Source organism: Catellatospora chokoriensis, from assembly GCF_011297315.1.
GTDB lineage: Bacteria > Actinomycetota > Actinomycetes > Mycobacteriales > Micromonosporaceae > Catellatospora > Catellatospora citrea.
The window spans coordinates 57,672-115,342 of record NZ_JAAOTI010000005.1; the positions used below are offsets into that span (position 1 = coordinate 57,672).

A 57,671-nucleotide genomic window follows, 5' to 3' on the forward strand; every position below is an offset into this window, starting at 1 on the left:
GCCGAGGCCGGTGCTGCGGGCGCCACCGTGCTGGTGCTGCCAGAGAAGCTGTTCAAAGTGACTGATGCGGAACTTGCCGACCTCGGCCGCAGAATCGGCGGCGTGGCCGGGAGCAACCGGATCACGATCGTCGTCGGGCTCACCCTCAGGGACCAGGCCGGCGTGCACAACATCGCGATGGCGTACGGCGGCACCGGCGCGGTGCGGTACGACAAGCAGCACCTGGTCACCGGGTGGGAGGACCACATCACCGCTGGGGACCGGCTGGTGTGGCTGCCCGGTTCGCGCACGGGTCTGGCGATCTGCAAGGACCTCGACCATCCCGAGCCGGCGCGCGGGTACGGCAGGCAGGGGGCGACGGTGCTGCTGGTGCCCGCGCTCGACTTCGACCGTGACGGTTGGCTGCACAGCCGGATCGCAGTGGTGCGCGGGGTGGAGAACGGCATCACCGTGCTGCGGCCCGCCGGGCGCGGCCGTCTGGTCGCCGCGGACTCCCGCGGCCGCCTGGTCGCCGATGCGGTCACCGGCACGGGCTCCACCAGCGCGACAGTGTCGGTGCGCGCCGGCTCCGGTGGCACGCCGTACGCCCGGCTCGGCGACTGGTTCGCGTGGCTCTGCCTGGCGTTCGTCGCCGGCTGCCTGGTCCGGCTCCGGACGTCACGCCGCTGACGGGGCACGCGGCCGGCCCGTCTGGCGTGGTGCGCCTACGCTGCGGACATGGGGGAAGGGCTGCCTGCGCGAGGGCGGGCGATGCGCGAGGTCGTCCTGTCGCTGCCGTTCACCGGGCTGTGGCTGGCCAGGAACAGCCCGGCGCGGCGGGTTCCGAGCCACGGCACCGACTTGATGGGCTCGCGGTATGCCATCGACTTCGTCGGGGTGGACGAGCGCGGCCGCAGCGCGGGCCACCGCGACTGGCGTACCGTGCTCGCCACCGAACCGGCCGACCGCTACTTCGGCTTCGGCCGCCCGATCCTGGCGCCCGCCGACGGCATCGTCGTCGCGGCCCGCGACGGCGAACCCGATCACGCCGGGCGGCGCTCGCAGCTGGCCCTGGTGCCGTACGTGCTGGGCCAGGCGGGACGGCTGCGGCAGGGGGTGCGGGCGATCGCCGGCAACCATGTGGTCATCGAGCTGCGGGGAAGCGGGGTGTTCGTGGCGCTCGTCCACCTGCGTGCCGGCTCCCTGCGCGTCGCCGTGGGCACGCCGGTGACGGCGGGTGACCGGCTCGCCGACTGCGGCAACTCCGGCAACTCGACCCAGCCGCACGTGCACCTGCAGGTCATGGACAGCGCCGAGCTGTCCGTCGCCCGTGGCGTGCCGATGGCGTTCCGGCACTTCCGCGAACGGCCCCGCGGTGCGGACCGGTTCCTGATCAGGCAGAGTGGCGTGCCGGGCGAGGGTGCGATCGTCGCACCGCTGCCCGCCGCCGACGTGAATCACTGACGCGGGACGGGCAAGAAGTCAGTATCATCGATGTGATGACGGGCAACCTGACACTCGACGTGTCCATCCTGGTCGCCGCGCAACTGCTCATCCTGCTGATCCCCTGGCTGGCCCCGCACGTGGTCCACGTCGGCCACATCGACCCCGCGCGGTACGGCGAGCAGGCCGCCACCGTGCTGCGGGCCAGGATCTTCTTGGCCTTCCCGGCCACGGTGGCGTTGTGCTGGTTCGGTGCCACGTGGTGGCTCGACACCCGCCACGACGTCGTCATCGTGCTGTACGTCGCCTTGATCTGCCGGCTGGCCGTCGGGGCGGCCCGCGTGGCGCGCGCGATGAGGACGGGCCTGTCCTCGATCTTCACCGTGATGGTCGGGCCGCTGGCCGCGTGGGGCGCGGCGCTGTGGGTGGCCGAGCGCGTGGCCTTCGCTGATCCTCCGGTCCTGGCGTGGCTGTTCGGCGGCCTGCTGGCCGTGCTCGCGCCGCCCGCGCTGGTGCTCGTGGCAGGCTGGTTCGCGAGCCAGGGGCCGAGGGATCCGTAGGGGTCCGTCCAGCACCTATGAAACCGGGGGCCGGAGGTCTGCGGTTCTCGGTTCTTCCGGCAGCCGAGACACCGCAGACCTCCGTCGTTGCGCCCTGCCGGGGCGGGTAAGCCGGTCGGCTAACCCGCCCGACCCGCCCGCAGCGCGTCAAGGTCGGCCGGGGTGGCGCGGAGCGCGTTGCCCGGCAGCGACCGGTAGCCCCCGGCACCGTCCAGATCGAACCTGGCCTGCTGCGGGTTCAGCAGTGACGCGGCCGAGTCGGGGTAGGTCTGGAGGAACAGCAGCACCCGGCTCTTCTCGGTGAGCGGCGTGGCGCCCTCTTCGACGTACCGGACGCCGTTGCGGGTGCCGCCCATCTCCTTGACCTCGATCTGCTGACCGGCCGAGGCCTTGCCTTTCAGAACCCGGCTGACCAGCACGGTGCGCACCGTGTAGACCAGGCCGGCCTCCTCCTCGGTGAGGCCGTCGAGCGACCCTCCCGGATCGGCCTGGGGATCGGTGCCGTCCCCGGCGACCGGCATGATCACGATCACCCGGCCGCCTGGCTGCACGGTGCCCTCGATGACGAGGTCGGCCGTCGACCATAGTTGCTTGACCGACGCGTATCCCGGGTAGGAACCGCTGATGGTGACCGTCTCGGGCTCCGACGACACCGGCTGCGACGAACACGCCGCGGCACCGAGCAGAACCGACACGACAGCCACGACGAGTGCGGGCTTGAGGCGTCTCATCATCATGACCCGCTTTCTATCCGTAGTAGTTGTTGACGTCGTTGATGTCGTACTGCTGCGGCACGTAGTAGAGGGAGTGGTCGAGGCCGTACGTCATGATCGACCTTTGGGACGTCACGGGATTGTCGACCAGGCTCAGCGAATGGCCGAGTTCGTGGACGAGAACCTGCGTCACGAACCTGTCGAAGTAGTACGTCGTCTTGGAGAGGTTGAGCGAGTTGAGCTTGATGTCGAAGTACCTGCCCGGCTTCGAGCCGTGTGGCGTGTACAGGCCGAACCAGGTCACGCCGGGATACTGCGCGGCCACGATGCTGTTGGGGGCCGACGACGACTTGGTGATCCAGACGGGCGTCGGCGTCACGTTCCAGGAGCTGAGAGCCCGGTCCATGGGTCCCTGCCACTGGCTGTTGTAGTCGTACGGCTTCACCGCGAAGGACGGCAACGCCATCCCGCGGTCATACGTGGTGGCCTGCGCGGGCTGAGGCGAGGACAACGTCGCGACCACGGCGACCGTCATGGCCAGTGTCGCGCCGACGCGAAGACGTGTTCGTCTCCATGAGACAGCATTCATTGCATCAATCCCCGATTTGGTGGACGCACCTGTGCGGTGCGCGTCAGTTGACGTCCGGCGGGCCGCTGCCGGGACGCGCGGTCCCGGCAGCGGCACCGTCTCACTGCCAGGTGATGTCGCTGGCGTTGTAGAAGCAGTTCACGCCGTCCGCGCCGCTGCCGACGTGGGTGGGCTCGCTACCCTTCGGGACCCCGTGGAACTTGTCGCAGATCACGGTTTCGTGGTCGGGGTCGTTGAGGACGGTGATCCGGGTGAACCGGGCTGTGTCGCCCCAGTTGATGTTGATACCCGCGATGACGTCGCCGCTCTTGACCCGCACGTTATCGATCACCACGTGCCGCTGGTACGACGAGCTGCAGTTGCCGCAGGCCCGGTAGAGCTTGCCGAAGTTCTCCGCGTAGAACCCGCTGATGTGCAGCGTGCCGGGTCCGTTGTGCTGGAAGATCTTGTCCGACGCCGCGCGGGCGCCGCCGCCGATCACGTAGTAGTTCGTGCCGCCGAGGAACGTCGCGGCGTCCTCGCCCACGTCCTCCCACCAGACGTTCTCGATGGTGCAGTTGCCCAGGCAGTGGATGCCGTCACCGGCCGGCGCGCCCAGGATCACGTTCTTGATGGTGGCGCCGGGCGCCAGCTCGAACACGGGGTCCTGGCTCTCGCCCTGGCCGCCGTCACCGATGCAGCAGTAGCGCTTCATACCGCCGTCGAAGACGCCGCTGACCGCAATGGTGCCGTTGTCGACCGGCGCGCTGCCGCTCGGCGTGGGCCAGCCGGTGGGCGCCGGGCTCACGGTCGGCGACGGGGAGGCCGGGGCCGACGGTGACGCCGACGGCCGCGGGCTCGTCGTCGCCGACGGGGCCGGAGTGGTGGGGGTCGTCGTGCCACCGGTGGTGACCGTGATGTCGTCGAAGTTGCCGCTGCTGTACGAGGTCTGCAGCCCGATCCGGCCGTTGGCGATCGCGGTGCTGGTGGCCGATGCGATCACGGTGCCGTCGACGAGGCCGCGGATGGTGCTGCCGTTGGCCTCGATGCCGAGGGTGTACCAGGTGCCGGTGGCGACGGTGCGGGTGACGCTGCCCAGCACGGTGACCGAGCTGCCGTTGACCGCCTGCAGCTGCACGGAGTTGCCCGGTCGCAGGGACAGCCGGTAGTAGACGGTCGCGCCGGTCGAGCGGGCCAGCAGGGAGACGTGGCCGTTGCTGCCGAAACTCAGCGGCTTCACCCGGGCGGTGACCGTGTACGCGGTCCAGCTGGTGGAGCCGGCGAACTCACGGGCGTTGTCGGTGCCGGTGTTGCCCTGCTGCAGGGCCTTGGTGCCGTCGGTCACGACCGTCCAGGTGCCGCCGGACTTGGACCAGCCGTCGGCGGTGCCGTCCTCGAAGTTGTCGCTGAAGACGGTGGCGGCGAAGGCGTTCTGGCTGAGTGCCATCGCGCCGGTGGTGAGGGCGAGGACTAGCCCCGCGATGAGGGACCACGTTCGTGGTCGGGAACGGGGGAGCGGGCGAGATGCCACGGGTGCCTCCGGGTCGGGGGACCGTGCCGTTGGGCGACGGCACGGGACGTGCGCGGTCCGATGGCGACAGTGCTGATCAGGCACTGGTGGACCGGTGTTTCCGGCTTTGGAAAGCGCTTCCCGAGTGCTGACCGTAGACCCGTTGCGATCCGCCGTCAACAGGCGGACTTCCATATGGCGATCCGAGCCCGGTGAGGGTGCGGCCGCCGGCCCCGGCGGAACGGCTACGGCGGGCGGCGGGACCGGCGGTCGCCCGGCACTGTGCGGCTCGCGGGCCCCGTGAAGGCTGGACCGGCATCCTGGCCGGCGCGGCAGACGGCTCCGTGCTGAGCCTGGTGTTCAACGACGCCACCTACTCCGACTGGCACGGCGCCGTCGGCTGGTCGGAAATGTGCCCCACCCCGCAGAGTTGACGCCCGGGCGCGAAGGCGGCCTGCCCCGGCCCACGCGGTCGGCCGGTTACGGTGGGCGCGTGACCCACCAAGATCTCAAGCCGCTGTTCGCCGCGGCCGCCGCGAACCTCGTCTACAACGCGCCGCTGAGCGAGGAGCGGGTGGCCGGCCTCGTCCGGCGGCTGGCCCCGGCGGACTCCGGTCGACGTGCGCTGGACCTGGGCTGCGGCAGTGGAGAGCTGCTCCGGCGGCTGTGCCGCGCGCATGGCATCGGTGGCGACGGGGTCGAATGTGACCCCGCGATCGCCGAACGCGCCCGCGCGGCATCGCTCGGCCTCGACCGGGTCACCTTCCACACCGCTGACGCGACCACCTGGACGCGGCCCGCCGGCATCGTCGTCAACGTCGGCGGAAGTCACATCTGGGAGGGGACCGCCCCTGCGCTCGCCGCGCTGCACCGGCTCACCACGCCAGGCGGGCGGCTGCTGTTCGGCGAGGGCTTCTACCGGACCGAGCCCACCGAACAGGTTCGCGAGGCGTTCGGCGACCTGCCCGATCTGGCCGGGCTCGCCCGCCTGGCGGTGGCCGCCGGTTTCCGGCCGATGCACGTCGCGGAGTCGACGCTCGCCGAGTGGGACGACTTCGAGTCCGACTGGCGGGCCGGGATCGAGCACGTCGGCACGCCGCAGGCCCGCGCCTTCGCCGACCAGCGCCGCGAGGAGTACCTCGGCGGCTACCGCGGCGTGCTCGGCTTCGCCTGGCTGATCCTGATGCCTGTCTGAACTCGTCGCTGCCGCTCAAGCACCGCGGTGCTCTGCGGCACCGAGGTCAGGGCGCCGGGTCGGCAGGTCGGCGGCCTGACCGGTCGGGACCGGGCGGCCCGGTCCGTTCGCGCAGGTAGGCGTCCAGTTCGGCGGCGCCCGACAGCATCGCGCGGGCGCGTCCGGCGAGCCGGTCGTGCCAGTCCTCCAGCATCGCCTTCAGCGGTGCGACGCCGCCGGCCGTCCGCACCTGGTCCAGCAGGGGTGCGATCTGCTCCAGCAGGTAGCCGCCACGCCGGAGCTGGTGCGCCAGCCGGGCGTCGCGCACGTCGGCTGGGGAGTAGACCCGGTAGCCGGTCGCCGGATCTCGCCGCGGGCGGACCACCCCGGCCCGCTCCCACTTGCGCAGCGTCGCCGGTTTGACGCCGAGCTGGCGGGCGAGCGGCCCGACGAAGGCGCCCGCGGCTCGGGACACCGCGGGCTCGGCGCCGGCCAGGTCGCGTAGTCCCTGCTCGACCGCGGTGAGGGTGCGCCGGTCGTCGCGTAGTTGCAGGTGGCTGTCGTCGATGATGGCGAGCGCGTCCTCGACGGCATCCTCGTTGACCGCCCGCATGATCGCGGTCGCGGTCTGGTGGCCGTGTCCCGGTGCCAGGGCCGCGAACGCGCGCAGCGCCAGGACATGCAGCCCGGTGTAGACGCGGTAGCCGGACGGGGTGCGGTCCGCGGGCGGGAGGATGCCCGCCTCCTCGTAGTTGCGGATCGCCTGGGTGGACAGCCCCTGCCCCCGGGCCAGGTCGACGGGCCGTAGCCGCGGTTCGCTCATGAGGTGACCATCGTTTGAGGGTTTGAGGTCGAAACTGGCAAAAGATCGAGAGAAAGTTTACATCGTTGGTTCAACGATACGGTTGAAGGTGTCGACTCGTCGAGAGGATCACACCTGATGACCATCCATTCCGCCCTGGCCGACGCCGGTTGGGCGTTCACCGACGACGCCGGGCCCGCCGTGACGCGACTGCTCGACGCGCTGCCGTCCCGGCCGCGGCTGCTTGGCCTCGGCGAACCCATCCACGGTGAGGAGCTGTTCCTCCAGGTGCGCAACCGGCTGCTGCGCCATCTCGTGGAACATGAGGGCTACCGGTCGATCGCGCTGGAGAGCGACTGCCTGGCCGGGCTGGCCGTGGACGCGTACGTCGCGGGCGGCCCGGGCACGCTCGACGACGTCATGGCGCACGGCGTCAGCCACGGCTGGGGCGCGTTCGGGGGCAACCGGGACCTGGTCGCCTGGATGCGGGAGTACAACCAGGGCCGCCCGGACGGCGACCGGCTGCGCTTCTACGGCTTCGACGCCCCGACAGAGATGATGTACGCCGCCAGCCCGCGCCACGCCCTGACCGAGGTACGCGACCACGTGACGGTCTGGGGCGATCCCGGACAGCTCCCGGACGACGCGGCCCTGATCGAGGAGCTCGCCGGTGGCGACGACCGGTGGACCGACGAGGCGGCGGCGATGGACCCGTCGCGGTCGGTCGGCTCGTCGCCGGAGGCGGTGCGGCTCCGGCTGCTCGCCGACGACCTGCGGGCGCTGCTCTTGGCACAGGCGCCGCGACTGCTCGCCGCCGCGCCGGAGGAGGACCGGTGGCGGGCCCGGCTGCACGCGCGTGCGGCTGCCGGCCTGCTGCGCTACCACGCGGTCATGGCGGCCGCCTCGCCGTCGCGGTATGCCCAGCTCATGATCACGCGCGACACGATGATGGCCGAGAACCTGCTGGCGATCGAGGCGCGGGAGGCCGACCGGGGCCCGACGCTGGTGTTCGCGCACAACGGGCATCTGCAGCGCGAGGAGGGCCACTGGCAGGCCGACTACCTCAACCAGGCGCTGACCTGGTGGACCGCCGGGGCGATCGCCGCCGCCGACCTCGGCGAGCGCTATGCCTTCGTGGCCACGGCGGTCGGCGCGATGCACCATCGCGGCCTCGGGGCACCGGCGGCCGACACCTTCGAGGGTGTCCTGTCGAGGCTTCCGGACGACCGCTACCTGCTCGACGGCCGCCGCCTGGCCGCCGCGCTGCACGCCGCCGGGGTGGAACCCGTGCGGCGCGCGGACAACACGGACGACCACGGCTACTTCCCGCGGGACCCCGTCCACGTCGCCGACAGCGACGGCATCCTGTTCCTGCGGGACGTGCCCGCCGACAAGGGCTGAGCCTGCTGGAGATGCCCGCCGACCAGGGCAGAGACCGGTGCGGGAGGAGCCGTGCTCCCGCACCGGTGACCGCTCACCGCCAGTCGACGGGCGACGCCTCCGGCCGCTGCGGGGTGCGGCGCAGCGCGAACCCGAGTGCCGGCGCGGTGAACGCGCAGGTCACCGCGAGCCCGGCCCACCACGGCAGCGGGAAGTATCCGGCGTACGGCGCGTAATGCATGGTGACCTGGGGGTATGCCGTCAGCGTCTGCAGCACCGCGAATCCGGCGGCGGGGGTGAGCCGCAGCAGCCAGTCCGCGACGGCGTCGGGCAGCAGCGGCACGACCACCAGCAGGTACGGCAGCACGAGCCCGGCCAGCAGCACGGTCACCGCGAGCCAGGCCCGGCGCAGCAGCGCGCCGAGCGCCAGGGCGAGCACGGCGACGAGCGCGAGCAGCACCGCTGTCCCGACCATGACGCGCAGTTCGGTCAGCGGGCTCGCCGAGACGACCGTGCTGCCGCCGTCGCGCAGCAGTTTCGTGCCGAGCGGCACGGACACCGCCACGGCGGCGAGCCCGGTCGCGAACACGGCTCCGCCGAGCACCAGCGCCCGGGCCGCCAGCTGCCGCCCGCCGGGCGCGGCACCGGCGGACGGGCGCGACGTCGCGTACCGGGCCGCCGTCACGACCAGGATGATCATCGCCACGAACAGGCCGACGAGGGTGTCCTTGGAGGTGCGGCCGCCCTCGGTGCCGATCGGGCCGATGTCGCCGGAGCCGGTCACGGTGAGCGTGCCGCCCTGCTCGACCAGCCCGGGCGCGCGGTGGAACTTCTCCCAGTCGGTGTGGCCGAGCTCGCCGACGGTGTCGGCCCGCCACGGGCCGGCCGCCACCCCGCCGGCCGTGGTGACGTTGTCGAAGGAGCCGACGGCCTGGGTGAAGCGCACCTGACCGATGCTGCCGCCGAGGCCGACGGGGGCCAGCGTCAGGTCGCCCGGCGAGGTGGCGAACAGGCCGATCTGTACCGTGTCCGGCAGCCCCGCCAGCCGGGCGGTGCCGACCGGCGTCCAGGACGTGCCGTCGGCCGACTCCTCGCCGGTGATGGTGTCGCCCGCGCGGGTCAGCCGCAGCCAGCGCGGCGCCTGCGGGGACACGCCGCCGGGCCGCCCGGCCGTGTCGTGGGTGTAGTCGTGCTGCATGCGTACACCGTGCGTGCCGGTCATCAGCACCGCGGCGTAGGAGGAGCCCTGCCCGAGTCCGTCCTTGATGATGATCCCGGTCTTCGCCCACGGCACCACGCCGGCGACGATCTCGTCGTGGTCCGGCGGCGGGTAGGTGATGGTCCCGGTCATCGAGGTCAGCCGGGCGGTGAGGCTGCCGTCGCCGGTCAGCGGCCGGTGCGCGAAGAAGAAGAGGTCGGAGACGGGCCGGCCGTCCGGGTCCAGCGGGTCGGTGGGGCAGGGCACCTCCACCGGGCCCTGGCTGCAGGAGCTGTGGGTGCTCAGCGCGGGCAGCACGGCGAGCGCGATGACGGCCAGCGCCGCCACGGCCAGGGCGGCCATCCGGCCGCGAACGGACCGGAACCCGGACCATTCGGCCCGGACCAGCGCCGGCAGGCGGGGAGTGGTGCTTTCGTCGGGGGTACTCATGGCCGATGTTCTACGGAGCACGCCGTAACACGGGCCGAACCGGCGCTGTCATGCCGCTGTTAGGCCGGTCGCGGCATCCTGGAGACCGGCGACATGACGGGGGAGGCGCTGATGAGCGGGCGGCGATGGACGGGCAGGACGGTGCGGCTGCGGTTCACGCTGCTCTACGCGGCGGTGTTCCTGCTGTCCGGGTGCGCGCTGCTGGTGCTCACCAACGTGCTGGCGTCGGTCAGCGACACCCAGCCCGCTCCCGGCCAGTTCTCACCCGCGCAGCAGGCGGACCCCGCCGTGGCGCAGCGGCACATCCGGGAGCTGCAGACCCGGCTTGACGAACTCCAGACCATGCAGTCCCGGCGGCTGCTCGTCGGCTCGGTGGTCGCACTGGTGGTGATGGGGTTGGTGTCGCTGCTGCTGGGCAGGCTGATCTCGGGCCGGGTGCTGCGGCCCCTGCGCACGATCACGGCCGCGACCCGGCGCATCTCCGCCGAGAACCTGCACGAGCGCCTGGCCGTGGCCGGGCCGCAGGACGAGGTCAAGGACCTCGCGGACACCGTGGACGGGCTGCTGGCCCGGCTGGAGGCGTCGTTCGCGGCGCAGCGCCGGTTCGTCGCCAACGCGTCGCACGAGCTGCGTACGCCGCTGGCCACCATGCGGGCCTCGCTCGACGTCGCACTCGCCAAGCCCGAGCCGGTGCCCGCGCAGACCGCCGCGCTCGCCGGGCGGGTACGCGTCGAGCTCGACCGGGTGGACCGCCTGCTCGACGGGCTGCTGATGCTGGCGCGCGCGCAGCACGGCGCACTCGCCGACCAGGCCCCGGTGGCGCTCGCCGACCTCGCTGCCCAGGCGCTGGCCGCCCGTGCCGCAGACATGCGGGCCAGGCAGCTGACCGCCGACACCGCCGGCGTCGTGTCCGAGGCCTGGACCGAGGGCAACGGCACGCTGTTGGCCCGGATGGCGCAGAACCTCGTCGACAACGCGGTGTTGCACAACGAGGACGGCGGCTGGCTGCGGGTCGCGGCCACCGCCGCCGACGGCACGGTCGAGCTGGTCGTGGAGTCCGGCGGGCCGATGCTGGCGCAGGCGCAGGTCGACCGGCTCGCCTCGCCGTTCCAGCGCCTGGGCGCGGAGCGCGTCGGTTCCGACGACGGCTCCGGCCTCGGACTGTCGATCGTCGCGGCGGTCGCCGAGGCGCACGGCGGCCGGCTGGAACTGTGGGCCAGCCCGACCGGCGGCCTGCGCGCCGCGGTGTCGCTGCCGCGGGCGAGTCCGGAGGTTCGGCGTACGGGGCCGGTCGGTTCGCCGCGGCAGGAGGTGACGGCGTGAGGCTGATCGGGGCGCCGGAGCGGGCGGGGCGGGAGGCCGCGGCATGAGGGTGCTCGTGGTCGAGGACGCCCGCGCGCTCGCCGAGGTGGTGGCCGAAGGACTGCGGGATCAGGGCATGGCCGTCGACGTCGCGCACGACGGCGTGGCCGCCGCGGTGAAACTCGACGTCAACGCGTACGAGGTGGTGGTCCTCGATCGTGATCTGCCCGGCATCCACGGCGACACGCTGTGCCAGATGATCACCGAGCGGGACGACCGGCCCATGGTGCTGATGCTGACCGCCGCGGTCGCGCCCGGTGACCGGGTCAGTGGCCTCACCCTGGGCGCGGACGACTACCTCGGCAAGCCGTTCCACTTCCCGGAGCTGGTGCTGCGGGTGCGCGCGCTGGCCCGCAGGCGGCCCGCGGCACGGGGTCGGACGCTGCGCGCGGCGGGCGTCGAACTCGATCCGGTGCGCCGCACCGCCACCCGCGACGGTCGGCCGCTGGACCTGTCGGTGAAGGAGTTCGCCCTGCTGGAAGCGCTGCTGTCGGCGAGCCCGGCGTTCCTGAGCACGGAGGATCTGCTGGAGCGGGTCTGGGACGAGCACGCCGACCCGTTCACCAACACGGTCACCGTGACCGTCGGGCGGCTGCGCCGCAAGCTCGGCAGCCCGCCGGTCATCACGACCACGCCCGGGGTGGGCTACCGCATCGCCGATCCCGCGACCTGAACCGACCTTCCCGGTGTTCGCCGCGGCCTGAGCCCGGCCGGGCTGCCATCGCCTGCCGCGTTCGGCCGCACTGCCGAAGGCCCGTCACAGCCGCAGCTCGCGGCCCGGCCAGCGGGAGCGCAGCCAGCGGTCGTGGCTCGCGACCACGATCGCGCCCGGACCGCTGCCCAAGGCCTGCTCCAGCTCGTCGGCCAGGCGCGGCGACAGGTGGTTGGTCGGCTCGTCGAGCAGCAGCAGCTCCGGCGGGTCGGCCACCAGCAGCGCCAGGGCCAGCCGGCGGCGCTGGCCGACCGACAGGTCGCCGACCCGGGCGCCCTGGTCGCGTGGGGCGAGCAGGCCGAGGTCGCCGAGCGGCACGGCCTCGGCGCGCGCGTGGCCCAGCGCCAGTTCGTACGTCTCGCGGGCGGTGCGGTCGGGCCGGTCGAACACGGTGTCCTGGGCCAGCAGGCCCACGGTCAGCCCGCGCCGCCGCCGCACCTCGCCCGCGCCGGACAGCCGACCGGCGAGCACCGCGAGCAGCGTCGACTTGCCCGCGCCGTTGGCCCCGGTGACCAGCAACCGGTCCGCCGACGACAGGTCGAGCCGGTCGAGGGCCAGCCGGCCGGGCACGCGTACGTCGCGCAGCGACAGCAGGGTGCCGTCGGCCGACGTGCTCGCGAGCCGCGCGGCGCGGAACCGCAGCGGCTCCGGCGGGCGGCGCACCTGCTCGCGTTCCAGCTCGTCGAGGCGGCGCGACGCGTTGCGCACCCGCCGCGAGATCTGGTTCTGCACCCGGCCGGTGGTGTGGCCGTAGCCCATCTTCTCGCTGTCGCGCTTGGCGCGGCCGGGCGCGACCTGGTGCGCGGTGACCGAGGCGGCCTGGCGCAGGTCGTCGAGCTCCTCCTGCTCCTGTTCGAAGCGGCGCTGCCAGCGGGCCCGCTCGGCCTGCTTCTCGGCCTGGTATGCGGTGTAGTTGCCGCCGTAGCGGGCCGGGCCGTCGACGGCCGGGTCGAGGTCGACCAGGTCGGTGCAGACGGCGTCGAGGAACGCCCGGTCGTGGCTGGCCACCACGACGACCCCGGGCAGCCCGCGCAGCTGCTCCTCCAGGAACGCCGCGGCGGCGTCGTCGAGGTGGTTGGTGGGCTCGTCGAGCAGCAGCGCCGACGGGCGCCGGGCCAGCAGCGCGGCCAGCGCGAGCCGCCCGCGCTGCCCGCCGGACAGCGAGCCGAGCGGGCGCTCGTGCGCGATGCCGCCGAGGCCGAGCCCGGCCAGCACGATCTCCGCGCGCCGGTCGGCGTCCCAGGCCTCGTGCTCCTGGGCGCGGTCCAGCCGCTCGCCGTACGCGGCGAGCAGGTCCGGGTAGCCGGGGGACTCCGGTGCGGTTTCGGCGAGTTCCGCGGTGAGCCGGTCGAGCTCGGCGAGGTCCGTACGGGCCTCGCGCAGCGCGTCGTCGATCACGTCGGCGACCGTCGCGGCGGCGTCGAACGGCATCTCCTGGTGCAGGAAGCCGAGGTCGCCGGGGCGCACGACGGTGCCCGAGTCGGGCTCGTCGGCCCCGGCCAGCAGCCGCAGCAGGGTGGACTTGCCGGCGCCGTTCTCGCCGATCAGCCCGATCCGGTGACCGGGGGACGCGGTGAGGCTGACGCCGTCGAGCACCCGGCGGGTGCCGAGGGTGCGGACGAGATCATGGGCAAGCAGGGCGGAATAGGACATGGAACACCACCGACAAGATCGACTCTTCCGCCCGCCGGGCAGTGCCTCGGTCGCGGGCGCGGGAAGGTGTCAGTGGCTCACATCGCCGTCGACGGTACGTCGGCCGCCGGTGATCGGCAAACGAATTTCGGGCGCGGCGTGTCGGTGCATCTCCGCAGGTAGCGGCCTATCCCGCCATCGGGCGAGTCATGATCTCGGCAACTGCCCTAGACTGCGCTGCCATGGACGCTCAGCTCGCCGATCCCCTTCTCGGCACGCTTGTCGACGGTCGCCTGCGCATCCGCGGATGCGTGGCCCGTGGGGGCATGACGACGGTCTACGCCGCGGTGGACGAGCGCCTGGGCCGCACCGTCGCGCTCAAGATGATCCACCCGCCGCAGCCGCGCCGGGGCCAGGCCGCGCCCTTCCGGGCGGACCGGTTCACCGAGGAGGCGACGGGGCTGGCCCGGCTGACGCATCCGAACGTGGCCGCGTTCTACGGCCAGGGCATGCACGGCGGTGTGCCGTTCCTGGTGACCGAGTTCGTGCGCGGCCGCACGCTGCGCGACATCCTCGACGAGCGCCGCCGGCTCAGCCCGGCCGAGGCGCTGGCGGTGACCGAGCAGGTCCTGGCCGCGCTGGCGGCGGCACACCGCACCGGGCTGGTGCACCGCGCGGTCAAGCCGGAGAACATCATGGTGGCCGAGGCGCCCGGCGGCGGCCGCGACCTGACCGAGGCGGTGGTCAAGGTGACCGACCTCGGCCTCGCCGACGCCGTCGAGGCCGGTGGGGCGGAGCCGTCGATCAGCGCCGCGTACGTCGCGCCGGAGTTCGTGTCCGACGGCCGCGTCGACCCGCGCGGCGACGTGTACAGCACCGGGATCATGCTGTTCGAGCTGCTCACCGGCCGGGCGCCGTATCAGGGTGAGCGCCCGGTCGAGGTGGCCTGGCAGCACGTCCAGCAGGACGTGCCCGCGCCGTCGCAAGTGGTCGGCGGGCTGCCGCCGATGCTCGACGACCTGGTCGCCTCGGCCACCCGCCGGGCCCCGGGTGCGCGGTTCATGGACGCCGGCGCGATGCTGGCCGCGGTGCAGTCGGCCCGCCACGGTGTCGCCGACGCCACCACGCGGATGCGCCAGGTGGCGCAGGAGACCATGATGGTCAGCCAGGTCCAGCCCACCGACCGCCCCGCCTGGGCCCGGCTGCACGACGCGCCGGCCGAGCCGCGCACGCGCACCGCGACGGTGTCGGCCTCCCCGGTGGCGGGCCTGCTGGAGCAGGCGAAGCAGCAGTACACGCGGCTGATGGGCGATCCGCGTGGGCGGATGGCGCTGACCGCGGGCGCGGTCGTGCTGGCGCTGCTGGTGCTGACCGGCGGCTACTACGTCGCCTTCGGCCGGTACGACACCACGCCGCAGCTGCTGAACCTCCCCCGGGAGCAGGCCGAGGCCACGCTGCGGGGCGCGGGACTGCAGTTCGTCTACGCCAAGCCGCTGTTCCGCGAGGACGTGCCCAAGGACGTGGTGCTTGCGCAGGATCCGGCCGCCGGCGAGGACGTGGTGAGCGGCGGCACGGTGACGCTGACCCTGTCCGCCGGCGCCGAGCGCTACGTGGTGCCCGACGTGTCCGGCAAGCCGTGGGACCAGGCCGTCGCCGACCTGCAGGCCGATCCGCTGAAGCTGAACCCGGTGAAGGCCCCGGAGAAGTACAGCGACCTGGTCCCGAAGGGTTCGGTGCTGGAGACCGTGCCCAAGGCGGGTGACGAGGTCGAGGTCGGCACCGAGATCCAGGTGATCCTCAGCAAGGGCCGTGCCCCCGTGACCGTGCCCTCGGTGGAGGGCAAGCCGCTGGGCGAGGCGAGGTCGATCCTGGAGGGCCTGGGCCTGCGGGTCGAGGTCGAGCAGGTCGACTCGGACAAACCCTTCGACACCGTGGTCAAGCAGGACCCCGTGCTGGGCACCGGCGTGGAGCGCAACACCGTCGTGAAGCTGCAGGTCAGCAAGAACGCCGACGGCACGGTCATGCCGGAGGTGGGCAACTGGGGCTGCGCCGACGCGGAGAACCACCTCACCGCGATGGGCCTGCGCGTCGACGTGCGCGGGGTCCGCGGCGACAAGAACCAGTACCGGGTGGAGCGGCAGTTCCCGAACGCGGGCAGCAAGCTCCAGCCGGGGCAGCGCGTTGTGCTCAGGTGCGAGCAGCGGCGCTGAGCGTCAGGCGGGCGCGGCGCAGGCCGTGCCGCGGTCGGCACGAGTGAGCGCCCCGACGGGACCGGTCCCGATGGGGCGCTCACCGGCTCAGGCCTTGCGGCGGCGTACCAGCCAGACGGCTCCGGCCAGCAGGGCAGCGGCCAGGCCGACGAACACCGCCGACTCGACCAGCTGCATGGTCAGGAAGCTGCTGCCGGGGTGGTACTCCGCGTAGTGGCGCAGTCCGTGCTCGGCCAGGTAGCGCTCGATCGGGGTGCCCGCGCCGTAGACGGCCTCGTGACCGCCGTACACCTCGCGCACGATCGCGCGCTCCTCGCGGGTGCTGAGCCGGTGACCGGTGGCGTCGATCCAGCCGTCGGCGACGACCCACTCGGTGTCGGGCCGCCAGCCGGTGTCCGCGGTGACACCCGGCTCGGTGATCCGCACCAGCGGGGTCAGCAGGTACGGCCGTACCGCCTCCTCCATCGGCAGCCGCACCGCCAGGTAGACGGCCAGCGTCGCGCCCATCGCGGCGATCGTGCGCCGCAGCAGCGCCCCGGCGAACACCCCGGCGGCGAAGGCGAACAGCGTGACCGCGACCAGGCTGGGGGAGGCGATCACGAACGCGGTGGTGCGCATCCGGCCGCCGATCGCGTCCAGCGGCGCACGCCACCAGGTGAACAGTGCCGAGCAGGCCATGGCAAGGGCGGCGACGCCCGCGCCGACCGCAACCAGCCGCGTCACCAGCCAGCGGGTGCGGGTGACGCTCTGGGTGAACGCCAGCCGCCAGGTGCCCTGCTCGAACTCGCGGGCCAGCAGGGGAGCGCCGATGAAGACACCGGCGAGCACGGGCAGCACGGACGCCCAGATGAACCGGTTGCCCCACTCGGTGTGCCGGTCCAGGAACTGCGAGACCAGCTGTCCGCAGCCCGCGCCGTCCGGGTTCGCGACGCACGCCGCGATGCCGTCGGCGGTGTACTCGGCGTGCATGGCCGTGCCCGTGATCAGCAGCGGGACCGCGACGCAGGCCAGCAGCAGCACGGCGACCAGCAGTTCGGCGCGGTGCTGGCGCCAGGTGACCCACCACATGCTCAGGCCTGCCTTTCGTCCGCGGACCGGTCGGTGACGATGCTGAGGCGGCGGCCCGGTTCGGGCGGCGGCGTGGTCGGCGGCGGTTCGGGTGACGGAGGTTCGGCGTCCGGGCGGGCCAGGTATGCCAGCACGACGTCCTCCAACCCGACCGGGTTGACCTCCCAGCGCGGATGCGCGGGCATGCCGACCGGCTGGCGCACCAGCAGGTGGCTGTGCCGGGTGCCATGGGTCGCCACGATCAGCCCGTCGATCCCGGCGGTGTCGTCGGTGCGCGGGCCGGTGAGCATCCGGTGCCCGGCGAGCAGGTCCTCGATGTCGCCGGACAGCCGCACCCGGCCCTGGTGCAGCAGCACCAGGTGGTCGCAGACCCGTTCCAGCTCGGTGACCACGTGCGAGGAGAGCAGCACCGTCAGGTCGGTCTCGGCGACCGCCTCGACCAGGGTCTTCATGAACCCGCGGCGGGCCAGCGGGTCGAGGCTGGCCACCGGCTCGTCGAGCACCAGCAGGCGGGGCTGCTTGGCCAGGGCCAGGGTCAGCGCGACCTGGGCCTGCTGGCCACCGGAGAGCCGGTCGGCGCGGTGTCCGGTGGGGATGCCGAGCTCGCGCAGCCTGCGTTCGGCGCCCTGCTGGTCGAACCGGGGGTTCATGGCCCGGCCGTAGCGCAGCATGTCGGCGACGCTGAAACCCCGGTAGAGCGGGTGGTCCTGGGCGACGAAGCCGACCTCGGCCAGCCCGGCGGGGGAGTCCATGCGCAGCGGGCGGCCGAACATCGACACCGTGCCCTCGGTGGGCTTGAGCAGGCCGATGGCCAGTTGCAGCAGCGTGGTCTTGCCCGCGCCGTTCGCCCCGACCAGGCCGATGACGTGTCCCTGCGGCAGGTCGAGGGTGCAGTCGCGCAGCGCCCAGGCGCGCCGGCCGTAGCGTTTGCCGAGCCCGCTGAAGTGCAGCGCTGATGCGCCGGTCATGCCGCCTCCGCCCGGGCCGTGGTCTGCTCGTCGTCCAGCACCGTGGTGACCAGGGCGCGGATCTGCTCGGGGGCGAGGCCCGCCTCGTGCGCGGCCCGCACCCAGGCGCGCAGCCGGGCCGACAGCCTGGCGTGCACGGCGGGCGGCACCTGGTCGGCGCCGGCGATCACGAAGGTGCCCTGCCCGGCGCGGGGCGCGGCGAGCCCGGCGCGTTCGAGTTCGCGGTATGCCTTGGCGACGGTGTTCGGGTTGACGACCAGCGCCGCGGCGACCTCGCGTACGGTCGGCAGCTGCTCGCCGTCGACGAGATAGCCGAGCAGCAGCCCGCGGCGCACCTGCTCGACCAGTTGCAGGTACGTCGGCACCCCCGATCGGGAGTCAAGACGGAAGGCGAACACGGCACCACCTCGCACGACACGGTTACTAATGTACTAGTGCGATAGTACACAGGGGATCTTGGAGCGCAAGAGGCGGCGGGACGGTGCTGCCGTTCTCGGGTCGAGACCGGTACGCTCCCCGCGCAGTCGTGCGCACAACTGACGCCCCGGCGTTCACAACGCGCGCGAACGAGCATCGCGCAAGCGTCTGGTGAGCGAAGGGGAGCGAGATGACGCAGCTCGACACCGACCTGGCCCTGCTGGCCGACACCGTGCTGCAGCCGGGCTTCGTCGGCACCGCCGCGCCGGACTGGGTGCGCCGCCGCCTCGGTCGCGGCCTGGGCGGTGTCGCGCTCTACTCCCGCAACATCGCCGACCGGGCGCAGGTCGCCGCGCTCACCGCGCAGCTGCGCGCGGAGAACCCCGACGTGGTCATCGCGGTCGACGAGGAGGCCGGGGACGTCACCCGGCTGGACGCGGGCACGGGCAGCGACCGGCCCGGCAACCTGGCCCTCGGCGCGGTCGACGACGCCGCGCTGACCGAGGCGGTGGCCCGCGACATCGGCGCCGACCTGGCCGCGGTAGGCGTCACGCTCAACTACGCGCCGACCGTCGACGTCAACTCCCGGCCGGAGAACGTGGTCATCGGGGTGCGGTCCTTCGGTGCGGACCCGGCGCTGGTGGCCCGGCACAGCGCGGCCTGGGTGCGCGGCCTGCAGTCGGCCGGCGTCGCGGCGTGCGCCAAGCATTTCCCCGGCCACGGCGACACGGTCGAGGACTCCCACTACGACGCCGCCCGCGTCGGCTCGTCGCGCGCGGAGCTGGCGGCGGTCGCGCTGCCGCCGTTCGCCGCGGCGATCCGGGCCGGGGTGCGCGCGGTGATGACCGGGCACCTGGTCGTGTCGGCGTACGACGCCGAGCTGCCCGCCACGCTCAGCCCCGCCCTGCTGACCGGACTGCTGCGCGAGGAGCTGGGCTTCGACGGGCTGATCGTCACCGACGGCATCGAGATGGCGGCGGTGGCGAAGCAGTGGGGCGTCGGCGGGGCGGCGGTGCGGGCGCTGGCCGCGGGCGCGGACGCGATCTGCGTCGGCGGCGAGTACAAGAACGAGGGCATCGTCGGGCTGCTGCGCAACTCGATCGTCACCGCGGTGCGCGAGGGCGTGCTGGCCGAGCAGCGGCTCGCCGACGCCGCGGCGCGGGTGCGGGAGCTGGCGGCGTGGCAGCGGGTGGCGTCGGCGGCGACCGTGCCGCGTACGCCCGAGGTGGGGTTGCGGGCGGCCCGGCGCGCCGTCCGGGTGACCGGACCGGGCCTGCCATTGGCCGCGCCGCCGCACGTGGTGGAGCTGGACACCCCGACCGGCATCGCCGTGGACCAGGCCATGCCGTGGGGGGTGGCCGGACCGCTCGGCGCTCGGTGGGCGGCGACGACCGCCGAGCGGGTGACCGCCGACGCCGCACCGTCGTGGCTGGACGCGGCGCTGACTGCCGCCACCGGCCGCCCGCTGGTCGTGGTGGGCCGCGACGTGCGGCAACACCCGTGGGCGGTGTCCGCGCGCGCCGCCCTGCTGGCCGCGCGACCTGACGCCGTCGTCGTGGAACTGGGCATGCCGGAACCCACTCCGGTCGGCGCGACCTATCTGGTCACCCACGGCGGCACCCGCGCATGCGCGGCAGCCGCCGCCGAGGTCCTCACCGGACAGCACTGAGGCCACCGCGCCGGCCACCGCCGCCCGGGTCCGGACGCACCTTCCTTTTCCATAGACTTTGGCCTATCTGATCGAGTTTTTGAAGATCGAACTCGATCAGATAGGCCAACGTCTATGATGGGTGGCGGCTGGCGGCCACGGTGACGTCGCGCGCGACTGGGACGAATCGACTCGTTCGATCGCCACGACCGCAGAACGGCATGCTCTCGGTTGTGTCGACCGGGTTGCAGGCCGGGGGTGGTAATTGGTTGAGGGGCGTCTATTCGCAGGCCACAGCTGTCGATGCGTCTCAGTTAAGAGTCTTGCCAATTACGGAAATGCACTTTACGGTAGCGTCCGAATCAATCGCATTCGGACGGCGGGGGAAAGCGCATGCCCGAGCCCGAGCAAGGCCCGCTGACGGCGGCCCAGGAGCGACTGTGGTTCCTGGACCGGCTCGACCCCGGCGACGCCGCGTACCACATCTCGACGACCAGCCGCCTGCGCGGCGAGCTGGACCGCGAGCTGCTGGCGCGGGCGTTCGACGACGCGACCCGCCGGCACGAGAGCCTGCGCACCCGCTTCGGCGACCACGACGGCGTGCCGTACCAGGAGATCCAAGCGCCCCGGTCGACGCCGATCGAGTACGCCGACCTCACCGGCGAGCTCGACCCGCAGGCCACGGCACGACGGCGGGTCGAGGAACTGCTGGCCAGGCCGTTCGACCTGGCGACGGGCCACCTGATCCGGGTCGGCCTGCTGCGGCTGGCCGCCGACGAGCACGTGCTGTGCATGGTGGTGCACCACATCGTCGGCGACGGCTGGTCGATGAACCTGCTCTACCGGCAGGTCACCGAGTCCTACCGCGGCATCGAGCCGACCCCGCCCGCGGTGCGCCACCTCGACCACGCCCGCGACCGGCGCACCGCCGACACCTCGGCGCTCGACTTCTGGACCGGTGTGCTCGCCGACCCGCCGACTCTGGACCTGCCGCTGGACCGCCCCCGCCCCCCGGTGCGCACCTCGAACGGCGGCGTGGTGCTGCGCGAGTTCCCGGGCGAGGTCCAGCAGGCCGTGCAGACCGCCGCCCGGCAGCTGCGCTGCACCCCGTTCATGCTGCTGGTGACGCTGTACGAGCTGACCCTGGCGCAGTTCGCCGGGCAGGACGACCTCTGCGTCGGGACCCCGGTCGCAGGGCGGGACGACGTCGCCCTGGAAGCGGTCTTCGGCTACTTCAGCGGCATGCTGGTGCTGCGCGCCGACCTGTCCGGCGACGTGAGCTTCCGCGACCTGGTGCTGCGCACCCGCAGGTCGTTCATGGAGGCGTTCGCGCACCCGGACATCCCGTTCGAGGACCTCACCGCGTGGCTGCACCTGCCCCGCGACCTCAGCCGCAACGCGCTCTTCCAGGCGACCTTCACCCTGCACACCACGATGAACATCTCGGCGACGGCGACCGAGGGCTTCGGCGGCCTGGCCGCGGAGGCGTTCGACCCGGGCGCGCCGCACGTCAAGACCGACGTCGCGATGGACGTGCAGACCAGCGTGGACGCGATGGACGTGGTGCTGACGTACAACAGCGACCTGTTCGACGCCGCGACCGCGCACGCGCTCGCCGACCGGTTCACCGCCCTGCTGCACGCCGTGCTCGCCGACCCCGACCTGCGGGTGCGCGAGCTGCCGCTGGTCGACGACGACACCCGGGCCGAGCTGCTGCGCCTTGCCACCGGCCCCGAGCCGATGCAGGTCGAGCCGCTGCTGTCGCGGATCGAACGCACCGTCGCGGCCACGCCCGACGCGATCGCCCTGATCAGCGGCGGAACACAAGTGTCCTATCGCGACCTGTGGACGCGGTCCGGTGAGCTGGCCGACGCGCTGCGTGCCGCCGGGGTCGCCCCGGGCGGCCTGGTCGGGGTCAGCGTGCCGCGCGGGCCGGACCTGGTCGCGTCGCTGCTGGCGGTGTGGCGGGCCGGGGCCGGTTACGTGCCGCTCGATCCGCGGCTGCCGCAGGTGCGCCGGGCGGAGATGACCGCGCAGGCCGCGCTCGCCGCGGTGCTCACCCCGCAGGGCGTCGCGCCGGGAGCGCCCGTCCCGGCCGCCGCACCCGGCGCGGCATACGTGCTGTTCACCTCCGGATCCACGGGTACGCCCAAAGCCGTGCTCGTCGGCCGCGCGGCCCTCGACGACCGCACCGCGTGGATGGCCGACGCCTACGCCCTGACCGCCGCCGACCGGGTCGTGCAGTTCGCGGGCGTCGGGTTCGACACCCATGCCGAGGAGATCTGGCCGACCCTGGCCACCGGCGGCACCCTGGTGCTGCTGCCCGACGGCCCGCAGTCGCTGCCCGAGCTGCTCGCCGCCGACCCCGGGATCACCGTGCTCGACCTGCCCACCGCCTACTGGCAGGCGCTGCTGGACGTGGTCCCCGCCTGGCCCGCCGCGCTGCGCCTGGTCATCCTCGGCGGCGAGCAGGTCGACGCCGCCGCCGTGGCCGCCTGGCGCGACCGGCACGGCGACCGGATCCGCCTGGTCAACACGTACGGCCCGACCGAGGCGACGATCATCGCGACCGCCGCCGACCTCGGCCCCGCAGACACGGCACGCCGCCCGCCGATCGGCCGCCCGCTGGCCGGGGTGCGCGCCTACGTGCTCGACACGGCCGGCCGCCTCGTGCCCCCGGGCGCGGCCGGCGAGCTGTGCCTGGCCGGGGCCGGGCTGGCCGACGGCTACCTGGGCCGACCCGACCTCACCGCCGAGCGTTTCGTGCCCGACCCGTACGGGCCGGGCCTGATGTACCGCACCGGCGACCGGGTCCGGATGCTGCGCGGCGAAGGCACGCTGGAGTTCCTCGGGCGCGTCGATCGGCAGCTCAAGGTGCGCGGCGTACGCGTCGAGCCCGGCGAGGTCGAAGCCGTCCTCACCGGACACCCGCAGGTCGGGCAGGCGGCCGTGACCGCGGTCGGCGACACCCTGGTCGGTTACGTCACCGGCGACGCGGGCGCGGACGAGGTGCGCGCGCACGCCGCGTCGCGGCTGCCCGCACTGCTGGTGCCGAGCGTGATCGTGGTGCTGCCCGAGTTGCCGCTGACCCGCAACGGCAAGGTCGACCTGCGGGCGCTGCCCCCGGTGACCGTCGGCGACGAGGTCCACGCCGCCTACGTCGCACCGCGCACCGACGCCGAGGCGCTTGTCGCCGGGATCTTCACCGAACTGCTGCCGGTGGACCGGGTCGGCGCGGGCGACGACTTCTTCGCCCTGGGCGGCCATTCGCTGCTGGCCACCCGCGTGATCGCCCGGCTGCGGGCCGCCGTCGACCTGGACCTGCCCATCCGGGCGCTGTTCGACCGGCCCACCGTCGCCGGGTTCGCCACCGCCGTCGAGGAGGCGCTCATCGCCGAGATCGACCGGCTCACCGAGGAGGAGGCCGCGGCGCAGCTCGCGGCCGCCGGACAGGGAGCGCCGTGACCGACATCGCCGAGAACCCGCAGGCGGTCGCGCTGTCGGCGACGAAGCGCTCGCTGCTGGCCGCGCGCCTGAGGCAGAGCGCCGCCGCCCCGGCCGCGATCACGCCCCGTGCCGCGGGCACGCCGGTGCCGCTGTCGCACGCCCAGGAGCGGCTGTGGTTCATGGAGCAGTTCGCGCCGGGCACGGCGGCCTACACGATCCCGGTGGTGCTGCGGGTGCGCGGCCCGCTGGACCCGGCGGTGCTGCGCGCCGCGCTGAACGCGGTCGCGGCTCGGCACGAGAGCCTGCGCATGCGCTTCGGCGCGACCGCCGACGGCGAGCCGGTGCTGCACCTCGACGACACCGTCGACCTCGACCTGGCGGTGCTCGACGCAGCCGGTGACGACGCCGCGGCGCGCGAGGAGCTCGTGCACCGCGCCGTCCAGCAGCGCCTGGCCGAGCCGTTCGACCTGGCCACCGGCCCGCTGCTGCGTGCCGCCGTGTTCCGCCTCGGCGCCGACGAGCACGTGCTGATGCTGGCGGTGCATCACATCGTCTGTGACGGCTGGTCGGTGGACGTGCTGGTCGGGGAGCTGGTCGCGCTGTACGACGCGCTCGCCACCGGCACGCCGGACACGCTGCCACCGCTGGCCGCGCAGTACGGCGACTTCGCGGTCTGGCAGCGGGCCCGGGTCGCCGACGGCGCGCACGAGCGGGACGTGGCGTTCTGGAAGGAGCGGCTGGCCGGGGTGCCCCCGCTGGACCTGCCGACGGACTCGCCGCGCCCGGTCGAGCAGACGTTCGCCGGTGCGGCACACGGCGTGACACTGGACGGCGAGCTGGTCGGGGCGTTGCAGCGGCTGGCCCGCGAGCACGGCGCGACGCTGTACATGACGCTGCTGGCGGCGTACGCGGCGGTGCTGGCCCGGCACGCCCGTGCCGACGACTTCGCGATCGGCTCGCCCCAGGCCGGGCGCACCCACGCCGAGCTGGAGCCGCTCATCGGCATGTTCGTCAACATGCTCGTCACCCGCATCGACGCGGCCGGCGACCCCACGTTCGCGCAGCTGCTGGGCCGGGTCCGGGAGGCCACCCTGGACGGCTACGCCCACCAGGACCTGTCCTTCGAGCAGCTGATCACCGAGCTGAACGTGGTCCGCGACGTCGGCCGCTCGGCGGTGTTCCAGGTGGTGTTCGCGCTGCAGAACTACACCGCGCCGGGCCGGGCCTCGGCGACGGGGCTGAGCGTGTCGCCGTTCGGCTCCCGGGCCGTGGCGACCCGGTTCGACCTGGAGCTGTCGCTGCTGGAGGGCGCGGACGGGCTGTGGGGGTCGTTCACGTACAACACCGACCTGTTCAGCGCCGACACCGTCGCCCGCCTGGCGGGCAGCTTCGAGCAGCTGCTCGGCGCGGTCGTCGCCGACCCGCACCGGCCGCTGAGCCGCCTGTCGAGCGTCACCGGCGCGGCCCGCGAGCAGGTGCTGACCGGCTGGAACGACACGGCCGCCGCGTTCCCCGACACCGCCACGCTGCACGGGCTGATCCAGCGGCAGGCTGCGGACACCCCGCACGCCCCGGCGCTGACCTTCGAAGGCGACACCCTCACCTACGCGCAGCTGCTGAGCCGGGCCAACCGCATCGCGCACCGGCTACGCGAGCACGGCGCGGGACCGGGCCGGCTGGTCGCGGTGTGCGCCGAGCGCAGCCACGACCTCGTGGCCGGGCTGCTCGGCGTGCTGATCTCCGGTGCGGCGTACCTGCCGCTGGACCCGGAGTATCCGGCCGAGCGGCTGGCGTTCATGCTCGACGACGCCGACGTGGCCGCCGTGCTCACCGCGGGGGACGCCCGCACGGTGTTGCCGGACACGGACCGTCCCGTGCTCGCTCTCGACGACGCGGCCACCTGGGACGGCGTGCCCGAGACCGCGCCCGAGCCGCTCGCCGGGGCGGACGACGTCGCCTACGCCATCTACACCTCCGGCTCCACCGGCCGCCCGAAGGGCGTGCTCAACGGGCATCGCGGCATCGTCAACCGGCTGCACTGGATGCAGCGCCGCTACGGCCTGTCCGCCGCCGACACGGTGCTGCAGAAGACCCCGGCCGGGTTCGACGTGTCGGTGTGGGAGTTCTTCTGGCCGCTGCTGGCCGGCGCGCGGCTGGTGCTGGCCCGCCCCGGCGGCCACAAGGACGCGGCCTACCTGCGGGACCTGATCGTCGCCGAGGGCGTGACGACGCTGCACTTCGTGCCGTCGATGCTGGGCATGTTCCTGGCCGAGTCCGACGTGGACCGGTGCGGCTCGCTGCGGCTCATCGTGTGCAGCGGCGAGGAGCTGCCCGTCGACCTGGCGCTGCGTACGCTGGCCGCGCTGCCCGCCGCCGAGCTGCACAACCTGTACGGCCCGACCGAGGCCGCGATCGACGTCACCGCGTACCACTGCACGCCGCAGCACCTGGCCGGGCTGGCCCGGGTGCCGATCGGCGCGCCGATCGACAACATGGCCGTGTACGTCCTCGACGAGCACGGCGAGCCGCTGCCCGTCGGGGTGCCCGGTGAGCTGCACCTGGCCGGTGTCGGCCTGGCGCACGGCTACCTGAACCGGCCCGAGCTGACCGCGGAGAAGTTCGTCACCGGCCTGTCCGGGCAGCGCCTCTACCGCACCGGTGACCTGGCCCGGTGGCGGCCCGACGGCACGATCGACTTCCTCGGCCGGATCGACGGCCAGGTCAAGCTGCGCGGCCTGCGCATCGAGCTGGGCGAAATCGAAGCGGCGCTACGCGACCAGCACGGCGTCCGCGAGGCGGCCGTTGTGGTCCGCGAGGACTCGCCCGGCGACAAGCGCCTCGCCGCCTACCTGGTCGTGGCGGCCGAACCGGACACCGCCGAGCTGCGGGCGGCCCTCAAGCGGCGGCTGCCCGACTACATGGTGCCCACCGCATATGTCGTGCTCGACGCGCTGCCGCTGAGCCCGAGCGGCAAGCTGGACCGCCGGTCGCTCCCCGCGCCGCAGCGCGGCCGGGACGCCAACGCGGCGTTCGAGGCCCCGGTGACGCCAACCGAGGTCACCGTCGCCGGGATCTGGGCCGAGGTGCTCGACGTGCCGCGGGTCGGCCGCGACGACGACTTCTTCGACCTCGGCGGGCACTCGCTGCTGGCCACCCAGGTCATCGCGAAGCTGCGCCGGGCGGTCGGTGCGGGCGTGTCCGTGATGGACCTGTTCAAGAACCGCACGGTACGCGAACTCGCCCAGCTCATCGACGTGCCCGAGGACCAGCGCGGCCCCCGGGCACTGGTGCACGAGCTGACCCGCCCGGTGCCGCCCGCGCAGCTGGTGCGCAGCCTCGTCTGCGTGCCCTACGGCGGCGGCAGCGCGGTCGTGTACCAGCCGCTGGCCGACGCGCTGCCCGCCGGGCACCGGCTGTTCTCGGTCGCCATCCCCGGCCACGACATCGGCCTCGACGAGGCGGCGCTGCCCTTCGACGAGCTGGCCGAACGCTGCACCGTAGAGATCCTGGAGAAGGTCGCGGGACCGGTCGCGCTGTACGGCCACTGCGGCGTCGGCTCCGCGCTGACCGTCGAGATCGCCCGGCGGCTCGAACAGCGCGGACGCGAGCTGGACGCGGTCTACATCGGCGCGATCTTCCCGTTCGCCCGGCCGCAGAGCAGGGTGTGGATGGCCCTGTCGCGGGTCACGAAGATGGAGTCGCTGCGCTCGGACAAGGCGTACGCCAACTGGCTGACCTCGATGGGCGTCGACATGAGCGACATCGAGCCCGGCCAGGCCCGCCAGATCATCCGCAACATGCGCAAGGACTCCGACAGCGCCGAGGAGTACTTCACCGAGCTGATGCACAGCGGCGCGGAACGGCTGCGCGCCCCGATCATCGCGGTGGCGGGCGAACGCGACCCGGCGACCGAGTTCTACCCCGAACGCTTCAAGGAGTGGCACTTCCTCACCGACCGGGCCGCGGTCGTCGTGCTCGACGAGGCCGGGCACTTCTTCCTCAAGTGGCGGGCCGGCGAGCTGGCCGAGATCGTCACCACGGTCGACCCCGCGGTCACCGCCGCGCGGCCGCGGCCGCTGACCCGCCCGGAACGCGGCGAGCGGGCAAGCTGGTGGCTGCACGACACCTCGCAGGCGGGCGGCCGCGTCGTCACCGCCGGGCCGCAGCCCAGCATGGGCCGCTTCCTAGCGGTCGCGTTCGCGCAGCTCATCTCCATTCTCGGCTCGACGCTGACCGACGTGGCGCTGCCGCTGTGGGTGCTGCAGCAGACCGGGTCGCTGCTGGACTTCTCGCTGCTGGCGGTCGCCGGGCTGGTGCCCGGTCTGATCGTGCTGCCGGTGGCCGGGGCGATCGTCGACCGGTACAGCAGACGGGCCGTCATGCTCTGCGGCGACGTCGGTGCGGGCGGCACCCAGCTCGTCCTGGGCCTGCTGCTGTGGACCGGATCGCTGCAGGTGTGGCACATCTACCCGCTGATCGTGTTGCTGTCGGTGTCGCTGACGTTCCAGCGGCTGGCCTACGGCTCGGCCATCCCGCAGCTGGTGCCCAAGCAGTACCTCGGCCACGCCAACGGCGTCGTGCAGATGATCGGCGGCGTCGCCACCATCATGATGCCGATGCTGTCGGTGGCGCTGCTCGCCGTGATCGACCTCGGCGGCATCCTGATCATCGACGTGCTCAGCTACGCCGCCGCGATCACCATCGTGCTGCTGGTGCGCTTCCCGCGCACGCTGGCCTGGCGGCGGCGGGAGAGCCTCGGCGCGGAGATCCGCGAAGGGTTCCGCTTCTCGTGGGGCAACCGGGGATTCCGGGCGATGCTCGGGTTCTTCATGGCGCTCAACGTGTTCCTGTCGCCGCTGTTCCTGATGATGACGCCGCTGGTGCTCGCGTTCGCGGGGCTCGACCAGGTGGCGCAGGTGTCGGTGGCGGGCGGCGTCGGGGCGTTCCTCGGCGGCCTCGCGATGAGTGTCTGGGGCGGCCCGCGGCACCGGCGGCTGTTCACCGTACTGTGCTGCACCCTCGTGCTGGCGGTGTTCTGCCTCGTCATCGGGCTGCGGCCGACGCTGTGGGTGATCGCGGTCGGCTCGTTCGGCATCTCGATGTGGCTGGTGCTGCTCAACGGCGTCTACACCACGATCGTGCAGGTCAAGGTGCCGCAGCGGTTCCACGGCCGGGTGTTCGCGATCAACACGGTGATCGCCTGGTCGACGCTGCCGATCGGCTGGACCCTGGTCGGCCCGGTCGGTTCCAGCATGCTGGAACCGCTGATGGCCGACGGCGGCGCGCTCGCGAGCACGGTCGGGCGGGTCATCGGCACCGGCGAGGGCCGCGGCATCGGCCTGCTCTACCTCATCCTCGCGCTCTGCATCGCGGCCGTGGTGCTGGTGTCCATGCGGATTCCGCGCATCGCCCGCTTCGACGACGAGGTCCCCGACGCCCGCCCCGACGACCAGGTCGGCCTGGAGCTGCTGCGCAGCCGCCACGAGCAGCAGGACGACCGCCCGGTCGACGCAGGACGGACGCAGGATCGCGAGAAGGTGCCGGCGTGAGCGCCCTGGCGGCCGCGCGGGCCGCCCGTGCCGCGGGCCGGGTCGCGCTGACCGTGCCGCAGTTGCTGGCGGCGCGGGCCGCCAAGCAGCCGGAACACGTGGCAGTCACGCAGGGCTCGGGCACGCTCGACCTGGCCGCGTGGCAGCGGCGCACCCAGGCCGTCGCGGCCGGGCTGCGGGCGGCGGGGATCCGGCCCGGCGACCGGGTCGCGCTCGTGTACGGGGCCCGCGACTGGATCGCCTACGCGGCCGCGTACACCGGTGTGCTCGCGGCCGGGGCCGTCGCGGTGCCGCTGTCGACCCGCAACGCCGCCGCCGAACTGGACTTCATGCTGCGGCACAGCGGCGCTGCCGCGGTGCTGCACGGTCCCGACGGGGTGGTGCCCGCAGTGCCGATCCCGCTGGTCTGGGACCCGGCCGTGGTCGCCGCGCTGCCCGACGCCGAGCCGCTGCCCGGCCCCGGCCCGGCCGACCCGGCGCAGATCCTCTACACCTCCGGCACCACCGGGCGGCCCAAGGGCGTCACCGCCGTGCACGCCAACCTCACCCACGGCTGCCGCCTCGACCCGCCCCTGCGCCGGCTCGCCCACTCGCGGCAGTTCCTGCACGCGTTCCCGATCGGCACCAACGCGGGGCAGACGATGCTGCTCAACGCGCTGGACGCGCACGCCGGGATGCTGGCCACGGCCCGGTTCGCGGCCGCGCACTTCGCCCGGCTCATCGCCACCCACCAGGTGGGCAGCGTGTTCGTGGTGCCGGCGATGGCGATCGAGCTGCTGCACTCCGGGGCGCTGGCCGAGCACGACACGTCCTGCGTGAGGCTGTTCGGCTCCACAGCCGCCGCGCTGCCGCCCGCGATCGCGGCCGGGCTGGCCGCCGCGCTGCCACAGGCCACCATCGTCAACTACTACACCTCTACCGAGGCGGCGCCGACGCAGACCAGCATGGTCTTCCATCCCGACCGGCCCGGCGCGCTGGGCAAGGCCACCGGCGGTGGGGAGCTGCGCATCCTCGCCGTCGACGGCACGCCGTGCCCGCCGGACACGGTCGGCGAGGTGTGGCTGCGCGCCGCGGGCGCGGCCCGGTCCTACCACGACGATCCCGACGCGACCCGGCAGGTGTTCCGCGACGGCTGGACCCGCATGGGCGACGTCGGCCGCCTTGACGCCGACGGCTACCTGTACCTCGCCGACCGGGAGAGCGACGTCATCAAGAGCGGCGCGGACAAGGTGTCCACGGTCGCCGTGGAGGCCGCCCTGCACGAGCACCCCGACATCGCCGACGCGGCGGTGCTGGGCCTGCCCGACCCGGTGCTGGGCAGCGTACCCGCCGCGGTGCTGGTGGCCGCCCGGCCGCTGACCCTGGCCGAGATGCGGGCCTTCCTCACGAGCCGGCTGGCCGCACACGAGCAGCCCAGCCGCCTCGCGCACGTCACCGCACTACCCCGCAACGCCGGGGGCAAAGTCGTCAAGCACCAGCTCCGGGCGTTGTTCGACCGGCCCGACCAGGAGGGGACCCCATGACCCAGGCACTCGACGGCGTACCCGTCACCCTCGCCCAGCAGGGCATCTGGTTCACCGAACGGGTCGGTGACACCGGGCCGGCATACCGGCTGGCCGTCGCGGTGACCCTGCCCGGCGCGGCCGAGCCGCAGCGGCTGGAGAAGGCCTGGGCCGAGGTCGTCGCCAGGCACCCGGCACTGGCCGTCGCGGTGTCCGACGCGGACGGCGAACCGCTGCTGCGGCCCGTGCCGCCCGCGCCTGTCGTGTTCCGCGACATCGCCGGGCTCGCGGCTGCCACCACGCCCGAACCGGCCCAGCTGCTCGACCTGGCCGTCACGCAGGAGCTGAGCCGGCCGTTCGACCTGGCCACCGGGCCGCTGGCCCGATGCGTGGCGCTGCCCGCCGAGGGCCGCACGGTGGTGCTCGTCGTCGCGCACCACCTGGTCTTCGACGGCGCGTCCAAGGATGTGCTGGTCGCGGATCTGCTCGCGGCATACGGCGGCCGCCCGCTGCCCTCGGGTTCGCTGACCGGGCTCGGCGCCGCCGCCCGCGCCCAGTCGGCGCGGATCGCGCAGGCCACCCCGGCCGCGCGGGAGTTCTGGTCGACGCGTCCCGCACCCGCCGACGACGTCGTGCTGCCGTACGCCGCGGGCGTGCCGACCGCCGCCGAACCCGACGTGCGGGTGCCGTTCACGCTCGGCCGCGACCTCGACACCGCGCTCACCGCGGCGGCGGACGGGCTGGGCCTGACCCGGTTCGAGCTGGTGCTGGCCGCCGTGCACGCGGTGCTGGCCCGCTACGACAATGCCACCACGGCGGTCGCCGTCGACCTGACCACCCGCACCCCGGAGCTCGCGGGCGAGATCGGCATGTGGGTCAACGAGCTGCCCGTCACCGTCGCCGCCGACCTGGCCCGGCCCTGGGCCGACCACGCCCGCGCGGTGCGTGCCGAGGCCCGCGCCGTGTACGCCCACCGCGAGGTCCCCCTCGGCCGGGCCCTGCCCGGTCTGCCGCCCCGGCTCGCGTTCGCGCCCGTGTCGATCAGCTACCGCCGCCGCGCCGCAACGGCCGCCGAGGTGGACTGGCTGCTCACCCCGCCGGTGGTCCGCACCGCGCTGCACCTGCACCTGGTCGACTCCGCCGACGGCCTCACCGGCTCGGTGCACGTGCCCGCCCGCCACGCGGCGGCCGCCGACCGGATCGCCGGTCACCTGCGTACCCTGCTGGCCGCGGCGCTGGCCGCCCCACAGACCCGGCTCGGCGACCTGGCCCTGCTCACCGCGGCCGAGCAGGCCGAACTGGCCGCGGGCAACGCCACCGCCCGGCCGCGCCGCGCCGCGACCGTGCTCGACCTGGTCCGCGAGCAGGCCGCACGCACTCCCGACACGCTCGCGGTCACCGGCCCGGACGGCGCGCTGACCTACCGCGAGCTGGTCGACGCGGCCCACCGCATCGGCAACGGGCTGCGCTCGCGGGGCGTCACCGACGGCGACCTGGTCGGCCTGTGCGCCCGGCGGGGCGCCGAACTGGTCGCCGGGGTGCTCGGCATCCTCGCCGCCGGTGCGGCGTACCTGCCGCTGGACCCGGCGTATCCGGTGGCGCGGCTGGAGTTCATCGTGGCCGACGCGGGCGCGAAGGTGATCCTCGGGCACACCGGTGGGCCGCTGGACGTGCTGGCGCTGGACGGCCTGGCCGCGTTCGCCGGAGAGCCGGTCACCGCACCGGCCGCCGCAGCCGGCCCGGACGCGCTCGCTTACGCCATCTACACCTCGGGCTCGACCGGCCGCCCCAAGGGCGTCGAGATCGGACACGCCGCGCTGGCCAACCTGATCGCCGCGTTCGCCGAGCTGCTGGACGCGCGGCCGGAGCACCGCTGGCTCAACCTGACCTCGCTGTCGTTCGACATCAGCGGCCTGGAGCTGTTCCTGCCGCTGACCACCGGCGCGACTCTCGTCGTCGCATCCGACGCGGCCACCCGCGAGGGCGCGGCGCTGGACCGGCTCGTCCGCGACAGCGGCGTCACCCACGTGCAGGCCACCCCGTCGACCTGGCGGATGCTGCTCGACGCGGGCTTCGCCGGGGCGCCGGTCACCGCCCTGTGCGGCGGCGAGCCGCTGCCGCTACCGCTGGCCCAGCGCCTGCGGGCCCGGACCGACCGGCTCGTCAACGTGTACGGCCCGACGGAGACCACGATCTGGTCCACGGCCGCCGAGATCCCCGCCGACGCGCGGCGCGTCACCATCGGCGGCCCGCTGGCCAACACCACCCTGCACGTGCTCGACGCCGAGCTGCGCCCGCTGCCGCCCGGCGTGCCCGGCGAGCTGTGCATCGGCGGAGCGGGCCTGGCCCGCGGCTACCGCGACCGGCCCGAGCTGACCGCGGAACGCTTCGTGGCCGCGGCCGGGCAGCGCCTCTACCGCACCGGTGACCTGGTGCGGCTGGCCGCCGACGGGCAGGTCGAGTTCCTGGGGCGGATCGACGACCAGATCAAGCTGCGCGGGCACCGCATCGAGCTGGGCGAGATCGAGCAGACCCTGCTCGGCGCGCCCGGCGTCGGCCAGGCCGCGGTCGCGGTCCGCGGCTGCACGCTGGTCGCTTACCTGGTCGGCGCGGGCGAGGTCCCGGAGATCCGCCGCCACCTGGCGGGCAGCCTGCCCCGCTACATGATGCCCGGCCAGTACGTGTGGCTGGACCGGCTGCCGCTGACCCCCAACGGCAAGCTCGACCGCAAGGCGCTGCCCGAGCCGCCGGGACTTGCCGACGATCCGTCCGGCGCGGACGCGCTGCTCGCCGAGCCGGTCGAGGACCTGCTCGACGGCGTGGACGACCTGTCCGCCCTCGACGGCGCCTGCGCCGCCGCGCCGGAGACCGTCACGCCCGACGACGCCACTGAGCCCGGCCTGTCCGGCGACCTGGTCGCGGGCGTCACCGCGATCTGGCGGGAGGTGCTGCGGATCGAGGACATCGCCCCCGACGACACCCTGTTCGACCTGGGCGGGCATTCGTTGACGATCATGCAGATCACGGCGCGGATCCGCGACGCGTACGGCGTCGAGGTGCCCTTCGACGTCTTCTTCGACACCCCGACGGTCGAGGGCATCGCCGACTCGATCGCAGAACTCCGCGAGGAGCAGCCGTGACCGCGACCACGCTCGAAGCCGACCTCGCCGCGCTGGTCGCCCAGGCCAGCGAGGGCGGCATCACCGCCACCGACGCGCTCGCCGAGCAGGAGTCGCTGGGCCTGCTCGGCCTGACGTCGCTGGGGTTCCTGCGCCTCATCCACGCCGTCGAGCGCGGCTACGGCGTCGTGCTCGACCTCGACGACGACGTGTCGTTCATGGACACCGTCGCGAGCCTCGCCGCCCACCTGCGCGCCCAGGGCATCTGATGCAGGTCGTCATTCACGGGACGCCGGTCGCCGCCGGGCCGCTGACCTGGGGTCAGCACGCCATCTGGGCGGCGATCGGCCGGACCGCCCCGAACGACCACTACTTCAACCTGACCCGGGTGCTTACCCCACCGGAGCGCTGCCGCCCGCTGCCCGCCGCCGACGCGCTCGACCGGCTCGCCACGGCACTGAGCCGCCACCCGACGCTGCGGACCCGGATTGTCGCGGACTCGGCGGCCGGGTCTGGCGCTCCCGCTCGTGGCGCTGACCGGCCCGAGGCGAGCGCCCTCGACCTGCGCGCGGTCCCGACAGGGCCCGTCGTGTCCGGCGAGCCGGTTCGGCAGCAGATCCTCGCCGAGGTCCGGGTCGCGGTGCACACCGTGGAGGCGGCCGATGAGCCCGATGCCGACCGGGCCGCGGAAAGCCTCGCCGCAGCGTTGGCGAGCACCGCGTTCGCTTACGGGACCGAGCCGCCGGTGCGCGTCGGGCTGGTGCTCGTCGGCGGTGCGGTGGCCCGGGTCGTGCTGGCGCTGTGCCATCTGGCCACCGACGGCCTCGGGGCCGACATCCTGCTGCGCGACGTCCGGCTGGCGCTGCTGGGCCGGACCGGGCCGCCACCCGGCGACCCGCTCGCCGTCGCCGCCGAGGAGGCGTCGGCCCCCGGTCGCGCCCGCAGCGACGCCGTGATCGGCACCTGGACCGCCGCCTACCGGGCGCTGCCGCCCAGCATGTTCACCACCGAGCGCGCCGAACCGCAGCCGGTGCGCTGGTGGGTCGGCCGGCTGACCTCGCCGGCCCTGGGCCTGGCCTCGGCCGCGCTGGCCGCCCGGCATCGGACCAGCGTGTCGTCAGTGCTGCTGGCCGCCACCGCGGCGCTGGTCGCCGCGGACGGCGGTGGGGACCGGGCGGCGGTGCTGACCATCGTCGGCAACCGCTTCGACCCGGCCCGGCGGGACCTGGTCGCGACGCTGTCCCAGGAGGGCCTGTTCACCCTGGACACGGCTGCCGAGGACTTCGCCGGCCTGTTGCGGCCCGCGTGGCGGGAGAGCCTGCGGGCATACCGGTCCGGCAGCTACGACCAGGCCGCCCTCGACGAGGCCCTGGCCGCGGTGAGCGCGGAGCGCGGCACGACCGTGCACCCGATGTGCTGCTTCAACGACATGCGCCTGGTCGACCTGCCGCCGGGCGCCCCGCCGACGGCCGAGCAGGTCCGCGCCGCGCGGGCCGGTTCCGTGTTCGCGTGGGCACCGCCGCAGCCGCAGGTCGCCTGCCGGTTCTGCGCGCACGTGACCGCCGACGGGTCCGCGCTGACCTACCAGGTCACCGGCGACACCCGGTTCCTGCCGCCCACCCGACTGAAGTCGTTCGTGCTGGCCCTGGAGGACCTCGTGGTGTCGGCCGTGGACGGTCCCGCGCCGCCGGCCCGCCTCCGGTCGGCGGCGGTGGCGGGGTGAGGCTCACCGCGTACGCCGAAGCCTGCGCCGTCGACCCCGGCAAGACGCTCGGTTTCGTGGTCGGGGCCGGCGGCGGCCACCCGGCCGGGCAGGTCACCGTCGTGGACGTGCCGACCGGCCGGGTCATGGCCGGCGGCAGCGTCGACGGCCCGCACTGGTCCCTCGACGTGCCCGAGCACTGGCCCAGCTCGCTGTACCGGGCCGCGTTCCGCGGCGACGGCAGCACCGCCGCCGCGACGGTCGCCGACGGCCCCGACGCCGACGCGCACTTCGTGGTACGCGGCAGCGGCGACGCCGACGTGCTCGTGTCCGTGCCGTTCCTGACCTGGCAGGCCTACAACCGGGCGGGCGAGCCGGGGCAGGGCCTCTACTACGCCGAGGAGCCGACCCGGGCGGCCCGGGTCAGCTTCGACCGGCCCGGCGGGGGGCCGCCGCCGCAGGAGTGGGAGCACGGGCTGCTGCGCTGGCTGGCCGGCAGCGGCCACCGCGTGGCGTACTGCGCCAACCTTGATCTGCACGACCAGCCCGAGCTGCTGGCCCGGCACCGGCTGCTCGTCGTCAACGGGCACGACGAGTACTGGACCTGGGAGATGCGCGACCATGTCGAGGCGTACGTGCGCCGCGGCGGCAACCTGGCGATCTTCGCGGCGAACACCTGCTGGTGGCAGATCCGCCTCGAGGACGGCGGCCGCACCATGGTCTGCCACCGCGACGCCGTCACCGACCCGATGGCCGCCGCCGACCCGTCGCGGGTCACCGTCGAATGGTCCAGCGCCCCGGTCAACCGGCCCGAGAACGCGCTGACCGGCGTCAGCTACCGGCGCGGGGCGGGCACCTGGGGCGAGCACATGCCGAAGATGCGCGAGGAGGCCTACCGGGCCCGCTTCGCCGAGCACTGGGTGTTCGCGGGCACCGGCCTGCGCGACGGCGACGAGTTCGGCCGAGGCGCGCTCGGCTACGAGACCGACGCCGCCGACTTCACGGAGGTCGGCGGCGTGCCCCGGGTCACCGGCCGGGACGGCGCCCCGGCCGATTTCGTCATCCTGGCCACCGCCGACCTGCGGCACTGGCGGCACTACGGGCAGGGCGGCCACGCCACCATGGGCGTGCACCGGCTCGGCCAGGGCACTGTGTTCACCGCCGCGACCGTGAACTGGGGCAGCGCGCTCGGCGACCCGGTCGTGGACCGGATCACCCGCAACGTGTTCGACCGGCTCGGGCGGCCCGTGCCGGTCGACTTCGAGCTGATCGGACCGGCCGTGCCGGATGCGGTGCTGGCGGCCTGCGAGGGCCTGCTGTTCGCGGCGGCCGACGGCGTGCTGCGGGTACGCGAGCTGTGCGGGCAGAACCTGCCGTGGCGCGAGATCGACACCGCTCCGGACCTGGTCGCGCTGGGTTCGCCGCGGGAGGCGTACCGCGGCATGCCGTTGGGTCTGCTCGGGGTGACCCGCGACGGACAGGTGGTGTACCGCGACCCGGTGCCCGAGCGACGCGATTGGTCGGTGCTCGGTGACGCGCCCGCCGGGACCGTGGCGCTGGGCTGCGTCAACGCCACGTTCTTCGCGGTCGCGGACGGTGCGCTGTGGTCGCGCACCGCGGCGTCGCTGGCCGACCGCACCGGTTCGTGGCAGGTCGTCGACCAGGCCGCGGGCGTCGTCGCGCTGACCGGCCTGAGCAGCACCCTGTTCGCCGCGACCGCCGACCGGCTGCTGTCGCGCCCGCCCGTGGACGGCCCCGCCCCGTGGACGGACCTCGGCCCGGCCGCAGGCGTACGCTCGCTCACCGGCGCGGCCGGCTGGCTGGTCGCGGGGGGTGCGACCGTGCGTCGCCGCCCGGCCGTCAGTGCCGCGCAGGCCCGGCACAGTCGCCGCTGAAGACCACCCGACACTGGGGTCGTCCCTGGGCCATCGGGTACGCCATCCGGCCACACTGGACTGGCCGGGCGGTCGATGCGGCGCGCTGAGCTGCGCAGACGTGCTGATCGAAGGTTGCCGGGAGGACCGTCGGAATCACGACCGTCGACGGATGTGAACGACTGTCGGGTTCACACTCCTGCCATGACTCAGCGTGTGACATTCGGCGTGCCGGTGGAGGCACTGCAGGGGGCGCCCGGTTCCGGGGACCGCTTCGTGTACTCCTACCGCTACGCCGCTTTGAGCAACACCGGCAGCAACGGCCGACCCGTCCTCACCCGCGCGCAGTGGGTGTACCTGGCCAAGGCGGCCGGCCTCACCGGCGAGGCCACCGCCGAATGGGCCGAGTGGCACGGCGGCTCCGGCAAGACCGTCGTCGCCTCCGCCGTCGTCCCGCCCACGCGGGCGGACGGCCCGGAGGGTGAGGCGACCATGCGGATGCGCCTGGCCCACGGCGTGCCCGGCGTCGATCCGGCCGAGCCCGCCGTGCCGACCTCCCTGCTGAAACTGGCCAACCTGCTGCAGAAGGGCACCGCACCGATCATCGTCGGCCCGGGTGGCGGCACCGGCGGTACGGGCGGCACGGGCGGCACCGGCACGGGCGGCGGCACCGGCAGAGGCCCCACCACCCACGTTCCGCCCAAGGGCGACGGGTCCAGCACCGGCACCGTGCTGGACCGTACGCCTGAGCAGGTGCTGCTCGACCTGGCCCGGTCCGAGATCGGGCTGCTGTTCCTGGACCGCACCCGGCTGCGTCCGGCCGGTTTCGTGGTCGGCGAGCACCTGCACACCATGGGCCTGGCCCCGGCCGAGGAGGTGGTGCTGGAGCAGCGCTCGTTCGTGCAGCGCGACGTGTTCTCGGAGTCGAGTTCGGAGACCGAGGGCAACACCGAGAGCGAGACGTCGTCGTCATCGACGATCGACCATGCCGAGGTGATCGCGGGCTCGATGACCACCACCCGCACCGACGGCTTCACCGCGGGCGGCACGGTCGGCTTCGAGTACGGCATCAAGGCGCAGGTCAACGGCGGGGTGTCGGACACCACCACGGAGGCCGACAACGACACCCGCACCGACTCGGTCAAGGAGGTCGCCGCCCGCACCAGCAAGAACGTGGCGAAGCTGCGTGACGTGCACAAGACCGTGTTCCGGGTGTCGGAGTCCGACCGGTTCGAGCGCGCGGCCCGCCGCACGATCCGCAACCCCAACCAGTTCACCCCGATCGACCTGCACTTCTACAAGGTGCTGCAGCGGATCCGGTTCTCCCACGAGCGGTTCGGGGTCCGGTTGTGCTGGACGCCGTTCGTCCGGGACCCGGCCGGCGACTTCTACGCCGCCGAGACCGCGATGCGGGAGCAGCTGCTCAAGGCGGCGCGGGACTCGGTCCCGGCGGCGGTGCTGCCGCCGCAGCCGAACGTCGCCGAGGTGCCCGGTGCGCGCCTGGTCGGCCTGGACCCGCCGCTGACCGAGCTGAAGCAGTGGGGCGGCTGGCCGGGCAGCGACATGAGCGCCGACTACACCCTGCCCATCAACGTGCCGCACGGCATGAAGTGGGACGGCGACATCGCGACCCTGCAGGCCAGCCTGCGTTCGACGTTGACCGGCGCGTCGCGCGGGTACGCCGTGTACACCGTCGGCGATCCGTGGGAGGTCATGAACTCGGCGGGCGACCGGACCATCTTCCAGATGGTGCACTGCGGCGCGGGCTGGCGGCTGACCGGTTCGTCGCAGATCTGGGTGTCGCTGTCGGCCCGGGTCATCCCGGACGCCACGTCGCTCAGCCAGGCGCAGGCCGAGGCGGCCGCGGCCTGGGAGGCGCAGTGCGCCACCCTGATCGCGCAGCGGGCGGCGAAGGTCGCCACCGCCGAGGCCGTCGCGCTGGCCGAGTTCGAGGCGTGGCGCATCGCGCACCGGGCGAGCCTCAACCCGGCCCAGGAGCTGATGCGCCGGTTCATCAACGCGATGTTCCCCGCCGACGCCCGCGACGAGATCGCCGAGCTGGACGTCTGGGAGCAGGTCTTCGACTGGGAGCTGGCCGCGGCCCGCACCTACTCGGGCACCTGGAACGGCGACGGCAGCCTGCGCGACCCGGCCCGCCCGGCCGGCGACTTCGTCAACGCGTCCTGGGCGCGGCTGTTCCTGCCGGTGCGCACCGGCTACGAGGACATCGCGCTGCGCTGGATCTTCCTGCGCTCGCAGCAGGGCACCGGCCCGGCCGGCATCGAGGACCTGGTCCGCAAGGTGCTCAAGGAGCTGACCGACTGGCGGGTGACCAACCTCGGCGGGCCGAACGAGGTGGTGCTGACACCGGGCAACCCCTGCCCGGAGGTGGTGCAGCAGCACGTCTGCCTGGGCACCTGGTCGGAGGACCTGCCGACGGACGGGGTGCACACCGAGGTGACGCTCGCCGGGACGACCGCGGCGGACCCGTTCACCGAGAGCGTCGCCCAGGGCGAGGCCGACCGCACCGCCGCCTCGTCGGCCGTGCTGCTGGCGCAGGGCAAGGTCGGTGAGGCCGTGGCGGCCAGCGGTCTGACGTCGGTGGACGTGGCGGTGCACCTCACCGAGCCGCGGCCGTGACAGGCCTGTCCGGACAGCTCAGCGCCGCCGACCAGGCGGCGCTGGGCACGGGCCTGATCCAGGCGGTGACCGCGCAGGCGCCCCCGGTGGCCGGGGGCGACGGTGCGGCATACCTGCGGATGGTCAGCGCGCCCACGTATCCGATCCCGGCCACGGTCGGCTTCGTGGACGGCTTCGCCGAGGGCTTCCTGGAGGGCGCCGTCGCCTGGAAGCACGACCTGCAGGCGTTGTTCAAGCTGGTCGGGGTCGGCGTCACGGTGAGCCTGGCCGAGTTCTTCGTCCGCCCGATCGTCGAGGACGAGCCGCAGGGGCTGTCGCCGAAGGTGAAGGCGGAACTGGAGACGCTGCGCGCCATGCAGCGCATGGGTGCGGTGTTCCGCTGGCTGGACCAGGTCGGCCCGGTCGAGGCGGCCAAGGCGCTGCGCGACATCATCCCCGACGCCGAGGACGTCGCCACCATGATCGGCCGGGCCAGCCTGGAGTGGTGGTCGGAGCAGGTGCGCACCGCACCGGACGCCACCGCGTCCGGCCGCCACCTGGGCCGCCTGGTCGGCCGGATCGCGCTGGAGCTGATCCGAGCCTTCTGCGAGCCGGACAGCTTCGCCCTCGGCGAGGCGCTGGAGGTGTCCTACGACGAGGCGGAGGCGGCGCCGTGAGCAAAGTGGTGTCGCTGATCAAACTCGGGCACGGCACGAAGTTCGCCAAGAAGGTGAAGCGGCTCAGCCTGCAGATCTTCGGCAAGGAGGTGGCCCGGTACGAGATCCGGGCCGCGCCGCGGGCGCTGGCCGCCGCGGGAATGCGCGACCTGGAGCGGCTCGTCAAGGTGATCACCGGCGCGGTGGTGTCCGAGGCGCTGAAGCTCTACGACCGCTTTCTGTCCCGCTACCCGACCATCCTCACCGGAGTGGAGCGGGCCACCTTCGCCGACATCGTGGCCCAGGCGATGGGCCGCGGCGAGATGAGCCCGCAGTCGCTGCGCGGCCTGATCGTGGAGCGGCTGGCCCGGTCGATGCCGGAGCTGGAGGACATGGTGAAGGCGCTGGACAAGGTGCGGCTGCGGGCCTCGGAGAAGCTGGCCAAGAAGTGGGGCAAGGTGCAGCTGGTCGGCGGGGTCGCCGACGGCCAGGGCAAGCAGCTCGGTGACCTGCTGGTGGTCTCGGTGCACCCGGACGGCCGGGTCTGGGTGCTGGCCGTGTTCGAATCCAAGTCGATCTCCAACCTCGACGACCTGACCCGGCTCAAGGACCTGCCGGTGGGCCAGCACCTGTGGGACTACGTCCGGGCCAAGGCCCATGGGATGATCATCGACGGGCGGCATTTCAAGGCGGAGAAGGTGGTGCTGGAGCCGGTGCCGTTCCGGGCCCGCACCGGCACGTCGGCGGTGGTCGGGTCGAAGAGCGCGGCCGACCGGCTGGCCGAGATGAGCGGCTACTACACCCAGTTCATCGGGTTCGCGCCCAAGGAGATGTCGAACAACCAGGCGCTGCGCATCGCCGCCCAGGGCATCCAGCTCGAACTGTGGCGCTGGCCGTTCGACCTCAACGAGTACGACAAGTTCCAGAAGGCGCTGATCGACGCGCTGGACGCGAAGCTGAAGTAGGCGGATCCCGTGCGCCTGCTGTCAGGGCAGGCGCACGGACTGCGCGTGCCGGAACGTGTCCGTCGGGTCCCAGCGGGCCTTGACCTGCTGCAACCGGGCGTAGTTCGCGCCGAAGTACAGCTCGGTCCACGGCGTCGTGGACGAGTTCCAGTCCGGGTCGGACAGGTCGGCATCCGGATAGTTGACGTAGCAGCCGTCGAGCTGGGCGTCGGCCACCGGCACACCGCCCCGGTCGGCGAACACCTCGCGATACGACGACCTGATCCAGTCCAGGTGCCGGTCGTCGTCGGCCGGGTCGGCCCAGTACACCTGCCACTGCGCCTTGAGCACGCTGTCACGGTGCGGGTATGCCGTCGCGTCGGGCGCGACGTCGTTGATCGCTCCGCCGAACGAGTCGAGCTGCAGCTGCGCGTCCGGGTGCGCGTACTCCAGCGACGCCCGGATCGCCGCCCGCTGCGTCGGGGTGAACCCGCGCCGCAGGAACGCCGACTTGTACTTGGCCCGCAGCCCCAGGTCGCTGCCCGCGGCGAGCTGGTTGGCCCACTGCCAGCGCAGCCGCCGCGGCGCGGCCGCGTCGGGCAGCGCGGCGGCCTTGCCGCTGTCACGGGTCATCGGCCCGGCGGGCGTCACCCCCGCGCCGACCTCGGCGACGAAGGCACGCAGCAACTGCTCGGCGTCGGGCGCGGTCGCGTCCATCGTGGTGCGCAGGCTGATCCCCGCCGCGGCCCGGGTCGGCACCAGCAGCGCGGCGGCCAGGCCCGCGTACGGGTCGTCCGAGGCGGCGTGCCGCTCGTGCCACCTGCCGAAGTTGTCCAGCAGCAGATCGAAGCCGTCACGGTCGAGGCTCGCCCAGGGCCAGGTCACCGCGTGCAGCCAGACCTCGGCCGGGGGAGCGGGCAGCGCCTTGTCCGGGCTCGTCCCACCCGAGCGCAGCCAGAAGCGGGTGACCACGCCGAACGTGCCGCCACCGCCGCCGGTGTGCGCCCACCACAGGTCGTGGTGGGGGTCGGCCGGATCGGCGGTCGCCACGACGGCGCGCACCGCGCCGTCCGCGCCGACGACGACCACCTCGACCGCGTGCAGGTGGTCGACGGTGAGGCCGTGCCGCCGCGACAGCACGCCGTATCCGCCGCCGGTGAAGTGCCCGCCCACGCCGACGCTGTGGCAGGACCCGCCAGGGACGGTGACGCCCCAGTTCTTGAACAGCGTCCGGTAGACAGCCCCCAGGGTGGCCCCGGCTCCGATCGCGAACGCCCCCCGTGCCTCGTCCCACTCGACCGAGGCCAGCCCGGACAGGTCGAGCAGCAGGGACACCTCGGGGTCGGCGACGAAACCCTCGTAGCAGTGGCCGCCGCCGCGCACCGCGATGCGGCGTCCGGTGTGCACGGCCCGGGCCACGGCCGCGACGACCTGGCCGGTGTCGTGCACCCGGTGCACCTCGTCCGGCTTGCCGGTGAAGCGGCGGTTGAGCGCCCGCACCGTGTCGGCGTACGCGGGGTCGGCAGGTCCCAGGATCAGCGCTTCCGCCATGCCGGTCACATTACTAGAAACAAACCTAAATGTAGACCGGGTGCGGGCCGACGACCGGGAGCGACGCAGGCGGGTGTCAACGCGGCGTCGAGGTTGGACTGTGCCGCGTCATGATCGTGTCAAGGCGGGTTACCGATCGCCTTGCGGCGGGGCAGTGTTCGGCGCATGTCTGCCCGCTTCACCCGCCGCCACATCCTCGGCCGGGCTCTGCACCCTCACGCGGCCCGCGCCGACCGCGCCGCCGCGCGTGCCATCGTGATCGTCCAGGCGGCGCTGCTGCTGGCCTGCGTCGTGGGCGTGCTCGTCACCCTGCGGTGACGGCATGCCCACGGTGTAAACGCCGCGTCAAGATGGTCCGGCGGCCCGTAGCGATCCCGTCAAGAACGCTGCAGGGCCGCCACGGCGGACGTTTGTATTGATCGGCGCGGTCACCCCGACCGCCGTCGATCGATCCCTCTGGGGAGGGCGTCATGCGTCAGCAGTCACGGAGCACGCCGGAAGAGGCCGGCCGCCGGACCCCGTTCGGCATCAACCTCGCGCTCGGCGCGGTCGTGGTGGCCGCTGCGACGGCGGTCATCGCGGCCGGTGTCGGTGATCCCGACGCCCGCCTGGTCCTGGCGGCGCTCGCCGTCGGCGGGTACGCGGCGCTGGTCGCCGACACCCGCGCGGCGCTGGTCACCGCGCTCATCGGCTTCCTGCTGTTCGACGGGTTCCTGGTGAACCAGTACGGCGAGCTCACCTGGAGCGGCGTCACCACCCTGTGGAACCTCGCCGTGTTCGGCCTGGCGCTGGGGCTGGGGCTGGGGCAGCGCTGGATCCGGCACGCGCTGGAGCAGACCCTGGTCGAGGCGGCGGTCACAGGCGCGTCAAAGCCGCGTCAAGAACGTCGGGGCGTCCGTAGCGATGACGTCAAGAGCGCTCACCTGGGCTGTTTTCCGGAGTTTGATTGCGTCCGTTCCGATCACCGGCTGGTGCCGGGCGGAGCAGAATACGGGCAAATGCCGCAAACACACACTCGATAGGAGGCGCACGGTGGCTGACCTGGCTTACGTGCTGCTCACGGTGGGTCTGTTCGCAGTGCTCGCTCTCGTCGTACGAGGAGCGGAGCGACTGTGACTGCCAACCTGGTCGGCTTGGTGATCGCCTGCGCACTGGCGGTCTTCCTGGTCTTCGCCCTGCTGTTCCCTGAGAAGTTCTGACGATTCGGAGAGTTGTCCTCAGATGAGTACGACAGCCGCGGGAGTGGTCTTCATCCTCTCGCTCATCGTGGCGCTGGCGGTCGCGTACCGCTACCTCGGTGACTACATGTTCCGTGTGGTCGCCGCGGAGCGCCACGGCCGCGTCGAGCGCGGTATCTACAAGGTGCTCGGCGTCGATCCGAACGCCGAGCAGTCCTGGGGTGTGTACGCCCGCAGCGTTCTTGCCTTCTCGCTGATCTCGATCCTGTTCCTGTACGCGTTCCTGCGCCTGCAGGATCTGATCTTCAAGGTCCCGGACTTCGCGACCTCGATCGACGAGCGGGTCTTCCCGCACCTGGCCTGGAACACGGCCGTCAGCTTCGTGACCAACACGAACTGGCAGGCCTACTCGGGCGAGTCCACCATGACGCACTTCGTGCAGATGGCCGGTCTCGCGGTGCAGAACTTCGTCTCCGCGGCGGTGGGCATCGCGGTGGCGGTGGCGCTGGTGCGCGGCTTCGCCCGGCGCAAGTCCGAGCAGCTGGGCAACTTCTGGGTCGACCTGACCCGGATCACGCTGCGCATCCTGCTGCCGATCGCGGTGGTCGGGGCGGTCCTGCTGGTCATCGGCGGCGTGGTGCAGAGCCTGGGCGACGGCACGATGATCGACACGCTGACCGGTGCGCAGCAGCACATCACCGGCGGTCCGGTGGCCTCCCAGGAGGCGATCAAGGAGCTGGGCACCAACGGCGGCGGCTTCTACAACGTCAACTCGGCGCACCCGTTCGAGAACCCGACCACGTGGACCAACTGGCTGCAGCTCTTCCTGATCTTCTGCATCCCGTTCGCGCTGCCGCGGGTGTTCGGCCGGATGGTCGGTGACAACCGGCAGGGCTACGCGATCCTGGCCGTGATGGCGACCATCGCCATCGCCAGCATCGCGCTGACCAACGTCTTCGAGCTGCAGCACGCCGGCACGGTCCCGCAGGCCGTGGGTGCGGCGCTGGAGGGCAAGGACATCCGGTTCGGCGTCTCCGACTCGGCGACCTTCGCCGCGGCGACGACGCTCACCTCGACCGGCGCCGTGAACTCGTTCCACGACTCCTACACCGCGCTCGGCGGCATGATGCCGATCATCAACATGATGCTCGGCGAGGTCGCGCCCGGCGGTGTCGGCGCGGGCCTGTACGGCATGCTGATCATCGCGGTGATCACGGTGTTCGTGGCGGGTCTGATGGTGGGCCGCACCCCCGAGTACATCGGTAAGAAGATCGGCGCTCGTGAGATCAAGTTCGCGTCGCTGTACTTCCTGACCACCCCCGCACTCGTGCTGACAGGCGTCGCCGCCGCGATGGCCACGGGCAATTGGAAGACCCAGCTCAACGTCGGCCCGCACGGCTTCTCCGAGGTGGTCTACGCGTTCACGTCGGCGGCCAACAACAACGGCTCGGCCTTCGCCGGCATCACGGTCAACACGCCGTGGTGGGACACCGCGCTGGGGCTGGCCATGCTGCTCGGCCGGTTCCTGCCGATCATCTTCGTGCTCGGTCTGGCCGGCTCGCTGGCGCGGCAGAAGCCGGTGCCGGCCTCGGAGGGCACGCTGCCCACGCACAAGCCGCTGTTCATCGGCATGGTCGTCGGCGTCGTGGTGATCCTGATCGCCCTGACCTTCCTGCCCGCGCTCGCGCTCGGCCCGCTGGCCGAGGGCCTGTGAGCACGGCCGCAGAAACAGACAAGGACTAGAAATGACTGTCACATCAGTGGCATCCACCCAGCCGCAGCCGCGGCAGGAGCCCAAGCGGGTCGGTGGCGGGCTGCTCGACCCGAAGCAGCTGTGGCGCTCGCTGCCCGACGCCGTGCGCAAGCTGAACCCGGCCACCCTGTGGCGCAACCCGGTCATGCTGATCGTCGAGGTCGGCGCCGTGTTCACCACCATCCTGGCGATCACGCAGCCGTCCTGGTTCGCCTGGGCGATCACGATCTGGCTGTGGCTGACCGTGATCTTCGCGAACCTGGCGGAGGCCGTGGCCGAGGGCCGGGGCAAGGCCCAGGCCGACACGCTGCGCAAGGCCAAGAAGGACACCATGGCCCGCCGCCTGATCGGCTGGTCCGAGGGCGCCCAGGCCACGCAGTTCCGTGAGGAGTCCGTCGCGGCGGCCGAACTGGCCCAGGGCGACATCGTCGTCGTCGAGGCGGGCCAGATCATCCCCGGCGACGGTGACGTGATCGAGGGCATCGCCAGCGTCGACGAGTCGGCGATCACCGGCGAGTCGGCCCCGGTCATCCGGGAGTCCGGCGGCGACCGCAGCGCGGTCACCGGCGGCACCAAGGTGCTGTCCGACCGGATCGTCGTGAAGATCACCCAGAAGCCCGGCGAGAGCTTCATCGACCGGATGATCGGCCTGGTCGAGGGCGCGAACCGGCAGAAGACCCCGAACGAGATCGCGCTCAACATCCTGCTGGCCGCGCTCACGATCATCTTCCTGCTGGCCGTGGTCACCCTGCAGCCGATGGCGATCTACGCCAAGAACTGGCAGGGCGCCGCCCTGGACACCGCGTCCTTCGGCCCGAACGGCATCAGCGGCATTGTGCTCGTCTCGCTGCTGGTCTGCCTCATCCCGACCACCATCGGCGCGCTGCTGTCCGCGATCGGCATCGCCGGCATGGACCGGCTGGTGCAGCGCAACGTGCTGGCCATGAGCGGACGTGCCGTCGAGGCCGCGGGCGACGTCAACACCCTGCTGCTGGACAAGACCGGCACGATCACGCTCGGCAACCGCCAGGCGTGGAAGTTCCTGCCTGCCGCGGGCGTCTCCGAGGAGGCGCTGGCCGACGCCGCGCAGCTGTCGAGCCTGGCCGACGAGACGCCCGAGGGCCGCTCGATCGTGGTGCTCGCCAAGGAGCAGTACGGCCTGCGGGCCCGCGAGGAGGGCGTCATGCCGCACGCCACCTTCATCCCGTTCACCGCGCAGACCCGCATGTCCGGGGTCGACCTGACCGAGGACGGGACCGCCGTCGCGAGGAGTGCGCCGGCGAGCCCCGCAAGCGGCGGCAACGGTGGCACGGTCCGGCACGTCCGCAAGGGCGCGTCCTCGGCGGTCATGAAGTGGGTCCGGGACAACGGCGGCCACCCGTCCGACGACGTCGGCCCCGCCGTGGACGCCATCTCCGGCCAGGGCGGCACGCCGCTGGTGGTCGCCGAGCACATCGACGGCCAGCCGGCCCGGGCGCTCGGCGTGATCCACCTCAAGGACGTCGTCAAGTCGGGCATGCGGGAGCGCTTCGCCGAGATGCGCCGGATGGGCATCCGTACGGTCATGATCACGGGTGACAACCCGCTGACCGCGAAGGCCATCGCCGACGAGGCCGGGGTCGACGACTTCCTGGCCGAGGCGACGCCGGAGGACAAGCTCGCCCTGATCCGCAAGGAGCAGGAGGGCGGTCGGCTGGTCGCGATGACCGGCGACGGCACCAACGACGCTCCGGCGCTCGCGCAGGCCGACGTCGGCGTGGCCATGAACACCGGCACCTCGGCCGCGAAAGAGGCCGGCAACATGGTCGACCTCGACAGCGACCCCACCAAGCTGATCGAGATCGTGGAGATCGGCAAGCAGTTGCTGATCACCCGCGGCGCGCTGACGACGTTCTCCATCGCCAACGACATCGCCAAGTACTTCGCGATCATCCCCGCGATGTTCGCGGTGGTGTACCCGAGCCTGGACAAGCTGAACATCATGCGGCTGTCCAGCCCCGAGTCGGCGATCCTGTCGGCGGTCATCTTCAACGCGCTGATCATCATCGTGCTGATCCCGCTGGCTCTGCGCGGCGTGCGCTACACGCCGAGCAGCGCGAGCAAGCTGCTGACCCGCAACCTGTGGATCTACGGCCTCGGCGGCATCATCGCACCCTTCATCGGTATCAAGATCATTGACATGATCATCTCGCTCATCCCAGGGATCTCGTGATGCGCATTCCCAGTTGGATCTCCCAGCACCTCGCCGCACTGCGGGCCGTGGTCCTCTTCACCGTGCTGACCGGACTGCTCTACCCGCTGCTCATCCTCGGGGTCGCGCAGATCCCGGGGCTGCGCGACAAGGCGGACGGCTCGCTGATCGAGGTGAGCGGCAAGCCCGTGGGCAGCTCGCTCATCGGCCAGTCGTTCACCGACGCCGACGGCAACCCGGTGCCGAAGTACTTCCAGAGCCGCCCGTCGGCCTCCGGATACGACCCGGACGCCACCGCGGCCAGCAACCTCGGCCCGGAGAGCATGGAGGACACCCTGGGCGACCCCGCGCTCGACCCGAACTCCGAGGAGGGCGACGGCAGCAAGCAGGCGCTGCTGACCCAGGTCTGCTCGCGCAGCAAGGCCGTGGGTGAGCTGGAGGGTGTGGACGGCAGCCGGCCGTACTGCACCGCCGACGGTCTGGGCGCCGTGCTGCGGGTGTTCTACAGCGACGGCGTGACCGGCAAGGTCACCCGGGCGGTCAGCGTCAACCAGGCCTGCCCCGCGACGCCGTTCATCGCCACCTACCAGGGCGTGCCGGTCGAGTGCGGCAAGTTCGGCGAGGACTACAGCAAGGGCGTGCTCGTCCCCGTGCGGGGCAGCGCTCCCGAGCAGTCGGCCGTGCCGGCCGACGCGGTCACCGCCAGCGGCAGCTCGCTCGACCCGCACGTCAGCGTCGGCTACGCCAAACTGCAGGCCAAGCGCGTCGCCGCGGCACGCGGGGTGAGCATTGACAAGGTCAACGCCCTGATCGACGAGCACACCACGGGCCGCGCCCTCGGCTTCATGGGCGAACCCGCCGTCAACGTCCTGGAGCTGAACCTGGCCCTGGACCGCATGTAGTGCAAGGAAGGGCACCTTCCCATCGCCATGCGTAGCGGAAGGTGCCCTTCCTAACCCCCTGGACCCCGTCGAAGACAGGAAGCCATGTCCCGAGGCCAGTTGAGGATCTATCTCGGCGCCGCACCAGGCGTCGGCAAGACGTACGCCATGCTGGAGGAGGCGCACCGCCGCCGCGAGCGCGGCACGGACGTGGTGGTCGGCTTCGTGGAGACCCACGGCCGCAAGCACACCCTCGACATGATCGGCGACCTCGAACTGGTGCCGCGGCGCACCGTCGAGTATCGCGGCGCCACGTTCACCGAGATGGACGTCGACGCCATCCTCGCCCGCCGGCCCGAGGTCGCGCTGGTGGACGAGCTGCCGCACACCAACGTGCCCGGCTGCCGCAACGCCAAGCGCTGGCAGGACATCCAGGAACTGCTCGACGCCGGCATCCACGTCCTGTCGACCCTGAACATCCAGCACCTGGAGTCCCTCAACGACGTCGTGCAGACCATCACCGGCGTGCCGCAGCGCGAGACCGTCCCCGATGAGGTCGTGCGCCGCGCCGAGCAGGTCGAGCTGGTCGACATGACCCCGGAGGCGCTGCGCCACCGGATGGCGCACGGCAACGTCTACCGGCCGGAGAAGATCGACGCCGCGCTGGGCAACTACTTCCGGGTCGGCAACCTCACCGCGCTGCGCGAGCTGGCGCTGCTGTGGCTGGCCGACAAGGTCGACGAGCAGCTCGACCGCTACCGCAGTCAGCACAAGATCGAAGCGACCTGGGAGGCCCGGGAGCGGGTCGTCGTCGCGCTGACCGGCGGGCCCGAGGGGGAGACCCTGATCCGCCGCGCCGCCCGTATCGCCGACCGCGCCCGCGGCGCCGACCTGCTGGCCGTGCACGTGGCCCGCAACGACGGCCTCGCCGGCGCCGACCCGGCGCTGCTGGCCAGGCAGCGCATCCTCGTGGAGAGCATGGGCGGCACCTACCACCAGGTCATCGGCACCGACGTGCCCAAGGCGCTGCTGGACTTCGCCCGCGGCGTCAACGCGACCCAGCTGGTGCTCGGCGCCAGCAGGCGGGGCCGCTTCGCGCAGATCCTCTCCCAGGGCGTCGGCGTGTCCACCATCGTGGAATCCGGCGCGATCGACGTGCACCTGGTCACCCACGACGAAGCCGGGCGGGGCCGGTTCGGCGGACCGGCCGGCAGCGCGCTGTCGGCACACCGCCGCTCGGCCGGCTACGCCCTGGCCGCGCTGGGCCTGCCCCTGCTGACCCTGCTGCTGCACCAGGTCAGCGACCTCAACCTCGGCACCGACATCCTGCTGTTCCTCGCCGCGGTCGTGGCCGTGGCGCTGGTCGGCGGCAAGTGGCCCGCCGTCGTCGCCGCGCTGGGCGGCTCCGCGCTGCTGAACTTCTTCTTCGTCCCGCCGATAGGGCGGTGGACCATCACCGACCGGGAGAACCTGCTGGCCCTGGCCGTGTTCGTGGTCGTGGCCATCGCGGTCAGCGCGACCGTCGACGCCGCCGCCCGGCGCACCCGGGAGGCGGCGCTGGCCGGCGCGGAGGCGCAGACCCTGGCCACCGTCGCGGGCTCGGTGCTGCGCGGCGACCGGCCGCTGACCGCCCTGCTGGAGCGGCTGCAGGAGACCTTCGGGCTGGAGTCGGTGACCCTGCTCGAAGCGCGCGAGGGCGCCGGCCACGGCCCGGAGCGCCGCCACGAGGTGGGCTCGTGGCGGGTGGTCGCCACGATCGGCGGCCAGCCGTGCTTCGCGCCCAACGAGGCCGACACCGACGTGCCCGTCAGCGACGACCTCACGCTGGTGCTGCGCGGGCAGCCACTGGCCGCGGCCGACCGGCGCATCCTGGAGGCGTTCGCGTCGCAGGCCGCGCTGGCGCTGCGCCACGAGCGCCTCGCCGAGCAGGCGGCTGCCGCGCTGCCGCTGGCCGCCGCCGACCGGATGCGGACCGCGCTGCTCGCGGCGGTCAGCCACGATCTGCGTACGCCGCTAGCGTCGGCGAAGGCCGCAGTGGACAGCCTGGTCAGCGACGAGATCGACTTCGACGAGGCCGACCGGGCGGAGCTGCTGGCCACCGCCGCCGAGTCGCTGGACCGGCTGAACCGGCTGGTGGAGAACCTGCTCGACATGAGCCGGCTGCAGGCCGGTGTGCTCGGCGCGACCCCGCGGCCGATGGGCGTCGAGGAGGTCGTGCCGCACGCGCTGGACGAGCTCGGCGACAGCGGCCGTACGGTGCGCATGCGCATCCCGGCCGACCTGCCCGCGGTCGTCGCCGATCCCGGGCTGCTGGAGCGGGTCCTGGTCAACGTGATCGGCAACGCGCTGCGTTACAGCCCGTCCGACCGGCCGCCCCTGGTCAAGGCCAGTGAGCATGCCGGGCGCGTGGAACTGCGCATCGTCGACCACGGGCCAGGCATTCCCGAGACGGAGTGGGACCGGGTGTTCCTGCCGTTCCAGCGGTCCGGCGACCGCAGCAACGACACCGGTGTCGGGTTGGGACTGGCGCTGGCCCGGGGCCTGAGCGAGGCCATGGACGGTACGCTCGTCCCGGAGGTCACTCCCGGCGGCGGCCTGACCATGGTGCTGTCGCTGCCCGTGGCGCAAGCCCAGGAGACGGCCCCGGCGGTCATGGCGGGGGAGGGGGCCGGAGCGGCATGACGAAGATCCTGATCGTGGACGACGAGCCGCAGATCCTGCGCGCGCTGCGGATCAACCTGCGCGCTCGCGGTTACGACGTCGAGCTGGCCCCGGACGGCGCGAACGCGCTGCGCGCCGCGGGGTCGTACCACCCCGACGTGGTGGTGCTCGACCTCGGCCTGCCCGACATGGACGGCGTCGAGGTGATCCGCGGCCTGCGCGGCTGGTCCGCGGCGCCGATCATCGTGCTGTCCGGGCGCACCGGCAGCGAGGACAAGGTCGAGGCGCTGGACGCCGGGGCCGACGACTACATCACCAAGCCGTTCGGCGTGGACGAGCTGCTGGCGCGCATCCGCGCGGTGACCCGCCGGCACTCCGCGTCGCCGGAGGCGCAGAGCGTCGTGCGCATCGGCAGGCACACCGTCGATGTCGGCAACCACCAGGTGCGCCCGACGGCCGGCGGCGGTGACATACGGCTGACCCCGACCGAATGGCACCTGCTCAGCGCCCTGGTGCGCAACCCGGGCAAGCTGGTCAGCCAGCGGCAGCTGCTGCAGGAGGTGTGGGGGCCGCAGTACGCCACGGAGACGAACTACCTGCGCCAGTACATGGCCCAGCTGCGGCGCAAGCTCGAGGACGACGCCGCGCACCCGCGTCAGCTGCTCACCGAACCGGGCATGGGCTACCGGTTCGTGCCGTACGACGAACCGGCGGTCTGAGCGCGGCTCGGTGGTCACCGCCTACTCGCCGCCGCCGATGCGGGATGATCGCGGTTATGGCACGTGGACAGCTGCGCATCTACCTGGGCGCCGCGCCCGGCGTCGGCAAGACGTACGCCATGCTGGAGGAGGCGCAGCGCCGCCGCGAGCGTGGCACCGACGTCGTGGTGGGCCTGGTGGAGACCCACGGCCGCCAGCGCACCGCCGACATGCTCGACGGCCTCGAAATCGTGCCCCGCAAGCAGGTCGAGTATCGCGGGGCGTCCTTCACCGAGATGGACGTCGACGCGGTGGTGGCCCGCGCGCCGCAGGTGGTGGTGGTCGACGAGCTGGCCCACACCAACGTGCCCGGCAGCCGCAACGGCAAGCGCTGGCAGGACATCCAGGAGCTGCTCGACGCCGGGATCAACGTGCTGTCGACGGTGAACATCCAGCACCTGGAGTCGCTCAACGACGTCGTCGAGCAGATCACCGGCATCGTGCAGCGGGAGACCGTGCCCGATCAGGTCGTGCGCCAGGCCGACCAGGTCGAGCTGGTCGACATGACGCCGGAGGCGCTGCGCCGGCGGATGGCCCACGGCAACGTCTACGGCGCGGAGAAGATCGACGCGGCGCTCGGCAACTACTTCCGGGTCGGCAACCTCACCGCCCTGCGCGAGCTGGCGCTGCTGTGGCTGGCCGACAAGGTGGACGACCAGCTGGACCGCTACCGCGCCGACCACGACATCGCCAAGACCTGGGAGACCCGCGAGCGGGTGGTCGTCGCGGTGACCGGCGGACCCGAAGGCGAGACCCTGATCCGCCGGGCGGCCCGCATCGCCGGCCGGAGCAAGGGCGCCGACCTGCTCGCGCTGCACGTGGCGCGCTCCGACGGGCTCGCCGGGGCCGACCCGGCCCTGCTGGCCAAGCACCGCCTGCTCGTGGAGAGCCTTGGCGGCACGTATCACCAGGTGGTCGGCAGCGACGTCCCGCGCGCGATGCTCGACTTCGCCCGGGGCGTCAACGCCACCCAGCTCGTGCTGGGCGCCAGCCGCCGCGGCCGGTTCGCGCAGATCCTCTCGCCCGGTGTCGGGGTCACCGCGACCGCGCTGTCCGGCCCGATCGATGTGCATCTGGTGTCGCACGAGCACAGCGGCCGCGGCAAGCGGCCGGTCTTCGGCGCCGGCATGTCGGCGCTGTCCCCGCGTCGCAGGACGGCGGGGTTCGCCCTGGCCGTGGCCGGGATGCCGCTGCTGACGCTGGTGCTGTTCGGCTTGCGCAACGACCTCTCGCTGGCCAGCGACATCCTGCTGTACCTCGCCGCGGTGATCGCCGTCGCCCTGGTGGGCGGGCTGTGGCCGGCGCTGCTGGCCGCCGTGGCGGCCTCGGTGCTGCTGAACTTCTTCTTCACCCCGCCCGTGCACACGTTCACCATCGCCCAACGCGAGAACGTGCTGGCCCTGGTCGTGTTCATCCTGGTAGCCGCCGCGGTCAGCGCGGTGGTCGACCTGGCGGCGCGGCGCACCCGCGAGGCCGCCCGCGCGTCCGCCGACGCGGGCACGCTCGCCACGGTGGCGGGCAGCGTGCTCCGCGGCGCCCGGCCGCTGCAGGCACTGCTGGAGAACCTGCGCGAGACCTTCCAGCTCGACGCGGTGACCGTGCTCGAACGCCGCGGGGACGGACCGCACGGCCCTGACTGCCAGGGTGACCCCGCCGCCTGGCGGGTCGCCGCGACCGTCGGCGGCGCGCCGTGCTTCACCCCGGCGCAGGGCGACACCGTCGTGCCCGTCGACGAGCAGGTCACCCTCGTGCTGCGCGGCCCGGCACCGGCGGCGGCCGACCGGCGGATCATCGAGGCGTTCGCGGCCCAGGCGGCGGTGGCGCTGCGCCAGGAGCGCCTGGCCGAGGAGGCGGCCAAGGCCAAGCCGCTGGAGGAGGCCGACAAGCTGCGTACGGCGCTGCTCGCCGCGGTCAGCCACGACCTGCGTACGCCGCTGGCCTCGGCGGTCGCCGCGGTGGCCGGGCTACGCAGCCAGGACGTCGAGTTCAGCGAGGAGGACAAGCGGGAGTTGCTGGCGACCGCCGCCGAGTCGCTGGACCGGCTCACCCGACTGGTCGACAACCTGCTGGACATGAGCCGGCTGCAGGCGGGCGCGCTCGGGATCACGGCCGTCGACGTGTGGCTGGACGAGGCCGTCCCGTCGGCGCTGGACGAGCTCGGCCCGCCGGGGCGCGGGGTCGGTGTCCGGATACCCGACGACCTGTCGGCCGTGCGCGCCGACCCGGGACTGCTGCAGCGGGTGCTGGTGAACGTCGTCAGCAACGCGCTGCGGTTCAGCCCGCCGGACCGCCCACCGCTCGTCACCGCCAGCGAACACGGCGACCTGGTCGAGCTCCGGGTCATCGACCACGGTCCGGGCATTCCCGAGGAGCAGCGCGATCAGGTCTTCCTGCCGTTCCAGCGGCTCGGCGACCGCAGCAACGAGTCGGGGGTGGGGCTGGGGCTGGCCCTGTCCCGAGGGCTGATCGAGGCGATGGGCGGGACACTGCTGCCGGAGACGACCCCCGGCGGCGGCCTGACGATGGTGCTCAACCTGCCCGCGGTGCCACCCCCGCCGGGCCTGACCGCGGCGGAGGCCGCGGCCGCCGACCGCGCGTTCACCGAGGGGCTGCACCGCCCCGGACCGGACGGCCACGACGAGCGCTGACTGCCGGAGTGCAGCGCAGGGCGCCCGTCAAGCCCCGAGCGGTCATCACTACGAAATCCTGACGCTCCAGAATCTTCACGAAGTTGTGAAAAGAGCGTACGTTCCGAAGCATGACTTACGCGATCTCCGCGACCGGTCTGACCAAGGCGTTCGGGCGCAGCCGCGCTCTCAACGGCCTGGACCTGACCGTCGCCACCGGCGAGGTGCACGGCCTGCTCGGGCCGAACGGCGCCGGGAAATCGACCACCATCCGGGTGCTGCTGGGCATGCTTCGCGCCGACGCGGGCGAGGTCCAGGTGCTCGGCGGGGACCCCTGGCGCGACGCCGTCGCCCTGCACCGCCGCCTGGCCTACGTGCCCGGTGACGTCAACCTGTGGCCCAACCTGACCGGCGGCGAGGCCATCGACCTGTTCGGCGACCTGCGCGGCGGGCTGAACCCCGCCCGCCGCAAGGAGCTCGAGGAGCGCTTCCAGCTCGACCCGACCAAGCGCTGCCGCACCTACTCCAAGGGCAACCGGCAGAAGGTCGCGCTGGTCGCCGCCTTCTCCTCCGACGTCGAACTGTTCGTGCTCGACGAACCGACCTCGGGCCTGGACCCGCTCATGGAGGCCGCGTTCCAGCAGACCGTGCGCGAGGTGACCGCCAAGGGCGCCACGGTGCTGCTGTCCAGCCACATCTTCTCCGAGGTCGAGGCGCTGTGTTCGCGGGTGAGCATCATCCGCGAGGGCGTCACCGTCGAGTCCGGCACCCTGTCCGAGCTGCGCCACCTCACCCGGACCACGATCACCGTGGAGGCCGGCGAGCCGCTCACCGGCCTGGCCGGGCTGCCCGGCGTGCACGACCTGGAGGCCGACACCACCCGGGCCCGCTTCGACGTCGACTCGACCGCGCTGCCCGCCGTGCTCGCACACCTCGCGACGTTCGACGTACGAGCGCTGACCAGCCAGCCGCCGACGCTGGAGGAGCTGTTCATGCGCCACTACGGCCAGGAACCGGCCGAGATCGGGGCGTCCCGGTGAGTGCTTACGCGGGCACCGGCCGGCTGGTCCGCCTCGCCGCCCGGCGGGACCGGATCCAGCTGCCGATCTGGATCATCGCCTCGGCCGGGCTCATGTCGGCCGGCACCAGCGCCGTCGCGAGCGAGTTCCCGACCGAGGCGTCGCGGATCACCGCGCTGCAGGGCGCGGGTTCCAGCCCGGCCGTGCTGGTGATGCGCGGCGTGCCGGTCGGCTCCGACCTCGGCGCCCTGGTCAACTTCCGCAACCTCGCCTCGATCCTGGTGGTCGTCGCGCTGATGAGTACCTTCGCGGTGGTCCGGCACACCCGGCAGAACGAGGAGACCGGCCGCGCCGAGCTGATCGGGGCCGGCGCGGTGGGCCGCCACGCCCCGCTCACCGCGGCACTGGTCCTGGTCTTCGCCGCCAATGTGCTGTTCGGCGCGGCGATGACCCTCACCATCCTGTCGGGCGGCCTGGCCGCCGAGGGCGCGGTCGCGTTCGGGGCCGCGTCCACCGTGACGGGGCTGGCGTTCGCCGGGATCGCCGGGATCGCCGCGCAACTCTTCCAGGGCGCACGCGCCGCCAACGGCTTCGCGGCCTCCACGGTCGGCGTCTTCTACCTGGTCCGCGGCATCGGCGACGCGCTCGGCGAGCGGTCCGCCGACGGCCTCACCGTCACCCCGAACTGGCTGTCCTGGCTGTCGCCGCTGGGCTGGGGCGCGCTGGTCCGCCCGTACGGGCAGGAGCGCTGGTGGGTGCTGGCGCTGCCGCTCGCCCTGTTCGCGGTGTGCGTGGCCGTCGCGTTCGTGCTCGTCGACCGCCGGGACCTGGGTGCCGGATTGATCCCCGACCGGCCCGGACCGGCCCACGCCTCGCGCGGCCTGCGCAGCCCGCTGGGCCTGGCCTGGCGGCTCAACAAGGGCTCCACCATCGGCTGGGTGATCGGCGGCGCGGTGTTCGGCCTGGGCATCGGCTCGCTGGGCAACACGGTGAAGGACGCTCTGGGCACGAACGCCGGAGTGGTCGAGATGATGGAAGGGCTCGCCGGCAACGGCGGACCCGACCTGGTCGCGATCTTCTTCGCCGCGATGATGAACACCTACGGCGCCCTCGCCGCGGGTTTCGTCATCCAGGCGCTGCTGCGGCTGCGTTCGGAGGAGGTCGGCGGCACCGCCGAGGCGGTGCTGTCCACGGCGGTCGGCCGGGTCCGCTGGGTGGGTTCGCACGTGGCATGCACCGTCGTCGGCGCGGCGGTGATGCTGGTGCTGGCCGGCGCGTTCACCGGGCTCGCCGACGCCGCCTCCGGCGGTGACGTGGGAGTGCTGACGCTGGCCGGAGCCGGGCTGGCCCAGCTTCCCGCGGCGCTGGTCGTGGCGGGCGTGGTGGTGCTGGCGTTCGGCGGCCTGCCACGGCTCGCGGTCGGCGCGGCCTGGGGGATGCTCGTGCTGAGCATCGCCTTCGGCCTGTTCGGCGACCTGTTCGGCCTGCCGCAGGTGGTCCGCGACCTGTCCCCGTTCACGCACGTGCCGGCGATCCCGGCGGTCGACCCGTCGGCCACGCCGCTGCTGGCGCTGACGGCGGTCGCGGTCGCCCTGACGGCGGCGGGTATGGCCCTGTTCCGGCGGCGCGACCTGGCCACCTGATCGTCGGGCGGCCCCGGTGTTGGAGGATGTGCGGATGGCAGAACGTGACGAGGAAGCCGTACGGCGGTTCGTCGAGCACCTGGCGATGACGCTCAACGACCTCGGCTTCCCCCGGATGCCGGCGCGCGTGCTCGGCGCGCTGACGGTCGCCGAGGACGGCGTGCTGACCGCCGCCCAGCTCGGCGCATGGCTCGGGGTCAGTC

At 73.1% G+C, this 57,671-nt stretch carries 42 protein-coding genes (2 of these 42 cut by a window edge); 32 read left to right on the forward strand and 10 right to left on the reverse strand.

Annotated elements, in window-relative coordinates; genetic code table 11:
- The 3 genes in view from HAV39_RS09535 to HAV39_RS09545 are tightly spaced (at most 48 nt apart) and all read left to right on the forward strand, a layout consistent with a single transcriptional unit that may run on beyond the window.
- On the forward strand, nt 1–669 hold the final stretch of the coding sequence (locus tag HAV39_RS09535; RefSeq protein ID WP_191838799.1) for a nitrilase-related carbon-nitrogen hydrolase. The gene continues 789 nt to the left of window position 1, outside the view; 669 of the gene's 1,458 nt are visible here — the last part of the coding sequence; the start codon falls outside the window, past its left edge; its stop codon occupies nt 667–669.
- Between the two features lie 48 nt (nt 670–717).
- On the forward strand, nt 718–1,443 hold the full coding sequence (locus HAV39_RS09540) for a M23 family metallopeptidase (protein ID WP_191838800.1): 726 nt from the start codon (nt 718–720) through the stop codon (nt 1,441–1,443).
- 35 nt (nt 1,444–1,478) lie between these two features.
- Nucleotides 1,479–1,982: a hypothetical protein gene (locus tag HAV39_RS09545; protein ID WP_191838801.1), complete on the forward strand. Its 504-nt coding sequence runs from the start codon at nt 1,479–1,481 to the stop codon at nt 1,980–1,982.
- Nucleotides 1,983–2,101: 119 nt separating this feature from the next.
- On the opposite strand, the gene HAV39_RS09550 is transcribed toward HAV39_RS09545, so the two are convergent.
- From HAV39_RS09550 to HAV39_RS09560, 3 genes are all read right to left on the reverse strand, one after another.
- The gene (locus HAV39_RS09550) at nt 2,102–2,719 is read right to left on the reverse strand and encodes a hypothetical protein (protein ID WP_191838802.1); all 618 of its coding nucleotides are present in this window, start codon (nt 2,717–2,719) and stop codon (nt 2,102–2,104) included.
- A gap of 10 nt (nt 2,720–2,729) precedes the next feature.
- On the reverse strand, nt 2,730–3,161 hold the full coding sequence (locus tag HAV39_RS09555) for a zinc metalloprotease (protein WP_191838803.1): 432 nt from the start codon (nt 3,159–3,161) through the stop codon (nt 2,730–2,732).
- 223 nt (nt 3,162–3,384) lie between these two features.
- Nucleotides 3,385–4,710: a pectate lyase gene (locus tag HAV39_RS09560; protein ID WP_191838804.1), complete on the reverse strand. Its 1,326-nt coding sequence runs from the start codon at nt 4,708–4,710 to the stop codon at nt 3,385–3,387.
- Nucleotides 4,711–4,985: 275 nt separating this feature from the next.
- On the opposite strand from HAV39_RS09560, the gene HAV39_RS09565 reads away from it, so the two are divergent.
- Entirely contained in the window at nt 4,986–5,207 is a 222-nt protein-coding gene (locus HAV39_RS09565; protein ID WP_191838805.1) for a hypothetical protein, read from the forward strand.
- Between the two features lie 59 nt (nt 5,208–5,266).
- Entirely contained in the window at nt 5,267–5,968 is a 702-nt protein-coding gene (locus HAV39_RS09570) for a class I SAM-dependent methyltransferase (protein WP_191838806.1), read from the forward strand.
- 46 nt (nt 5,969–6,014) lie between these two features.
- Here HAV39_RS09570 and HAV39_RS09575 read toward each other — a convergent pair whose 3' ends face one another.
- Nucleotides 6,015–6,770 (reverse strand): TioE family transcriptional regulator, encoded by a 756-nt coding sequence (locus HAV39_RS09575; protein ID WP_191838807.1) that lies wholly within the window; start codon nt 6,768–6,770, stop codon nt 6,015–6,017.
- Nucleotides 6,771–6,887: 117 nt separating this feature from the next.
- Between HAV39_RS09575 and HAV39_RS09580 the strand changes: the two genes are divergently transcribed.
- Nucleotides 6,888–8,150, forward strand: coding sequence for an erythromycin esterase family protein (locus tag HAV39_RS09580; protein WP_191838808.1), 1,263 nt, complete (start codon nt 6,888–6,890; stop codon nt 8,148–8,150).
- Nucleotides 8,151–8,223: 73 nt separating this feature from the next.
- Here HAV39_RS09580 and HAV39_RS09585 read toward each other — a convergent pair whose 3' ends face one another.
- Complete coding sequence (locus tag HAV39_RS09585) at nt 8,224–9,777, reverse strand: DUF1349 domain-containing protein (RefSeq protein ID WP_191838809.1); 1,554 nt, start codon at nt 9,775–9,777, stop codon at nt 8,224–8,226.
- A 111-nt stretch (nt 9,778–9,888) separates the two neighbouring features.
- Between HAV39_RS09585 and HAV39_RS09590 the strand changes: the two genes are divergently transcribed.
- Together HAV39_RS09590 and HAV39_RS09595 are read left to right on the forward strand one after the other, a co-directional pair.
- Nucleotides 9,889–11,100 (forward strand): sensor histidine kinase, encoded by a 1,212-nt coding sequence (locus tag HAV39_RS09590; RefSeq protein ID WP_191838810.1) that lies wholly within the window; start codon nt 9,889–9,891, stop codon nt 11,098–11,100.
- A gap of 43 nt (nt 11,101–11,143) precedes the next feature.
- A complete protein-coding gene (locus HAV39_RS09595; protein ID WP_191838811.1) occupies nt 11,144–11,812 on the forward strand; it encodes a response regulator transcription factor in 669 nt (222 codons plus the stop codon).
- A gap of 84 nt (nt 11,813–11,896) precedes the next feature.
- Here the strand turns inward: HAV39_RS09595 and HAV39_RS09600 are convergent, their stop codons facing one another.
- On the reverse strand, nt 11,897–13,504 hold the full coding sequence (locus HAV39_RS09600; RefSeq protein WP_191838812.1) for an ABC-F family ATP-binding cassette domain-containing protein: 1,608 nt from the start codon (nt 13,502–13,504) through the stop codon (nt 11,897–11,899).
- A gap of 221 nt (nt 13,505–13,725) precedes the next feature.
- On the opposite strand from HAV39_RS09600, the gene HAV39_RS09605 reads away from it, so the two are divergent.
- Nucleotides 13,726–15,693: a PASTA domain-containing protein gene (locus HAV39_RS09605; protein WP_239120712.1), complete on the forward strand. Its 1,968-nt coding sequence runs from the start codon at nt 13,726–13,728 to the stop codon at nt 15,691–15,693.
- A gap of 87 nt (nt 15,694–15,780) precedes the next feature.
- Here the strand turns inward: HAV39_RS09605 and HAV39_RS09610 are convergent, their stop codons facing one another.
- Genes HAV39_RS09610 through HAV39_RS09620 form a run of 3 tightly spaced genes read right to left on the reverse strand, consistent with a single transcriptional unit; the run spans nt 15,781 to nt 18,127 of the window.
- The gene (locus HAV39_RS09610; RefSeq protein WP_191838813.1) at nt 15,781–16,761 is read right to left on the reverse strand and encodes an ABC transporter permease subunit; all 981 of its coding nucleotides are present in this window, start codon (nt 16,759–16,761) and stop codon (nt 15,781–15,783) included.
- A 2-nt stretch (nt 16,762–16,763) separates the two neighbouring features.
- Entirely contained in the window at nt 16,764–17,729 is a 966-nt protein-coding gene (locus HAV39_RS09615) for an ABC transporter ATP-binding protein (protein WP_191838814.1), read from the reverse strand.
- The gene (locus HAV39_RS09620; RefSeq protein ID WP_191838815.1) at nt 17,726–18,127 is read right to left on the reverse strand and encodes a GntR family transcriptional regulator; all 402 of its coding nucleotides are present in this window, start codon (nt 18,125–18,127) and stop codon (nt 17,726–17,728) included. The genes HAV39_RS09615 and HAV39_RS09620 overlap by 4 nt, the downstream gene beginning before the upstream one ends.
- A gap of 209 nt (nt 18,128–18,336) precedes the next feature.
- On the opposite strand from HAV39_RS09620, the gene HAV39_RS09625 reads away from it, so the two are divergent.
- The 11 genes from HAV39_RS09625 (at nt 18,337) to HAV39_RS09675 (ending at nt 41,227) form a co-directional block, all read left to right on the forward strand.
- On the forward strand, nt 18,337–19,815 hold the full coding sequence (locus HAV39_RS09625; protein WP_191838816.1) for a glycoside hydrolase family 3 protein: 1,479 nt from the start codon (nt 18,337–18,339) through the stop codon (nt 19,813–19,815).
- Nucleotides 19,816–20,187: 372 nt separating this feature from the next.
- Nucleotides 20,188–23,259, forward strand: a complete 3,072-nt coding sequence (locus HAV39_RS09630) for a condensation domain-containing protein (protein ID WP_191838817.1) — start codon at nt 20,188–20,190, stop codon at nt 23,257–23,259.
- On the forward strand, nt 23,256–28,790 hold the full coding sequence (locus tag HAV39_RS09635; RefSeq protein WP_239120711.1) for a non-ribosomal peptide synthetase/MFS transporter: 5,535 nt from the start codon (nt 23,256–23,258) through the stop codon (nt 28,788–28,790). The genes HAV39_RS09630 and HAV39_RS09635 overlap by 4 nt, the downstream gene beginning before the upstream one ends.
- Nucleotides 28,787–30,313, forward strand: a complete 1,527-nt coding sequence (locus tag HAV39_RS09640; protein WP_239120710.1) for a class I adenylate-forming enzyme family protein — start codon at nt 28,787–28,789, stop codon at nt 30,311–30,313. Before HAV39_RS09635 ends, HAV39_RS09640 begins: the two co-directional genes overlap by 4 nt.
- Nucleotides 30,310–33,432, forward strand: a complete 3,123-nt coding sequence (locus tag HAV39_RS09645) for a non-ribosomal peptide synthetase (protein ID WP_191838818.1) — start codon at nt 30,310–30,312, stop codon at nt 33,430–33,432. The genes HAV39_RS09640 and HAV39_RS09645 overlap by 4 nt, the downstream gene beginning before the upstream one ends.
- A complete protein-coding gene (locus HAV39_RS09650) occupies nt 33,429–33,680 on the forward strand; it encodes a phosphopantetheine-binding protein (RefSeq protein WP_191838819.1) in 252 nt (83 codons plus the stop codon). Before HAV39_RS09645 ends, HAV39_RS09650 begins: the two co-directional genes overlap by 4 nt.
- Nucleotides 33,680–35,134 (forward strand): condensation domain-containing protein, encoded by a 1,455-nt coding sequence (locus HAV39_RS09655; RefSeq protein ID WP_191838820.1) that lies wholly within the window; start codon nt 33,680–33,682, stop codon nt 35,132–35,134. Before HAV39_RS09650 ends, HAV39_RS09655 begins: the two co-directional genes overlap by 1 nt.
- The gene (locus HAV39_RS09660; RefSeq protein WP_191838821.1) at nt 35,131–37,008 is read left to right on the forward strand and encodes a N,N-dimethylformamidase beta subunit family domain-containing protein; all 1,878 of its coding nucleotides are present in this window, start codon (nt 35,131–35,133) and stop codon (nt 37,006–37,008) included. Before HAV39_RS09655 ends, HAV39_RS09660 begins: the two co-directional genes overlap by 4 nt.
- 183 nt (nt 37,009–37,191) lie before the next feature.
- The gene (locus HAV39_RS09665) at nt 37,192–39,627 is read left to right on the forward strand and encodes a hypothetical protein (RefSeq protein ID WP_191838822.1); all 2,436 of its coding nucleotides are present in this window, start codon (nt 37,192–37,194) and stop codon (nt 39,625–39,627) included.
- Nucleotides 39,624–40,283 (forward strand): hypothetical protein, encoded by a 660-nt coding sequence (locus HAV39_RS09670; RefSeq protein ID WP_191838823.1) that lies wholly within the window; start codon nt 39,624–39,626, stop codon nt 40,281–40,283. The genes HAV39_RS09665 and HAV39_RS09670 overlap by 4 nt, the downstream gene beginning before the upstream one ends.
- Nucleotides 40,280–41,227: a hypothetical protein gene (locus HAV39_RS09675; protein WP_191838824.1), complete on the forward strand. Its 948-nt coding sequence runs from the start codon at nt 40,280–40,282 to the stop codon at nt 41,225–41,227. The genes HAV39_RS09670 and HAV39_RS09675 overlap by 4 nt, the downstream gene beginning before the upstream one ends.
- A 21-nt stretch (nt 41,228–41,248) precedes the next feature.
- Here the strand turns inward: HAV39_RS09675 and HAV39_RS09680 are convergent, their stop codons facing one another.
- Nucleotides 41,249–42,757 carry an FAD-binding oxidoreductase gene (locus HAV39_RS09680; RefSeq protein WP_191838825.1) on the reverse strand — a complete coding sequence of 503 codons (1,509 nt, stop codon included), beginning with the start codon at nt 42,755–42,757 and terminating at the stop codon, nt 41,249–41,251.
- Between the two features lie 165 nt (nt 42,758–42,922).
- Between HAV39_RS09680 and HAV39_RS09685 the strand changes: the two genes are divergently transcribed.
- The 12 genes from HAV39_RS09685 to HAV39_RS09740 form a co-directional block, all read left to right on the forward strand.
- Nucleotides 42,923–43,075, forward strand: a complete 153-nt coding sequence (locus HAV39_RS09685; RefSeq protein WP_191838826.1) for a hypothetical protein — start codon at nt 42,923–42,925, stop codon at nt 43,073–43,075.
- Between the two features lie 152 nt (nt 43,076–43,227).
- Complete coding sequence (locus HAV39_RS09690) at nt 43,228–43,779, forward strand: hypothetical protein (RefSeq protein ID WP_191838827.1); 552 nt, start codon at nt 43,228–43,230, stop codon at nt 43,777–43,779.
- A gap of 90 nt (nt 43,780–43,869) precedes the next feature.
- Nucleotides 43,870–43,956 (forward strand): K(+)-transporting ATPase subunit F, encoded by an 87-nt coding sequence (gene kdpF / locus HAV39_RS43600; protein ID WP_120315222.1) that lies wholly within the window; start codon nt 43,870–43,872, stop codon nt 43,954–43,956.
- A 22-nt stretch (nt 43,957–43,978) separates the two neighbouring features.
- Nucleotides 43,979–45,649: a potassium-transporting ATPase subunit KdpA gene (kdpA, locus tag HAV39_RS09700; RefSeq protein ID WP_191838828.1), complete on the forward strand. Its 1,671-nt coding sequence runs from the start codon at nt 43,979–43,981 to the stop codon at nt 45,647–45,649.
- A gap of 31 nt (nt 45,650–45,680) precedes the next feature.
- Complete coding sequence (gene kdpB / locus HAV39_RS09705; RefSeq protein ID WP_191838829.1) at nt 45,681–47,900, forward strand: potassium-transporting ATPase subunit KdpB; 2,220 nt, start codon at nt 45,681–45,683, stop codon at nt 47,898–47,900.
- On the forward strand, nt 47,900–48,781 hold the full coding sequence (locus tag HAV39_RS09710; RefSeq protein WP_191838830.1) for a potassium-transporting ATPase subunit C: 882 nt from the start codon (nt 47,900–47,902) through the stop codon (nt 48,779–48,781). The genes kdpB and HAV39_RS09710 overlap by 1 nt, the downstream gene beginning before the upstream one ends.
- A gap of 84 nt (nt 48,782–48,865) precedes the next feature.
- Complete coding sequence (locus HAV39_RS09715; RefSeq protein WP_191838831.1) at nt 48,866–51,442, forward strand: sensor histidine kinase; 2,577 nt, start codon at nt 48,866–48,868, stop codon at nt 51,440–51,442.
- On the forward strand, nt 51,439–52,140 hold the full coding sequence (locus tag HAV39_RS09720) for a response regulator (RefSeq protein WP_191838832.1): 702 nt from the start codon (nt 51,439–51,441) through the stop codon (nt 52,138–52,140). Before HAV39_RS09715 ends, HAV39_RS09720 begins: the two co-directional genes overlap by 4 nt.
- 56 nt (nt 52,141–52,196) lie before the next feature.
- Nucleotides 52,197–54,827 (forward strand): sensor histidine kinase, encoded by a 2,631-nt coding sequence (locus HAV39_RS09725; protein ID WP_191838833.1) that lies wholly within the window; start codon nt 52,197–52,199, stop codon nt 54,825–54,827.
- A 110-nt stretch (nt 54,828–54,937) separates the two neighbouring features.
- Entirely contained in the window at nt 54,938–55,846 is a 909-nt protein-coding gene (locus HAV39_RS09730; protein ID WP_191838834.1) for an ABC transporter ATP-binding protein, read from the forward strand.
- Nucleotides 55,843–57,468, forward strand: a complete 1,626-nt coding sequence (locus HAV39_RS09735) for an ABC transporter permease (protein WP_191838835.1) — start codon at nt 55,843–55,845, stop codon at nt 57,466–57,468. The genes HAV39_RS09730 and HAV39_RS09735 overlap by 4 nt, the downstream gene beginning before the upstream one ends.
- A gap of 34 nt (nt 57,469–57,502) precedes the next feature.
- Nucleotides 57,503–57,671, forward strand: the beginning of a protein-coding gene (locus tag HAV39_RS09740; protein ID WP_191838836.1) for a GbsR/MarR family transcriptional regulator. The gene runs 305 nt beyond the window's last position; the window shows 169 of its 474 coding nt (coding positions 1–169); the start codon lies at nt 57,503–57,505; its stop codon lies beyond the right edge, outside the window.

What these genes read in the sequence shown, in the direction of transcription:
- HAV39_RS09540 (WP_191838800.1), top strand. Translation starts at nt 718, where the DNA reads ATGGGGGAAGGGCTGCCTGCGCGAGGGCGGGCGATGCGCGAGGTCGTC.
- HAV39_RS09545 (WP_191838801.1), top strand. Translation starts at nt 1,479, where the DNA reads ATGACGGGCAACCTGACACTCGACGTGTCCATCCTGGTCGCCGCGCAA.
- HAV39_RS09550 (WP_191838802.1), bottom strand. Translation starts at nt 2,719, where the DNA reads ATGATGATGAGACGCCTCAAGCCCGCACTCGTCGTGGCTGTCGTGTCG.
- HAV39_RS09555 (WP_191838803.1), bottom strand. Translation starts at nt 3,161, where the DNA reads ATGGCGTTGCCGTCCTTCGCGGTGAAGCCGTACGACTACAACAGCCAG.
- HAV39_RS09560 (WP_191838804.1), bottom strand. Translation starts at nt 4,710, where the DNA reads ATGGCACTCAGCCAGAACGCCTTCGCCGCCACCGTCTTCAGCGACAAC.
- HAV39_RS09575 (WP_191838807.1), bottom strand. Translation starts at nt 6,770, where the DNA reads ATGAGCGAACCGCGGCTACGGCCCGTCGACCTGGCCCGGGGGCAGGGG.
- HAV39_RS09580 (WP_191838808.1), top strand. Translation starts at nt 6,888, where the DNA reads ATGACCATCCATTCCGCCCTGGCCGACGCCGGTTGGGCGTTCACCGAC.
- HAV39_RS09585 (WP_191838809.1), bottom strand. Translation starts at nt 9,777, where the DNA reads ATGAGTACCCCCGACGAAAGCACCACTCCCCGCCTGCCGGCGCTGGTC.
- HAV39_RS09590 (WP_191838810.1), top strand. Translation starts at nt 9,889, where the DNA reads ATGAGCGGGCGGCGATGGACGGGCAGGACGGTGCGGCTGCGGTTCACG.
- HAV39_RS09595 (WP_191838811.1), top strand. Translation starts at nt 11,144, where the DNA reads ATGAGGGTGCTCGTGGTCGAGGACGCCCGCGCGCTCGCCGAGGTGGTG.
- HAV39_RS09600 (WP_191838812.1), bottom strand. Translation starts at nt 13,504, where the DNA reads ATGTCCTATTCCGCCCTGCTTGCCCATGATCTCGTCCGCACCCTCGGC.
- HAV39_RS09605 (WP_239120712.1), top strand. Translation starts at nt 13,726, where the DNA reads ATGGACGCTCAGCTCGCCGATCCCCTTCTCGGCACGCTTGTCGACGGT.
- HAV39_RS09610 (WP_191838813.1), bottom strand. Translation starts at nt 16,761, where the DNA reads ATGTGGTGGGTCACCTGGCGCCAGCACCGCGCCGAACTGCTGGTCGCC.
- HAV39_RS09615 (WP_191838814.1), bottom strand. Translation starts at nt 17,729, where the DNA reads ATGACCGGCGCATCAGCGCTGCACTTCAGCGGGCTCGGCAAACGCTAC.
- HAV39_RS09625 (WP_191838816.1), top strand. Translation starts at nt 18,337, where the DNA reads ATGACGCAGCTCGACACCGACCTGGCCCTGCTGGCCGACACCGTGCTG.
- HAV39_RS09630 (WP_191838817.1), top strand. Translation starts at nt 20,188, where the DNA reads ATGCCCGAGCCCGAGCAAGGCCCGCTGACGGCGGCCCAGGAGCGACTG.
- HAV39_RS09645 (WP_191838818.1), top strand. Translation starts at nt 30,310, where the DNA reads ATGACCCAGGCACTCGACGGCGTACCCGTCACCCTCGCCCAGCAGGGC.
- HAV39_RS09655 (WP_191838820.1), top strand. Translation starts at nt 33,680, where the DNA reads ATGCAGGTCGTCATTCACGGGACGCCGGTCGCCGCCGGGCCGCTGACC.
- HAV39_RS09665 (WP_191838822.1), top strand. Translation starts at nt 37,192, where the DNA reads ATGACTCAGCGTGTGACATTCGGCGTGCCGGTGGAGGCACTGCAGGGG.
- HAV39_RS09680 (WP_191838825.1), bottom strand. Translation starts at nt 42,757, where the DNA reads ATGGCGGAAGCGCTGATCCTGGGACCTGCCGACCCCGCGTACGCCGAC.
- HAV39_RS09685 (WP_191838826.1), top strand. Translation starts at nt 42,923, where the DNA reads ATGTCTGCCCGCTTCACCCGCCGCCACATCCTCGGCCGGGCTCTGCAC.
- HAV39_RS09690 (WP_191838827.1), top strand. Translation starts at nt 43,228, where the DNA reads ATGCGTCAGCAGTCACGGAGCACGCCGGAAGAGGCCGGCCGCCGGACC.
- kdpA (WP_191838828.1), top strand. Translation starts at nt 43,979, where the DNA reads ATGAGTACGACAGCCGCGGGAGTGGTCTTCATCCTCTCGCTCATCGTG.
- kdpB (WP_191838829.1), top strand. Translation starts at nt 45,681, where the DNA reads ATGACTGTCACATCAGTGGCATCCACCCAGCCGCAGCCGCGGCAGGAG.
- HAV39_RS09710 (WP_191838830.1), top strand. Translation starts at nt 47,900, where the DNA reads ATGCGCATTCCCAGTTGGATCTCCCAGCACCTCGCCGCACTGCGGGCC.
- HAV39_RS09715 (WP_191838831.1), top strand. Translation starts at nt 48,866, where the DNA reads ATGTCCCGAGGCCAGTTGAGGATCTATCTCGGCGCCGCACCAGGCGTC.
- HAV39_RS09720 (WP_191838832.1), top strand. Translation starts at nt 51,439, where the DNA reads ATGACGAAGATCCTGATCGTGGACGACGAGCCGCAGATCCTGCGCGCG.
- HAV39_RS09725 (WP_191838833.1), top strand. Translation starts at nt 52,197, where the DNA reads ATGGCACGTGGACAGCTGCGCATCTACCTGGGCGCCGCGCCCGGCGTC.
- HAV39_RS09730 (WP_191838834.1), top strand. Translation starts at nt 54,938, where the DNA reads ATGACTTACGCGATCTCCGCGACCGGTCTGACCAAGGCGTTCGGGCGC.